At 70.1% G+C, this 57,397-nt stretch carries 49 protein-coding genes, 4 tRNA genes and 1 pseudogene; 27 read left to right on the top strand and 27 right to left on the bottom strand.

Annotated features, from left to right (window positions below):
- The first annotated feature begins 112 nt into the window (after positions 1-112).
- A complete protein-coding gene (locus tag ACZ607_RS33005) occupies positions 113-709 on the top strand; it encodes a LytR C-terminal domain-containing protein (RefSeq protein ID WP_469741366.1) in 597 nt (198 codons plus the stop codon).
- A gap of 61 nt (positions 710-770) precedes the next feature.
- Here ACZ607_RS33005 and upp read toward each other — a convergent pair whose 3' ends face one another.
- Positions 771-1,406, bottom strand: coding sequence for a uracil phosphoribosyltransferase (gene upp / locus ACZ607_RS33000; RefSeq protein WP_469741158.1), 636 nt, complete (start codon positions 1,404-1,406; stop codon positions 771-773).
- A 115-nt stretch (positions 1,407-1,521) separates the two neighbouring features.
- Between upp and ACZ607_RS32995 the strand changes: the two genes are divergently transcribed.
- The 4 genes from ACZ607_RS32995 (at position 1,522) to ACZ607_RS32980 (ending at position 3,227) form a co-directional block, all read left to right on the top strand.
- A complete protein-coding gene (locus ACZ607_RS32995; RefSeq protein ID WP_202472620.1) occupies positions 1,522-1,758 on the top strand; it encodes a hypothetical protein in 237 nt (78 codons plus the stop codon).
- Positions 1,759-1,975: 217 nt separating this feature from the next.
- Positions 1,976-2,554, top strand: a complete 579-nt coding sequence (locus tag ACZ607_RS32990) for a tRNA adenosine deaminase-associated protein (RefSeq protein ID WP_469741364.1) — start codon at positions 1,976-1,978, stop codon at positions 2,552-2,554.
- A gap of 9 nt (positions 2,555-2,563) precedes the next feature.
- The gene (tadA, locus tag ACZ607_RS32985) at positions 2,564-3,064 is read left to right on the top strand and encodes a tRNA adenosine(34) deaminase TadA (protein ID WP_469741155.1); all 501 of its coding nucleotides are present in this window, start codon (positions 2,564-2,566) and stop codon (positions 3,062-3,064) included.
- A gap of 78 nt (positions 3,065-3,142) precedes the next feature.
- Positions 3,143-3,227, top strand: a tRNA-Ser gene (locus ACZ607_RS32980).
- Positions 3,228-3,287: 60 nt separating this feature from the next.
- Here ACZ607_RS32980 and ACZ607_RS32975 read toward each other — a convergent pair.
- Complete coding sequence (locus tag ACZ607_RS32975; protein WP_469741152.1) at positions 3,288-4,106, bottom strand: hypothetical protein; 819 nt, start codon at positions 4,104-4,106, stop codon at positions 3,288-3,290.
- Between the two features lie 348 nt (positions 4,107-4,454).
- Here ACZ607_RS32975 and ACZ607_RS32970 point away from each other — a divergent pair, with 348 nt between their 5' ends.
- The 6 genes from ACZ607_RS32970 (at position 4,455) to ACZ607_RS32945 (ending at position 9,865) form a co-directional block, all read left to right on the top strand.
- Complete coding sequence (locus ACZ607_RS32970; RefSeq protein ID WP_469741150.1) at positions 4,455-5,111, top strand: TetR family transcriptional regulator; 657 nt, start codon at positions 4,455-4,457, stop codon at positions 5,109-5,111.
- 112 nt (positions 5,112-5,223) lie between these two features.
- Positions 5,224-6,852: an MDR family MFS transporter gene (locus tag ACZ607_RS32965; RefSeq protein ID WP_469741362.1), complete on the top strand. Its 1,629-nt coding sequence runs from the start codon at positions 5,224-5,226 to the stop codon at positions 6,850-6,852.
- Positions 6,853-7,251: 399 nt separating this feature from the next.
- Complete coding sequence (locus ACZ607_RS32960) at positions 7,252-7,416, top strand: hypothetical protein (RefSeq protein WP_391774158.1); 165 nt, start codon at positions 7,252-7,254, stop codon at positions 7,414-7,416.
- 10 nt (positions 7,417-7,426) lie between these two features.
- Positions 7,427-7,720: a Dabb family protein gene (locus tag ACZ607_RS32955; protein WP_469741148.1), complete on the top strand. Its 294-nt coding sequence runs from the start codon at positions 7,427-7,429 to the stop codon at positions 7,718-7,720.
- Positions 7,721-7,906: 186 nt separating this feature from the next.
- Positions 7,907-8,764, top strand: a complete 858-nt coding sequence (locus tag ACZ607_RS32950; protein WP_469741145.1) for an RNA polymerase sigma factor SigF — start codon at positions 7,907-7,909, stop codon at positions 8,762-8,764.
- A 234-nt stretch (positions 8,765-8,998) separates the two neighbouring features.
- Positions 8,999-9,865 carry an RNA polymerase sigma factor SigF gene (locus ACZ607_RS32945; protein WP_073750853.1) on the top strand — a complete coding sequence of 289 codons (867 nt, stop codon included), beginning with the start codon at positions 8,999-9,001 and terminating at the stop codon, positions 9,863-9,865.
- A gap of 330 nt (positions 9,866-10,195) precedes the next feature.
- Here the strand turns inward: ACZ607_RS32945 and ACZ607_RS32940 are convergent, their stop codons facing one another.
- Positions 10,196-10,411: a hypothetical protein gene (locus ACZ607_RS32940; RefSeq protein ID WP_124277992.1), complete on the bottom strand. Its 216-nt coding sequence runs from the start codon at positions 10,409-10,411 to the stop codon at positions 10,196-10,198.
- Between the two features lie 324 nt (positions 10,412-10,735).
- Between ACZ607_RS32940 and ACZ607_RS32935 the strand changes: the two genes are divergently transcribed.
- The 5 genes from ACZ607_RS32935 to ACZ607_RS32915 all read left to right on the top strand — a co-directional run bounded on the left by ACZ607_RS32935 (position 10,736) and on the right by ACZ607_RS32915 (position 16,270).
- Positions 10,736-11,248, top strand: coding sequence for a MarR family winged helix-turn-helix transcriptional regulator (locus ACZ607_RS32935; RefSeq protein WP_469741140.1), 513 nt, complete (start codon positions 10,736-10,738; stop codon positions 11,246-11,248).
- Positions 11,249-11,349: 101 nt separating this feature from the next.
- A complete protein-coding gene (locus ACZ607_RS32930; RefSeq protein WP_469741360.1) occupies positions 11,350-13,767 on the top strand; it encodes an MFS transporter in 2,418 nt (805 codons plus the stop codon).
- 196 nt (positions 13,768-13,963) lie between these two features.
- Positions 13,964-14,779: a YceI family protein gene (locus ACZ607_RS32925; RefSeq protein WP_469741137.1), complete on the top strand. Its 816-nt coding sequence runs from the start codon at positions 13,964-13,966 to the stop codon at positions 14,777-14,779.
- A gap of 73 nt (positions 14,780-14,852) precedes the next feature.
- Positions 14,853-15,323: a PPOX class F420-dependent oxidoreductase gene (locus ACZ607_RS32920; protein ID WP_469741135.1), complete on the top strand. Its 471-nt coding sequence runs from the start codon at positions 14,853-14,855 to the stop codon at positions 15,321-15,323.
- Between the two features lie 8 nt (positions 15,324-15,331).
- A complete protein-coding gene (locus tag ACZ607_RS32915) occupies positions 15,332-16,270 on the top strand; it encodes an NAD(P)-dependent oxidoreductase (protein WP_469741132.1) in 939 nt (312 codons plus the stop codon).
- A gap of 28 nt (positions 16,271-16,298) precedes the next feature.
- Here ACZ607_RS32915 and ACZ607_RS32910 read toward each other — a convergent pair whose 3' ends face one another.
- The 8 genes from ACZ607_RS32910 to ACZ607_RS32875 form a co-directional block, all read right to left on the bottom strand.
- Positions 16,299-17,072 carry a TetR/AcrR family transcriptional regulator gene (locus ACZ607_RS32910; protein ID WP_469741127.1) on the bottom strand — a complete coding sequence of 258 codons (774 nt, stop codon included), beginning with the start codon at positions 17,070-17,072 and terminating at the stop codon, positions 16,299-16,301.
- Positions 17,073-17,129: 57 nt separating this feature from the next.
- On the bottom strand, positions 17,130-18,641 hold the full coding sequence (locus ACZ607_RS32905; protein WP_469741115.1) for an MFS transporter: 1,512 nt from the start codon (positions 18,639-18,641) through the stop codon (positions 17,130-17,132).
- 229 nt (positions 18,642-18,870) lie between these two features.
- Complete coding sequence (locus tag ACZ607_RS32900; protein WP_469741113.1) at positions 18,871-21,096, bottom strand: ArnT family glycosyltransferase; 2,226 nt, start codon at positions 21,094-21,096, stop codon at positions 18,871-18,873.
- Positions 21,093-22,466: a bifunctional glycosyltransferase family 2/GtrA family protein gene (locus tag ACZ607_RS32895; RefSeq protein ID WP_469741111.1), complete on the bottom strand. Its 1,374-nt coding sequence runs from the start codon at positions 22,464-22,466 to the stop codon at positions 21,093-21,095. The genes ACZ607_RS32900 and ACZ607_RS32895 overlap by 4 nt, the downstream gene beginning before the upstream one ends.
- A gap of 26 nt (positions 22,467-22,492) precedes the next feature.
- Positions 22,493-24,238: a HAMP domain-containing sensor histidine kinase gene (locus ACZ607_RS32890; protein ID WP_469741109.1), complete on the bottom strand. Its 1,746-nt coding sequence runs from the start codon at positions 24,236-24,238 to the stop codon at positions 22,493-22,495.
- 25 nt (positions 24,239-24,263) lie between these two features.
- Positions 24,264-25,001 (bottom strand): response regulator transcription factor, encoded by a 738-nt coding sequence (locus ACZ607_RS32885; protein ID WP_404000845.1) that lies wholly within the window; start codon positions 24,999-25,001, stop codon positions 24,264-24,266.
- A gap of 75 nt (positions 25,002-25,076) precedes the next feature.
- On the bottom strand, positions 25,077-25,958 hold the full coding sequence (locus tag ACZ607_RS32880; protein ID WP_469741104.1) for an amidohydrolase family protein: 882 nt from the start codon (positions 25,956-25,958) through the stop codon (positions 25,077-25,079).
- 48 nt (positions 25,959-26,006) lie between these two features.
- A complete protein-coding gene (locus tag ACZ607_RS32875) occupies positions 26,007-26,894 on the bottom strand; it encodes a DUF2797 domain-containing protein (protein ID WP_469741102.1) in 888 nt (295 codons plus the stop codon).
- 201 nt (positions 26,895-27,095) lie between these two features.
- Between ACZ607_RS32875 and ACZ607_RS32870 the strand changes: the two genes are divergently transcribed.
- Positions 27,096-28,040 carry an RNA polymerase sigma-70 factor gene (locus ACZ607_RS32870; RefSeq protein ID WP_469741099.1) on the top strand — a complete coding sequence of 315 codons (945 nt, stop codon included), beginning with the start codon at positions 27,096-27,098 and terminating at the stop codon, positions 28,038-28,040.
- A 101-nt stretch (positions 28,041-28,141) separates the two neighbouring features.
- On the top strand, positions 28,142-29,344 hold the full coding sequence (locus ACZ607_RS32865; protein ID WP_469741096.1) for an NAD(P)/FAD-dependent oxidoreductase: 1,203 nt from the start codon (positions 28,142-28,144) through the stop codon (positions 29,342-29,344).
- 76 nt (positions 29,345-29,420) lie between these two features.
- Here ACZ607_RS32865 and ACZ607_RS32860 read toward each other — a convergent pair whose 3' ends face one another.
- The 3 genes from ACZ607_RS32860 to ACZ607_RS32850 all read right to left on the bottom strand — a co-directional run bounded on the left by ACZ607_RS32860 (position 29,421) and on the right by ACZ607_RS32850 (position 32,449).
- The gene (locus ACZ607_RS32860; RefSeq protein WP_469741091.1) at positions 29,421-30,635 is read right to left on the bottom strand and encodes a helix-turn-helix domain-containing protein; all 1,215 of its coding nucleotides are present in this window, start codon (positions 30,633-30,635) and stop codon (positions 29,421-29,423) included.
- Positions 30,636-30,681: 46 nt separating this feature from the next.
- On the bottom strand, positions 30,682-31,764 hold the full coding sequence (locus ACZ607_RS32855; protein WP_469741088.1) for a cell wall protein: 1,083 nt from the start codon (positions 31,762-31,764) through the stop codon (positions 30,682-30,684).
- A 358-nt stretch (positions 31,765-32,122) separates the two neighbouring features.
- Positions 32,123-32,449 (bottom strand): helix-turn-helix domain-containing protein, encoded by a 327-nt coding sequence (locus ACZ607_RS32850; RefSeq protein ID WP_469741086.1) that lies wholly within the window; start codon positions 32,447-32,449, stop codon positions 32,123-32,125.
- Between the two features lie 164 nt (positions 32,450-32,613).
- Between ACZ607_RS32850 and ACZ607_RS32845 the strand changes: the two genes are divergently transcribed.
- Positions 32,614-32,850 (top strand): hypothetical protein, encoded by a 237-nt coding sequence (locus tag ACZ607_RS32845; protein ID WP_469741083.1) that lies wholly within the window; start codon positions 32,614-32,616, stop codon positions 32,848-32,850.
- Between the two features lie 1,155 nt (positions 32,851-34,005).
- A pseudogene (locus ACZ607_RS32840) lies at positions 34,006-34,365 on the top strand (site-specific integrase); the annotation flags it as partial.
- Positions 34,366-34,421: 56 nt separating this feature from the next.
- Here the strand turns inward: ACZ607_RS32840 and ACZ607_RS32835 are convergent.
- From ACZ607_RS32835 to ACZ607_RS32825, 3 genes are all read right to left on the bottom strand, one after another.
- On the bottom strand, positions 34,422-34,835 hold the full coding sequence (locus ACZ607_RS32835) for a signal protein (protein ID WP_469741079.1): 414 nt from the start codon (positions 34,833-34,835) through the stop codon (positions 34,422-34,424).
- 406 nt (positions 34,836-35,241) lie between these two features.
- Positions 35,242-35,314, bottom strand: a tRNA-Arg gene (locus ACZ607_RS32830).
- A gap of 205 nt (positions 35,315-35,519) precedes the next feature.
- Positions 35,520-35,610, bottom strand: a tRNA-Ser gene (locus tag ACZ607_RS32825).
- A gap of 370 nt (positions 35,611-35,980) precedes the next feature.
- On the opposite strand from ACZ607_RS32825, the gene ACZ607_RS32820 reads away from it, so the two are divergent.
- Both ACZ607_RS32820 and ACZ607_RS32815 read left to right on the top strand, forming a co-directional pair.
- A complete protein-coding gene (locus ACZ607_RS32820; RefSeq protein ID WP_099173191.1) occupies positions 35,981-36,451 on the top strand; it encodes an SSI family serine proteinase inhibitor in 471 nt (156 codons plus the stop codon).
- 389 nt (positions 36,452-36,840) lie between these two features.
- Positions 36,841-40,926 (top strand): hybrid sensor histidine kinase/response regulator, encoded by a 4,086-nt coding sequence (locus tag ACZ607_RS32815; RefSeq protein WP_469741074.1) that lies wholly within the window; start codon positions 36,841-36,843, stop codon positions 40,924-40,926.
- Positions 40,927-41,066: 140 nt separating this feature from the next.
- Here ACZ607_RS32815 and ACZ607_RS32810 read toward each other — a convergent pair whose 3' ends face one another.
- From ACZ607_RS32810 to ACZ607_RS32800, 3 genes are all read right to left on the bottom strand, one after another.
- Complete coding sequence (locus ACZ607_RS32810) at positions 41,067-42,716, bottom strand: long-chain fatty acid--CoA ligase (RefSeq protein ID WP_469741071.1); 1,650 nt, start codon at positions 42,714-42,716, stop codon at positions 41,067-41,069.
- Positions 42,717-42,950: 234 nt separating this feature from the next.
- Positions 42,951-43,505, bottom strand: coding sequence for a SigE family RNA polymerase sigma factor (locus ACZ607_RS32805; RefSeq protein WP_129264653.1), 555 nt, complete (start codon positions 43,503-43,505; stop codon positions 42,951-42,953).
- 203 nt (positions 43,506-43,708) lie between these two features.
- Positions 43,709-44,026: a hypothetical protein gene (locus ACZ607_RS32800; RefSeq protein WP_469741069.1), complete on the bottom strand. Its 318-nt coding sequence runs from the start codon at positions 44,024-44,026 to the stop codon at positions 43,709-43,711.
- Positions 44,027-44,325: 299 nt separating this feature from the next.
- Here ACZ607_RS32800 and ACZ607_RS32795 point away from each other — a divergent pair, with 299 nt between their 5' ends.
- Positions 44,326-45,207, top strand: a complete 882-nt coding sequence (locus ACZ607_RS32795; RefSeq protein WP_469741067.1) for a bifunctional DNA primase/polymerase — start codon at positions 44,326-44,328, stop codon at positions 45,205-45,207.
- A 119-nt stretch (positions 45,208-45,326) separates the two neighbouring features.
- Here the strand turns inward: ACZ607_RS32795 and ACZ607_RS32790 are convergent, their stop codons facing one another.
- On the bottom strand, positions 45,327-46,217 hold the full coding sequence (locus tag ACZ607_RS32790) for a LysR family transcriptional regulator (RefSeq protein ID WP_469741065.1): 891 nt from the start codon (positions 46,215-46,217) through the stop codon (positions 45,327-45,329).
- A 143-nt stretch (positions 46,218-46,360) separates the two neighbouring features.
- Between ACZ607_RS32790 and ACZ607_RS32785 the strand changes: the two genes are divergently transcribed.
- On the top strand, positions 46,361-46,732 hold the full coding sequence (locus ACZ607_RS32785; protein WP_469741064.1) for a DUF4267 domain-containing protein: 372 nt from the start codon (positions 46,361-46,363) through the stop codon (positions 46,730-46,732).
- 47 nt (positions 46,733-46,779) lie between these two features.
- Positions 46,780-47,274, top strand: coding sequence for a cupin domain-containing protein (locus ACZ607_RS32780; RefSeq protein WP_469741061.1), 495 nt, complete (start codon positions 46,780-46,782; stop codon positions 47,272-47,274).
- 72 nt (positions 47,275-47,346) lie between these two features.
- Here the strand turns inward: ACZ607_RS32780 and ACZ607_RS32775 are convergent.
- The 4 genes from ACZ607_RS32775 to ACZ607_RS32760 form a co-directional block, all read right to left on the bottom strand.
- Positions 47,347-47,431: transfer RNA gene (locus tag ACZ607_RS32775), tRNA-Ser, on the bottom strand.
- A 394-nt stretch (positions 47,432-47,825) separates the two neighbouring features.
- Complete coding sequence (locus ACZ607_RS32770) at positions 47,826-51,422, bottom strand: DEAD/DEAH box helicase family protein (RefSeq protein WP_469741059.1); 3,597 nt, start codon at positions 51,420-51,422, stop codon at positions 47,826-47,828.
- Between the two features lie 203 nt (positions 51,423-51,625).
- Positions 51,626-52,810, bottom strand: a complete 1,185-nt coding sequence (locus ACZ607_RS32765; protein ID WP_469741055.1) for a restriction endonuclease subunit S — start codon at positions 52,808-52,810, stop codon at positions 51,626-51,628.
- Positions 52,807-54,327 (bottom strand): type I restriction-modification system subunit M, encoded by a 1,521-nt coding sequence (locus tag ACZ607_RS32760; RefSeq protein WP_469741052.1) that lies wholly within the window; start codon positions 54,325-54,327, stop codon positions 52,807-52,809. The genes ACZ607_RS32765 and ACZ607_RS32760 overlap by 4 nt, the downstream gene beginning before the upstream one ends.
- A gap of 312 nt (positions 54,328-54,639) precedes the next feature.
- Here ACZ607_RS32760 and ACZ607_RS32755 point away from each other — a divergent pair, with 312 nt between their 5' ends.
- Positions 54,640-55,596 carry a DUF3800 domain-containing protein gene (locus tag ACZ607_RS32755; RefSeq protein ID WP_469741050.1) on the top strand — a complete coding sequence of 319 codons (957 nt, stop codon included), beginning with the start codon at positions 54,640-54,642 and terminating at the stop codon, positions 55,594-55,596.
- A gap of 20 nt (positions 55,597-55,616) precedes the next feature.
- Here ACZ607_RS32755 and ACZ607_RS32750 read toward each other — a convergent pair whose 3' ends face one another.
- Positions 55,617-56,087 (bottom strand): NUDIX domain-containing protein, encoded by a 471-nt coding sequence (locus ACZ607_RS32750; RefSeq protein ID WP_469741048.1) that lies wholly within the window; start codon positions 56,085-56,087, stop codon positions 55,617-55,619.
- A 2-nt stretch (positions 56,088-56,089) separates the two neighbouring features.
- Positions 56,090-56,833 (bottom strand): XRE family transcriptional regulator, encoded by a 744-nt coding sequence (locus ACZ607_RS32745; RefSeq protein WP_469741045.1) that lies wholly within the window; start codon positions 56,831-56,833, stop codon positions 56,090-56,092.
- Between the two features lie 95 nt (positions 56,834-56,928).
- Here ACZ607_RS32745 and ACZ607_RS32740 point away from each other — a divergent pair, with 95 nt between their 5' ends.
- Positions 56,929-57,183: a hypothetical protein gene (locus ACZ607_RS32740; RefSeq protein WP_469741043.1), complete on the top strand. Its 255-nt coding sequence runs from the start codon at positions 56,929-56,931 to the stop codon at positions 57,181-57,183.
- Positions 57,184-57,397 lie beyond the last annotated feature (214 nt).

Below are 57,397 nucleotides of genomic sequence, written 5' to 3'. Positions count from 1 at the left end.
GGGCCTTTCGGGTGCTTTTATGCTCGTACGGGTGCCATAGGTTGATCGTTTAGTAGGCATCATCACCAGGTCGCACTACGCTGCGGCCATGAGCATGCTGACCCCTCCCGGCATGGGCGGAAAGTACCGCATCACGGGTAACACGTACCCCCGCATGCGCCGCCCCCGTCATCGCCGCAAACTGGTCCTCTCGGTGGGCGCCGCCGTGGTGGCCCTCGGCCTGGCCGGTTGGGGCACGCTCCAGATCGTCGACGTCTTCACCGGCGGCGACAAACAGGCCAGCGCCGCCGACCGCCCGAAGGCGTGCCCCACGCCGAGCGCCTCGACGCCCGCGAAGGTGCTGCCGAAGCCGGCCGCCATCAAGGTCAACATCTACAACGCCACGCCCCGCAGCGGGCTGGCCAAGGCCGCGGCGGACGAGCTCAAGAAGCGCGGCTTCGCCATCGGCAAGGTGGACAACGCCCCGGCCGCCTACGACAAGAAGGTGCCGGGCACCGGCATGCTGCTCGGCGGCCCGACGGCCATGAACGGCTCGTTCCCGGTGCTCGGCACACAGCTGCCGGGGGCCGCGCAGAAGACCGACACCCGCCGGACGGCGGACGTCGATCTGATCATCGGTACGAAGTTCAAGGCGTTCAGCACGCCCGCGGCGGCGGCGTCCGCCCTCACGGCCCTGACCGAGCCGGCCCCGGCGCCGTCCTCCTGCTGAGACCGCGACGGGGCCGTGAGGCCCCGGGGGCGGCCGGACCGGGACGGGCCCGGCCGCCGGGTCAGTCGGCGGTGCCGTACATCCGGTCACCGGCGTCGCCGAGCCCCGGCACGATGTAGCCGTTCTCGTTGAGCCGCTCGTCCACCGAGGCGGTGACCACGGTGACGGGGGTGCCCGCCAGCTCACGCTCCATCACCTCGACGCCCTCGGGCGCCGCGAGCAGCACGACCGCGGTGACGTCGTCGGCCCCGCGCTTGATCAGCTCCCGGATGGCCGCGACGAGCGTGCCGCCGGTGGCCAGCATCGGGTCCAGGACGTAGACCTGCCGGCCGGAGAGGTCCTCGGGCATCCGCGTGGCGTACGTCTCCGCCTGGAGCGTCTCCTCGTTGCGGATCATGCCCAGGAAGCCGACCTCGGCCGTCGGGAGCAGCCGCACCATGCCGTCCAGCATGCCGAGACCGGCGCGCAGGATCGGGACGACCAGGGGACGCGGGTGCGACAGCTTCACGCCCGTCGTGGGCGTCACCGGGGTGTCGATGTCGACCTGCTCGGTCCGCACATCCCTGGTGGCCTCGTACGCGAGGAGGGTGACCAGCTCGTCGGCGAGCCGCCGGAAGGTCGGGGAGTCGGTGCGCTTGTCGCGCAGCGTGGTGAGTTTGTGCGCCACCAGCGGGTGGTCGACGACGTGGATCCGCATGCCGTCAACAGTAACCGGGCCCCGGACACGCTTCTCGCCAGTCCGCACTGGCATCAAGCACCTGTTCGGAGGGAAGGTGGGGAGCAACGGATCCAGGCTTGGGGTGGTGTGTCGATTGCCCGACGGGGAGCAGCGGAATCAGCGGCAGGCCGGACGCGACGCGCGCGGCCTGCCCGACGCGCCGGAGGACGTGCCGGACGCGCAGGAGAGTGAAGCGGCGCGCCGCAGGCGCAGGGCGCAGTTCCTCCGCGAGCTCCACGAGGCGAAGCAGCTGCGCGACCGGGTCCAGCCGCGGCGCGCCCGCGCGGCCCGTATGCGCCAACAGATGCGGATGCGTACGTTCCGCTGGTGAGGCCGGTCCCGGACGCGCCCGCACCGCCCCCGGGAAGCCGCCGGATCACCCCCGGCGGACGTGTACTCCGGATAACTGATGGCCGACGCAACGGCCGAAGAGGTCTCGCATCGCGCTCGTTTCTGCCACGATGCCGATTGGGCGGGGCCCAGAGCAGCCGGATGACCGTCTGCCCTCCCGTCGGACCGATTCACCTATGACCAGTGGGAGAGTCACGGTGTACTTCGCCGCACTGCTCGCGCGCACCGAAGACGGGTGGGAAGCGAGCGATACAGAGCTCGACGATGTGGAAACCCTGTCCGACCTGACGGATCTGGCCCGTGAGGCCTCGGTGGACGAGGACACGGTCCTGGTCTACATCGAGCAGGAGGACGCCTGGTTCGGCGTCGTCCGGGTGGACGGTGAGGAGGACCCCCGTATCTACGTCTCGGACGCGTCGTCCGCCGCCCGCTCCTCGTACGGGGAGATCCTGCTCACCGACGAACTGCTCGGCCGTGAACCGGGGGCCGACGACGAGATCGCCGCACTCGAGGAGCTCGTGGACCTCGACGGTACGGAGGACGGCGAGCCGGACGAGACCGACGGCGGTGATGCCGGTGCCGGCACCGCCGCCACCGACCCCGACCCCGATCTGGACCACGACCCCGACGCCGTACCGGCGGGGCCGCTCGGAGATCTCGGGATCCTCGCCGATCTCGGCCTGTCCGAGAAGGATCTGCTGACCCTGCGCACCGACGCGCTGGTGGAGATCGCGGACGCGCTGGGAGCGGCCGAGGTCCTGGAGGCTGTCCGTTAGGGTCCGCGGGTGACCGCACCACCACCCACCCCCTCCTCACCGCCTCCCCCCGATCCCGTACGGGATCCGTGGCAGGCACCCATGCGCCACGCCCTGGACGAGGCCGCGCAGGCGGCGTCGGCCGGCGAAGTGCCGGTCGGCGCCGTTGTCCTGGGCCCGGACGGCGCCCTGCTCGCCACCGGCCGCAACGAGCGCGAGGCGACCGACGACCCGACGGCGCACGCCGAGGTCCTCGCGCTGCGCCGCGCCGCCGCCGCGCTCGGCTCCTGGCGGCTGACCGGGTGCACGCTCGTCGTCACCCTGGAGCCCTGCACGATGTGCGCGGGCGCACTCGTGCAGTCCCGGATCGCCCGGGTGGTCTACGGGGCGCGGGACGAGAAGGCCGGAGCCGTCGGTTCGCTCTGGGACGTCGTACGCGACCGCAGGCTCAACCACCGCCCCGAGGTGATCCACGGCGTCCTGGAGGACCGCTGCGCGGCCCTGCTCACGGCGTTCTTCCGGGAGCGCTGAGGCCCTCCGCCGAGGGCTCGGAGCCGTCGGCGGGAATCGGATTTCTGACCAGGGCCAGGATGGTCTAAGCTCTCTCTCGGTAGCGTGTCCGAGCGGCCGAAGGAGCTCGCCTCGAAAGCGAGTGTGGGGAAACTCACCGTGGGTTCAAATCCCACCGCTACCGCAGATGGATGAAGGGACCGATCCGCAAGGATCGGTCCCTTCACTGCGTTCCGCCCCGGGTTCAGCCGGCCCGGAGCGTCCTGACGCCGCTGGTCTCGAAGTCATAGATGTTCTGGTTGATGCGGAGGCCGTCGACGGCGCCGATCCACATGTGGTCACGGCCCTTGCCGACCGCGGCCGAGTAGATGGTCGCTCCCGTGCCACCGTCGTCGAGGGCGTCCTTCAGCTCCGCCAGGGTGCACTCGGCGGCCTGGTTGCAGGCGGGGACCTCGTTGCCGGTGAGGTACCAGTAGCCGGTCGAGGTGGCGTCGATGTAACCGCTCCAGCGGTTGGTCACCGGGGACGCGTCCGGCACCCACACCATCGTGGAGTAGTTGTCGGAGGGGAGCGCGGTCAGGTTCGGGTCGATCTCGAACCTGATGTTCGGCATGTTCTCGGCGCCTCCGTAGGCCACGTTCTCCCCGGTCTGGAAGACGTGGAACCCGACCTGCCGCAGACCCTGCACCGGGTCGCCGAAGAAGTCGACCTCGTTGCCGAAGTCGACCTTCTCACTGGGAGGGCTCAGCGAGGTGGAGTTGTCGGCCACCTCGATACCCAGGCTGCCCCGCCCGTAGGGCGGCCGGGCGGCGGGGCCCGTCACGCCGTACGAGCCGAACGGGCCGTTCCTCAGATCGGCGACGGGCGAGCCGATCGTGTTGCGGGTGATCACGCCCCAGTGGTCCGCGCCGCGCGCGTGGTCCCCGCCGTTTCCGTTGCCGTTTCCGTCGCCGTTGCCGTCCGCGACGGCGGAGACCGATCCGGTGAATACCGAGGCGACGATCGCCGCCACCGCGGTGAACGCGAGGGCCTTGGACCGGGCCGTGCCAAAGCGAGTGCTCACACTCAGTCCTTCCACGTAGTTGAGGGGCACCTTGGCGTGCGCCGGGATGCCCGACCGACGCGACGTACACCCCCGCACATAACTGCGGGTGACGGCGCAATCACCATATGGGGGCACAAGCAGCCATCCTGCAACGGGTAGTTCGGGGCGATCGTCACCCTCCGTGCCGAACCTCGGTCGTGACGCCGGGAATCAGGGCCCCGTCGCCCGGGCGAGCGGCCCGGCGGGGCGGCGGGCCGCCGGACGCGACGAGAGGCCCATTCGGGGTGGTTGCCCGCCGCCCTCGGCCCGTCGGGCCCGGTGAACCACTCCGAAAATAATTTTGCAGGCTCTGCATCTTTGCCTACTATGCACGTTGTGCCGAAGACGACGAACTCCGAGCCCGGGCTGCGGGAGCGCAAGAAACAGGCGACCCGCAGGGCCATCGCGGAGGCCGCCGTCCGGCTCGCCGCCGAGCACGGTGCCGAGAACGTCACCGTCGAGGCCATCAGTGAGGCGGCCGGTGTCTCGCCCAGGACGTTCTTCAACTACTTCCCGAGCCACGACGACGCGTTCGTGCTGGTCGACGACGAGGTGGGCGAGCGGATCAGGGAGTCCGTGCGCCACGCCCCCGCCGACCGGCCCCCGCTCGACGTCGTACGCGACGCCCTGGTCGCCGAACTCGACGGATTCGAGGAGCGCCAGGAGCTGTGGGCCCTCCAGTCCAAGGTGCTCCAGAGGTCGCCGCACCTCATCCAGCGCGGACTGAAAGCGCATGTGGCGGACGAGCGGGCGCTCGCCGTCGCCCTCACCGACTGGCTGGACGCGACCCGCCCCGGCACGGCCGGCGAGGGCGGCCCGTCCGACGCCGGGATCTTTCCCCGGCTCCTCGCGGCCGTGGCCCAGACCGCCCTGCGGGTCGCCATCGAGCACTGGTGCGAGCACCCCGGGGAGATCGTGCTCGCCGACGCCTTCCAGGACGCCTTCGCCCAGCTGGCGCAGGGACTCCCGCGGCCCTCGGCGTAGCCGGGACCGCCGGTCGCCCGGCCCGCACCCTTCCGATCCCGATCTGCTTCCGTACGTACCGAAGAAGGACACCGTGACCGCAACCGAGGCGTCCGAACAGACGCCCACCTCCATGTCCAACCGTCAGATACTCCAGGCGATGTCCGGCCTGATGGCGGGCATGTTCGTCGCCATCCTCGCGGGTACGGTCGTCGCCAACGCCCTGCCCCGGATCATCGCCGACCTCGGCGCGAGCCAGTCCTCGTACACCTGGGTCGTGACCTCCGAGCTGCTCGCCATGACGGCCACGGTGCCGCTCTGGGGCAAGCTGGCCGACCTGTTCAACCAGAAGCTGCTGCTCCAGCTCTCGCTCGGCCTGTTCGTGGTCGGCTCGCTGGTGGCCGGCTTCTCGCAGGACGTCGTCACCCTGATCATCAGCCGTGTCATCCAGGGCATCGGCGCCGGTGGTCTGACGGCGCTGGCCCAGATCGTGATGGCCGCCATCATCCCGCCGCGCAGGCTCGGCAAGTACGCGGGCATCTTCGGCGCGGTCTTCGCCGTGGGGACGGTCGCCGGTCCGCTGATCGGCGGTGTCCTGGTGGACACCTCGTGGCTCGGCTGGCGCTGGTGCTTCTTCATCGGTGTGCCGTTCGCACTGGCCGGGATCGTCCTCCTCCAGCGCACCCTGAAGCTGCCGACCGTACGCCGCCAGGTCAGGATCGACTGGCTGGGCGCCTTCCTCATCGTGGCCGGCGTCTGCGCGCTGCTGATCTGGACGTCCCTCGCGGGCAACAGCTTCGACTGGGCGTCCTGGCAGACGGCCGCACTGGTGATCACCGGGCTGGTGCTCCTGGTGGCGGCGGTCTTCGTCGAGCAGCGGGCCGCCGAGCCGATCATCCCGCTGGACATCTTCCGCAACCGCACGGTGACGCTCACGACCCTGGCGAGCTTCTTCGTCGGCATCGCGATGTTCGCCGGAACCGTCTTCCTGTCCCAGTACTTCCAGATCTCGCTGGGCAAGTCGCCGACCGTCGCCGGCCTCATGAGCCTTCCGCTGATCGGCGGTCTGCTGGTCTCCTCGACGATCGCCGGCCAGATCATCTCCGCGACCGGCAAGTGGAAGGTCTACCTCATCGCGGGTTCCGTCGTCATGACGGCGGGCCTCGGTCTGCTCTCGACCATCGACGCGGACACCCACTTCGGCCTGCTGAGCGTCTACATGGCCTTCATGGGCATCGGCGTCGGCATGCTGATGCAGAACCTCGTGCTGGCCGCGCAGAACGACGTGCCGGCGCACGAACTGGGCGCCGCGACCTCCGTGCTGTCCTTCTTCCGCAGCCTCGGCGGCACCATCGGCACGAGCGTGCTGGGCGCGATCCTCGCCAACCGGGTGGCCGCCGAGATGACCAAGGGCCTCGCGGAGAGCGGGCTGCCCTCGGCCGGCGGCGGACACGGCAGCGCCGTGCCCGACATGACCCAGCTGCCCGAGCCGATGAAGCAGATCGTCGAGCACGCGTACGGGGTCGCGACCGGCGACCTCTTCCTCATCGCCACCCCGTTCGCCTTCCTCGCCCTTCTCGCGGTGCTCTTCATCAAGGAGAAGCCCCTCAAGACGACGAGCGGCATGGAACGCCTCGCCGCCGAGGAAGCCGCCGAAGGGGCCGTCGTGGTCACCGCCGGCACCGTCCCGGCGCCCCGGAGCGCTCCGGACGACAGCGTCCAGGACGGCGCCCCGGGCGGGTCCGGTCCGCGGAAGGACTGACCCGTACGTACGGACGTACGAGCGGATGACACGAAGGGCCCGGCGCTGTCAGCGCCGGGCCCTTCGGGGTGTGAGGTCGGGGGAAGCGGCATCGGGGGGACAAGCCGCTTCCCCCGGTGAGAACGGGGACCGTAGGCCCTCGCCGCGGTCGGGGGGAAGTCACGCGGTGGGGACCTCGTGGAGGTCCCGTTCCTCGGGCCACGCATTCCTGCCTCGGTCGCGGGCCCACCGGCCATCCTCCTCCTTGCCGTAAGCCGCGCCCGCCGACAAAGGGCCCGAATCGACGGGTCCTTCGACCCTAAAAGCCGCATCAGTGATCGGAAACGGCCCTCGGATACGGCCGTACGTGCGGCTAGAATCACCCGACTGCACAGGTGATCGAAGGGGAGGGACGGGGCTGTGGTGCAAGCGAGGAAGATCGCGCTCTACATGATTGTGGTCTTCGTGCTGTACACGATCATCACCTCTCCCGAGCGGAGCGCCGACCTCGTTCAAATAGGGTTCGAGGGTATTTCGAGCGCCGCGCAGGGCGTCGGAGACTTCATGTCCGAGCTCGTGAAGTAGGAGAGACCCCATGATCCGCCACTTGGTCCTGTTCAAGCTGAACGACGGCGTCGAGCGGGACGATCCGCGGGTCGTCGCGGGCGCGGAGGCCTTCCGGGAGCTCGGCGGGAAGATCCCCGAGCTGGAGTTCTGGGAGTGCGCCTGGAACATCACCGACCGGCCGATCGCGTACGACTTCGCCATCAATTCGGCCGTCGCCGACGAGGGCGCGCTCAAGCGGTACGTCGAGCACCCCGAGCACCAGGCCGCCGCCGGTCAGTGGCGCGCGTTCGCCACTTGGGTGATCGCCGACTACCCCTTCTGATCCATTCCGGCCCCCGGCCCCGACAGCCCCTCCCCCACAGGAGAGGGGCTTTTCGGCATGTTTAAACCAAAACGCCCTCAACACGACTCTATGCGGTGCTTGCACACAGTGGACATGTCTTGTGATGCTATGACCGCTTTTGACGGATGAGTTGACCGTAGTTGACCGCAAAGGGGTGGCGACACCGTGCCGGCCAGTACAGCGCCTCAAGTCCCGCCCCAGAACGTCCAGACGGACGACATCCAGACCGAGACCCCCGACCCCACGACACCCGCCAGGACCCGGGGGGCGGACACCAGAGCGCTGACCCAGGTGCTGTTCGCGCGGCTCAAGGACCTCGAAGCGGGCAGCCCGGAGCACCACCGGGTGCGCACCGCGCTGATCGAGGCGAACCTGCCGCTGGTGCGGTACGCGGCGGCACGTTTCCGCAGCCGCAACGAGCCGATGGAGGACGTCGTCCAGGTCGGCACCATCGGCCTGATCAACGCCATCGACCGCTTCGACCCGGAACGCGGCGTCCAGTTCCCCACGTTCGCGATGCCCACCGTCGTCGGCGAGATCAAGAGGTACTTCCGGGACAACGTACGGACCGTGCACGTGCCCCGGCGGCTGCACGAGCTCTGGGTCCAGGTCACCGGCGCGACGGAGGACCTGACGACCGCTCACGGCCGCTCACCGACCACCGCCGAGATCGCCGAGCGCCTGAAGATCTCCGAGGACGAGGTCCTGGCGTGCATCGAGGCGGGCCGCTCGTACCACGCGACCTCCCTGGAGGCGGCCCAGGAGGGCGACGGGCTGCCGGGGCTCCTGGACCGGCTCGGGTACGAGGACCCGGCACTGGCCGGGGTCGAACACCGCGACCTGGTACGGCATCTGCTCGTCCAGCTGCCCGAGCGCGAACAGCGGATCCTGCTCCTGCGCTACTACAACAACCTGACGCAGTCACAGATCAGCGCCGAACTGGGCGTCTCCCAGATGCATGTGTCAAGGCTTCTCGCCAGAAGTTTCGCCCGACTTCGGTCCGCAAACAGGATCGAAGCGTAGCTGGAACGGGTAGACCCCCTGAGGGCCATATCCACGGGCGTAAAAGCCGCACACCCCCTGTTTCCAGCGCGGTTCCGGCGCTGACTTGTCGACAAGTCACTACAGCGTGTTGCCGACATGTGACATTCTGCTGGAACCGCGTTTGCCGCAGCCCCACCTCCGGTATTCAGGTGGAGGCTGCGTTCCTCCGATGGTCGTGGCCACCGCGACCGTCCGCGACCTCAAGGGGGTGGCATGTCCGCAGAACAGGGCAGCTCGAAGGTGCTCACGCTCACGAAGAGCGTGCCGGCACCTGCCGTGCTCACCAGCTCGCCGGAAGCCATCGACACCCGCACCCTGTCCCGCTCCCTGTTCCTGCGGCTCGCCGCGCTGGGTCCCGCCTCGGGCCCCGACGGAACGGACAGCCCTGAGCGGGCCTATGTGCGGGACACACTCATCGAGCTCAACCTCCCGCTGGTGCGGTACGCGGCGGCACGGTTCCGGAGCCGTAACGAACCCATGGAGGACATCGTCCAGGTCGGGACGATCGGCCTGATCAAGGCGATCGACCGCTTCGACTGCGAACGGGGCGTGGAATTCCCCACGTTCGCCATGCCGACCGTCGTGGGGGAGATCAAGCGCTTCTTCCGCGACACCTCGTGGTCGGTGCGGGTGCCGCGCCGGCTCCAGGAGCTGCGGCTCGCCCTCACCAAGACCAGCGACGAGCTCGCCCAGAAGCTCGACCGCTCGCCGACGGTGCCGGAGCTGGCCAAGGCGCTCGGGGTCTCCGAGGAGGACGTGGTCGACGGCCTGGCCGTGGGCAACGCCTACACGGCCTCCTCCCTGGACTCACCGTCCCCGGAGGACGACGGCGGCGAGGGCTCGCTGGCGGACCGTCTGGGGTACGAGGACGCGGCGCTGGAAGGCGTCGAGTACCGCGAGTCCCTGAAGCCGCTGCTGGCCAAGCTCGCCCCGCGCGAGCGGCAGATCATCATGCTGCGCTTCTTCGCCAACATGACGCAGTCGCAGATCGGCGAGGAGGTCGGCATCTCGCAGATGCACGTCTCCCGGCTGCTGACCCGGACGCTCACCCAGCTCAGGGAAGGGCTCATCGCCGACTGACCCCGGCGGGGTCCGCAGGGACGGCTCACGAGGCCGCCGGGGCACCACGAGCGCCCGCCCCGGCGGTCCCGCCGTGTCCGGGCCGCCTCCCACGCCGTACGAGGGACGAGCGGGCCTGGCCGCCGTACGGAGCCGTCCGGACGCACGGACCCCTGCGCCCCTGCCGTACGGAGGCGCGTGCCGCTCTCGGGGACGAACGCGGACCGCTCCCGCGCCGGCGTGCGGTGCGGGAGCGGGTGCGTAAGGACGGCGTGCACGCTCACGTGGACGCCCGGCGGGCCCGGCCCCCCAGGAGGGGCGGCGGGCCGGCCGTGAAGGGGCGGACGGTGGTCAGCCGAGCGCGAGCCAGGCGACCGCGCCGAGGACGACGATGACCGCGACGACGGCCACGATCACTCCGGTCTTCGAGCCGGACGAGGTCGCGGCGGGCTGCTGCCTGCGCTGCGGCTCGCCCTCGTCGACAAACGCGCGGAACATCTGCGTGCTGCCCGCCGGGTCGTGAGTGCCCTCGGGGCCCGGCTGCGGGGCGTGGGGGTTGTGTGCCATGGCCCAGGACCCTAGCGAACGCAGGCGTTCCGCCCAACCCCCGGGGCCACGGCGGCCGATGCCCCTCCTCGGCGCGCACAGCCTCTTCACCCGCCCCCCGGAGCGCTTCGCACCACCTCCACGCGCCCCCGGGCGCTCCCGCCTGTGGCGAGGAACACATCCGCCGGGGCCCGCCCCGTGTGCGCTGCACGCTTGACCGGGCGCCTACACAGGCTTTTGCGTTCCTTTACTTCTGCAAGGCCCATTTCGTTTGCCTGCGGCAACCAACCGCTTCTATCGTTGCCCTAAGCAACAAGATGACCTCGCGAGACGTCTGGAGGGCCAGTGGCGGCACGGAGCCAGTACGAAGAACTGGCCCGGCAGCTCAGCGCCGTCGGAGCCGTCAAGCGGGGACTCGTCCGCATCCTGCCCTCGGAGTGCCCCGGTGGCACGGCCGGCGTGCTGACGCTGCTGGCCAAGTACGGCGAGATGCGGATCACCCGGCTTGCCGAGCTCCTGGCCGTGAACATGTCGGTGACCAGCCGTCATGTGACTCACGCGGTGGAGAGCGGCTGGGTCGAGCGCTTTCCGGACCCGGCGGACAAGCGGTCCCGCATCCTGCGGCTGACCCCCGCGGGCGAGGAACTGCTCGACGAGCTGACCCGGCGGACCACGGAGATGTTCGCCCACAACCTCATCGACTGGTCCGACGAAGAAGTCGGACAACTCAACACGTTGTTGTCCCGGCTGCGCGACAGCTTCTCCTGCCGCGGCTCCGGAGGGTGTACCCCCGGAAAGCACAGCGGCGACTGCCGCGCCGGGCACACCGACGACTCGCACACCCGTACACCTGTGTAACAGAAGCAAAGACAAGGATTTAAATGGCTACGACCACACCATCCGGTGTGCGGGGCGGCCACGCCAAGCACGGGGCCGTCGAAGCCCCATCCGGCGCGCCGATGACACACCGGCAGATCATGGAAGCACTGACCGGGCTGCTGCTCGGCATGTTCGTCGCGATCCTGTCGTCCACGGTCGTCTCCAACGCCCTGCCGGAGATCATCTCCGACCTGGGCGGCGGCCAGAGCGCCTACACCTGGGTCGTCACGGCCTCGCTGCTGGCCATGACCGCCACCACCCCGCTGTGGGGCAAGCTCGCCGACCTCTTCAGCAAGAAGCTGCTGGTCCAGATCGCCCTGATCATCTACGTGGCCGGCTCCATAGTCGCCGGCCTCTCCACCAGCAGCGGCATGCTCATCGCCTGCCGCGTGGTGCAGGGCATCGGCGTCGGCGGTCTCTCCGCCCTCGCCCAGATCGTGATGGCCGCGATGATCTCCCCGCGCGAGCGCGGGCGCTACAGCGGCTACCTCGGCGCGGTCTTCGCCGTCGCCACCGTCGGCGGCCCGCTCCTCGGCGGTGTCATCACCGACACCAGCTGGATGGGCTGGCGCTGGTGCTTCTACGTGGGTGTGCCGTTCGCGGTCATCGCCCTCATCGTCCTCCAGAAGACCCTGAAGCTCCCCGTGATCAAGCGCGAGGGCGTCAAGATCGACTGGTCCGGCGCGTTCTTCATCAGCGCCGCCGTCTCGCTGCTGCTGCTCTGGGTCACCTTCGCGGGCGACAAGTACGACTGGGTCTCCTGGCAGACGTACACGATGCTGGGCGGCACCGTCGTCCTCATCGCGCTGTTCCTGTTCATCGAGTCCAAGGCCCGCGAGCCGATCATCCCGCTGCGCCTCTTCCGTAACCGGACCATCACGCTGGCCTCCGCGGCCTCGCTGTTCGTCGGTATCGGGATGTTCGCGGGCACCGTCTTCTTCAGCCAGTACTTCCAGCTGGCGCGGGACAAGTCGCCGACGATGTCCGGCGTCATGACGATCCCGATGATCGCCGGTCTGTTCCTCTCCTCGACGATCTCCGGCCAGATCATCACCAAGACCGGGCGCTGGAAGGCCTGGCTGGTCAGCGGTGGCTTCCTGCTCACCGCCGGCCTCGGGCTGCTGGGCACCATCCGGTACGACACCGAGTACTGGCACATCGCGATCTTCATGCTCGTCATGGGCCTCGGCATCGGCATGATGATGCAGAACCTGGTCCTCGCCACGCAGAACCAGGTCGCCCCCTCCGACCTCGGCGCGGCCAGCTCCGTCGTCACGTTCTTCCGTTCGCTCGGTGGTGCGATCGGCGTCTCGGCGCTGGGCGCCGTGCTGGGCAACCGTGTCACCCACTACGTCAAGGACGGCCTCGCCGACCTCGGCCCCGAGGGTGCGGCGTTCGGCCACGGCGGAACCGGCGGCGGGGGCATCCCCGACCTGGACGCGCTCCCCGCCCCGTTCCGCACGGTCATGGAGGTCGCCTACGGCCACGGTGTCGCCGACGTCTTCCTGTACGCCGCGCCTGCCGCGCTGGTCGCCTTCCTCCTGACCCTCTTCATCAAGGAGGTCGCCCTGAAGACGAAGGCGGGCAACGACAACACCCCCGCCGAGGTACCCGCCACGGCGCAGGCCGTCGAGGCCGCCGACGTCACCGCGCCGGTCGCCGTGGGCGCCGCCGGGTTCACCTCGGCCGACGCCCTGGAAGGGACCGCCGCCATCGAGGAGCCGACCATTCAGGGAACGCCCGTACGCGGTGTGGTGCGGGGCGCCGAGGGCGCACCCGTCGCCCGCGCCGCCGTCACGCTGATCTCGCTGGGCGGCCGGCAGCTGGGGCGCTCCGTCGCCCAGGCCGACGGCGGTTACGTCCTGGACGCGCCGGGCTCCGGCAGCTACGTCCTGATCGCCTCCGCCGACGGCTTCCAGCCGCAGGCGTCCACCGTGGTCGTCGGCGAGGAGCCGCTGGCCTTCGACATCCTGCTCGCCGGTACGAGCGGTCTCTCCGGGACCGTACGGACCGCCGAGGGCAGCAGCCCCGTCCAGGGCGCCATGGTCGTGGTGACCGATGTGCGCGGCGACGTGCTGGCCACGGGTGTCTCCGGTGACGCGGGTGAGTTCACCTTCGGTGAGCTGATCCCCGGTTCGGTGACCGTCGCCGTCACGGCCGCGGGCTTCCGTCCGCTGGCCCTGCCGGTGGAGGTCGGCGGCCAGGGTGTCACCCGGGTCGACGTGGCCCTGCGGTCCGGTGCGCTGGTGCGGGGTGTCGTCAGGGCCGGCTCCGGCCGGGCACCGCTGAACGACGCCCGGGTCACGCTGATCGACGCGGCCGGCAACGTGGTCGCCTCCTCGACGACCGGCGAGGACGGCGTGTACGCCTTCACCGACCTGGACGCCGGTGAGTACTCCGTGATCGCTACCGGCTACCCGCCGGTGGCCGGCTCGCTGACCGTGAGCGGCGGCGGGGTCGACGGTCACGACATCGAGCTCGCCCACCCGGGCGAGTAACAACCGGAAGATCCACACAGACCCCTGGCGGAACAGCGCTTCGAGCGGAGAGGCTGTGGCCGCCGGGTGGAAATGGGCCCCGTGGCGGGAACGGCAGGCAGGGGACGGCCTGCCGGCCCCGCCCGGGGCCCGACTCATTGCGACCGCGGTCCGAGTCGCTGCTTCACGAGTGATTTGAGCAAGGAGAGAACACGGGATGGGACTTCGCGCACAGGTACGCACGCGGGACGGCTGGGCCGTCCAGCACGCGGTCGTGACGGTGACCGACATGACGGGCACCCAGGTGCTCCGGGCCGCCGCCGACGAGAACGGGGCCGTCCGCACCGACGACCTCCTCCAGGCCGGCGCGTACACGGTGATCGTCACGGCGGTGGGTTACGCCCCCTCCGCGTCGACCGCACTCGTCACGGCCAGCGGCCGCGTCGAGGCCGGGACCGTGGTGCTGGCCCGGCAGGGCGGCGTGGAGCTGCCGCCTCCGGGCACCTGGTCGCTGGACCCGGTGCACTCCTCGGTGGCCGCGGTCGCCCAGCACCTGGGGATCTCCAGCGTGCACGGCCGGTTCACCGAGTTCGGCGGCCGCATCGAGATCTCCGAGGACGTGCAGAACTCCCGCGTGGAGGCCTTCATCGCCGCCACCAGCATCGACACGGGCAACGCCATGCGGGACAAGCACCTGCGCTCGGCGGACTTCCTGGACGTGGAGGCGTTCCCGGAGATCACCTACCGCTCCCGGGCGCTGACCCCGGCCGGGCCCGACCGCTGGACGGTGCACGGGCTGCTCACGATGCACGGCATCGCGCGCGAGGTGGACCTCGACCTCAGCTATCTGGGCACCGGCCCCGACCCGTGGGGCGGGGTGCGGGCGGCGTTCAACGCCACGGCGGAACTGCGCCGCGACGACTTCGCCATGAACTACAACCAGGTGCTGCAGGCGGGCATCTCCGCGATCGGCACGACCCTGCGCGTGGAGCTCGACATCCAGGCGGTCCAGGGCGACTCCGTCCAGGGATAGGGCCGGCGGAAAGGCCCCGGGACGGGCCCGGGGCCCGGGGCCGCGCGCGTCGGAAGACCCTAGGCTGGGCCGCATGGCACCCAACATCGCGACCAACACCGCCGTGGAACTCGGGGAACTGCTGGACTTCGTGCGGCCCCGGCACCGGGCGATCCTGCTGACCACCCGGTCCGACGGCCGCCCCCAGGGCTCCCCGCTCACCTGCGGCGTGGACGACGCGGGGCGGATCGTCGTCTCGACCTACCCCGAACGGGCCAAGACCCGTAACGCCAAGCGGGACGAGCGCGTCAGCGTGATCGTCCTGTCGGACGAGTGGAACGGACCCTGGGTCCAGGTCGACGGCACGGCCGAGGTGATCGACGCACCGGACTCGGTCGAGCCGCTCGTCGAGTACTTCCGCACCATCTCGGGCGAGCACCCGGACTGGGACGAGTACCGGGCGGCGATGGTCAAGCAGGGCAAGTCCATCATCCGGATCACCCCGGAGCGCTGGAGCCCGATCGCCACCGGCGGCTTCCCCGCCCGTCTGGCCGACGGCGGCTGACCGTACCGATGACACCGCCCCGCCCGGGCCCGCTCGCGCGGGCCCGGCTGCTGACCTCGCCCTCCGTCCCACCGGCCGTCGTCCGTGAGCTGGAACGCCTCACCGGGCGCCCGGTGCGCACCACTCCGCCCGACGGACCCTTCGTGTACGTCGGCGACGCACTGCCCGAGGCGCTGCGCACCCCGGACCTGCTGTGGTTCCACAGCGTCAACGCCGGTACGGACGCGCTGCTCGCCGCCGGCCCCTGGCCGGAAGGGGCCCTGCTCACGCGGACCGTGGGACGGATGGGCGAGCGGATCGCCCAGTACACGCTGGCCTGGATCCTCGCCGAGTGCCAGTCCGTGCCGGAGCACACCGCGCAGCACGCCCGGTCCGAGTGGCGCCGCCTCCCCTCCGAACTCGCCGCCGGGCGGACCGCCGTCGTCCACGGCACCGGACGCATCGGCGGCGCGGTCGCCTCCCTGCTGCGGTCCTGCGCGGTGCGCACGGTCGGTGTGAGCCGTACGCACCGTGGCGTCCCCGCGGGCTTCGACCGGACCGTCCTCGCCGGCTCGGACGAGGAGACCGCGGCGCTGGCGGAGGCCAGGTGGGTGGTGTCGGCCCTGCCCCTGACCGGCGCCACCGAGCGCTTCTTCGATGCCGCCCGGTTCACCGCGATGCGCGGCGCCACCTTCGTCAACGTGGGCCGGGGCGCGACGGTGGACATGGCGGCACTGGAGGCCGCGCTGCACGGCGGTGCGGTCCGCCGGGCCGTGCTGGACGTGCTGCCCGACGAGCCCGCCGGCCCCGGTGACCGTGCCTGGCGGCTGCCGCGCACGGTGATCACGTCGCACTCGGCCGGCATCACAGCCGACGAGGACGTCGTCACCGACTTCGGCGCCTGCTGGGAGGCGGTCGCCGAGGGGCGCACGCCCGCGCTGGCGGTGGACACCGGGCGCGGCTACTGAGGAACGGGCCCACGGGTGGCGCCCGGTTCTAGGGCCGGCGCGCCGCGTTCTCGCACGTCGACTCGATGCCGGCGATCAGGAGGTCCAGCGCGAACGTGAAGTCACGCTCGCGCATCTCCTCCACCGTCTCGCCGCCCCGCGCGTCCATCAGGCTCTCCGAGGGCCGCATGGCCCGGTGCAGCTCCGGGTCGGCGCGGATCGTGCCCATCGCCCGCGCGAAGTACTCGTCCTGGGTGAGCCCGGCCTGCTTCGTGCGCTGCACGAAGTGCCCCTCGGTGGTGCCGAATCCGTAGACGAACTGGAAGACGGCCGCCATCGCACCCGTCCGCCGTTCCAGCGGCAGCCCGGTGGCCCGGACGACGTCCTGGACGGCGTACGAGAACAGCATCGAGTGCGGCCCGATGTTCAGGAAGCTGCCGACCAGGCCCGACGCCCAGGGGTGGCGTACGAACATCTTCCGGTAGCTGGTGGCCAGTTCGCGCAGCCGGTCGCGCCAGTCGGCGTCCTCCGGTGTGGCCGGGATCTCGCCGAAGACCGTGTCCAGGGCGAGCTCCAGCAGGTCGTCCTTGGTGTCGACGTACCAGTAGAGGGACATCGCCGTGACGTCGAGCTCGGCGGCCAGGCGCCGCATGGAGAACTTCGCGAGGCCGTCGGCGTCCAGCAGCCGCACGCTCGCCGCCGTGATCCTGTCCCGGTCCAGGCCGGCCGGCTGGTCCGCCTTGCGGGTGCGCGAGGGTGTCCGCCGGTCCAGCCACACACTGACCCGGGAAGGGTTCTTCGCACCGTCTGCCGCGGACCCCATGACGCACGCTCCTTGTCTTGCGGTGGCACTCCTGCGTACCGGCTCCCCCGTCCGATGCTATGCCCGCAGGCCGGGGCTCCCGTTCCGCTCGGCCCGCCTCAGCAGGACCGCGGCCAGCAGTCCGCCGGCCAGGACCGCCCCGGCGCCGACCAGTTGACTGGTCTCCAGGCCGGAGGCGAAGGCGTCCGTGATGCGCTCACGGTCCGCCGCCCCGTCGGCGGCGGCGAGCGCGGCGGGCAGGGAGGAGGCGCCGACGACCCCCGGAACGAGTGCGGCGAAGCGGGAGTTGAGCACGGCCCCGAGCACCGCGACCCCCAGCCCGTTGCCGAACTCGGCGAGCGTGCCGTTCACCCCGGCGCCCACGCCCGCCTTCTCCGGCGGGATGGCGCTCATGATCGCGTTGGCCATCGCCGGCATGGCGAGCGCGACGCCCGCCCCCATGACGAGCAGGCCGAGCAGCATCCCGCCGTAGTCCCGCCCGCCCAGCAGGGCGATGGCCGCGAGCCCGGCGGCCAGCAGGCTCATCCCGGTGCCGATGACGGCGGGCGTCCCCAGCTTCCCCACCAGCCGGGCGCCGAGCCCCGTGAGGTTGAGCGCGACGACGGTGAGGGCGAGCGGGGCCGTGCGCAGCCCCGCTTCGAGCGGCTCGTAGCCGAGGACGAACTGGAGGTGCTGGGTGAGCAGGAAGAGCGAACCCGTCATCCCGAACGCCACGAGGATCGCGCCGGCGACCGCGCCGGTGAACCGCTGGTCGCGGAAGAAGTGCATGTCCAGCATCGGGTACGGGACATGGAGCTCCCACAGGACGAATCCGGTGAGGACGGCGACCCCGGCGAAGGCCGTCAGCAGGACCGGCCCGGAGCCCCAGCCGTGCTCGGGGCCGGAGATGATCGCGTAGACCACGGAGGCCATGCCGAGGGTGGAGAGCAGGGCCCCGATCAGGTCGGGGCGGTCACCCTGCGGGTTCCTGGACTCCGGGACGAGCCGGACGACCGCGATCAGGCCGACGACCGCCACGGGGATGTTGACCAGGAAGATGGCGCCCCACCAGAAGTGGTCGAGCATCGCCCCGCCGATCAGCGGGCCGGCCGCGAAGCCCAGCGAGCTGACGGTGGACCAGATGCCGATCGCCTTGACGCGCTCGGTGTCGTCGAAGATCTGCATCACCACGGCGAGCGTGGTCGTCATCAGCAGCGCGCCCCCGACGCCCATCCCCGCGCGGGCCGCGATCAACTGCCCCGAGGACTGCGCGAGTCCCGCCGCCAGCGAGCCGACGCCGAACAGTGCGAGCCCCGCGACCAGCATCTTCTTGCGGCCGTAGCGGTCGGCGGAGCTGCCCGCGGTGAGCACCAGCCCGGACTGGACGAGCGCGTACGCGTTGATCATCCACTGCACATCGGCGGTGGAGGCGTGGAGATCGGCGGTGAGCGAGGGGATGGCGACGTTCAGGACGGTGTTGTCGAGCAGCACGGTGAGCTGGGCGAGGCAGATGACTCCGAGGATCACCCAGCGGCGCGCATGGCCGCCCTGGGGAGCGAGGTCGTTCTGCTCGGCGGCGGTCGCCGTCATGCGGACTCCTGGTTCCGGTGCACTTGTACGGTGTATGGGAGGTGCTCCCGTACACCGTATGGCATTTCCTGTACGCCGTACAACACAGGGTGCCGTGGCGCCGGATCCGTCCTGGTGACAGCGGAGGGCGGTGGCCCGGAGCCTGTGCTCCGGACCACCGCCCTGTTCCCGTCGGCGCCCTGTTCCCGTCGGGCGTCCTGTTTCCGTCGGCGCCCTGTTGCCGCCGGTGTCAGCTCGCGGGCTGGGTGAGGTCGTAGAAGGTCGCGCTTCCCGCGGTGACCTCCTTGAAGTTCTCCTCCACCCACGCCGTGATCTGCGAGGAGGTGCCGTCGCCGCCTCCCATGCCACCGCCCGAACCGCTGGAGATCAGGTAGTGGATCTTGCCGTCCTCCACGTACTTCTTGAACTGGGCGAGCGTCGGGGACGGGTCGCTGCCGTTGAATCCGCCGATCGCCATCACCGGGTCACCGGTGGCGAGCTGGTAGCTCGCGGCGTTCTGCGAACCGATGGCCGCGGCGGCCCAGGTGTAGGCGTCGGCGTTCTGCTTCAGGAGCGTTTTGGCCTCGGAGTCGACGGAGGAGCCGTTGAGCAGACCGCCCATGCCGCCGCCTCCGCCCATGCCGCCCTCACCCGCGCCACCACCGGGCATGCCGCCCTGCTGACCGCCCTGCTGCCCCCCGGGCGCCTGGCCCTGCGTGCCCTGGCCCTGGCTCTGGCCCTGGCCCTGGCCCGGTGTGCCGCCGCCGGGGAAGCCGCCGCCCTGCGCGGTGCCGGGAGCCTGACCGCCCTGCGCCGTGCCCGGTGCCTGGCCGCCCTGCCGGGTGCCCTGGCCGGGGGGCTGCATGCCTCCACCGGGGCCGCCCTCACCGCCCCCGGGGCCGCCGCCCCGGCCGCCGCCGGGACCACCCATGCTCGCGCCCGACGGACCCGCCGTGACGATCGAGCCCTGGTGCCCGGTGTTCAGCGTGCTGATCGTGTACGCCGTCGGACCGGCCAGCGACGCCGCGAGCCCCAGGCCCGCCACGCCCAGCACGAGCGCCCGGCCCAGCCGTGCCGCGAGCAGCAGCCCCACCGCGGCCGACAGCCCGCCGATCAGGACGGCCCAGCGCAGCCACGGGTGGAAGTCCGGGGTGCGCCCCAGCAGGACGTACGACCAGACGGCCGTCGCCGCGACGGTGACGCCGAGTGCGGCGCCGGCCCACCACCTGCCCCGCTCCTCCCAGAGGACCGAGGCGCCCATGCCGACCAGCGCCGCGATGTAGGGCGCCAGGGCCACGGTGTAGTACTGGTGGAAGATGCCGGCCATGAAGCTGAAGACGAGGGCCGTCATCAGCAGCGAACCGCCCCAGGCGAGGAACGCCGCACGGGCCGTGTCGGTCCGCTTCGCCCGCCAGGTCAGCCAGACCCCCGCGACCAGCAGGATCAGCGCGGCGGGCAGCAGCCAGGAGATCTGGCCGCCGATCTCGGAGTTGAACATGCGGCCGATGCCGGTCTCGCCCCAGCCGCCGCCCTGACCGCCGCCGCCGCCACCGCCGCCTCCGACGCTGCCGGTCTCCTCGCCGTTGATCCGGCCGAGCCCGTTGTAGCCGAAGGTGAGTTCCAGGAAGGAGTTGTTCTGCGAGCCACCGATGTACGGGCGTGAGGAGGCGGGCCACAGCTCGACGATCGCCACCCACCAGCCGCCGGAGACGACCATCGCCAGCGCCGCCAGGCCGAGCTGGCCGAACCGCTTGCGCACGGACACCGGGGCGAACACCGCGTACAGCACGGCCAGCGGCGGCAGGATCAGGAAGGCCTGGAGGGTCTTCGACAGGAACGCGAGCCCGACCGCGACACCGGCCCAGACCAGCCACTTCGTCCGGCCGGCCTCCATCGCGCGGAGCACGCAGTAGACGGTGACGGTCATCAGGAGCGCGAGCAGCGCGTCCGGGTTGTTGAAGCGGAACATCAGCGCGGCGACCGGGGTCAGCGCGAAGACCACCATGGTGATCAGCCCGGCGGCGGCGCTGAAGCGGCGGCGTACGGCTCCGTAGAGGACACCGGCCGTGGCGACGCCCATCAGCACCTGGGGCGCGAGGATCGCCCAGGAGCTCAGGCCGAAGATCCGCACCGACAGGGCCATCGGCCAGAGCGTGGCCGGGGGCTTGTCGACGGTGATCGCGTTCGCGGAGTCCAGCGAGCCGAAGAAGAAGGCCTTCCAGCTCTGGCTGCCGGCCTGCACGGCGGCGGAGTAGAAGGAGTTGGCGTACCCCGACGCGCTCAGATTCCACAGGTAGGCGAGCGCGACGACCAGCAGCAGCCCCAGGAAGGCGGGCCTCGCCCAGCGCGGGTCCTCGGGCCTGCCCCGGCGGACGCGCCGTGCCAGCGATTCCCTTCGGCCCGCGGCGTGCGCGGGCGCCCCTGGGGTGTCGGGCGGGGCCTGGAAGCGGCCGGAGTGGGTGGTGGCGGCGGTCATCGGGCGTCCCTCAGTTCGTGTGCGGCACCCCTGCGGGCGTCCATCGGTTCGTGTGCGGCACCCCTGCGGGCGTCCATCGGTTCGTGTGCGGCACCCCTGCGGGCGTCCTGGTGGTCGGTGCGCCGGTCGGGGAAGACCCAGGCACGGAAGAGCAGAAACCGCAGCACCGTCGCCGCGAGGTTGGCCGCGATCAGCACGGCGAGTTCGGTGCCGTGCGACGCGGAACCGGACGCCGTGCCCAGGGCGGCGAGCGACCCGCTGGTGAGCGCGAGCCCGATCGCGAACACGACGAGCCCCTGCGCCTGGTGGCGCACGGCACCGCCCCGGCCGCGTACGCCGAAGGTGAGCCTCCGGTTCGCCGCCGTATTGGCGACGGCGGAGACCAGGAGGGCCGCCGCGTTGGCGAACTGCGGGCCCACGCCCAGCCGGAAGAGGGAGTACAGGGCGAGGTAGACCAGGGTCGAGAGCGCGCCGACCACACAGAAGCCGGCCAGCTGCCGGGCGAGCCCGCGCGGCACCCCGGGCACGGCCCGGTCGCGGGGGTCGTCCCCGAAGGGCCGTGCCAGACGGTCCAGCGGCAGGGCGCCGGTGGCCAGCGCCCGGCCCACCCGCCAGACACCCTTGAGGTCGTCGGTCGCCGTCCTCACGATGTGCACGGTGGAGTCGGGGTCGTCGACCCAGTCGACCGGCACCTCGTGGATGCGCAGCCCGGCGCGCTCGGCGAGGACCAGCATCTCGGTGTCGAAGAACCATCCGGTGTCCTCGACCATCGGCAGCAGCCGCTGCGCGACCTCGCGCCGTATGGCCTTGAAGCCGCACTGGGCGTCGCTGAACCTGGCGGCGAGCGAGGAGCGCAGGATGAGGTTGTACGCCCGCGAGATGAACTCCCGCTTCGACCCCCGCACCACCCGCGAACTGCGGGCCAGCCGAGACCCGATGGCCAGGTCGGAGTGGCCGGAGATCAGCGGGGCGACCAGCGGGAGCAGGGCGTTCAGGTCGGTCGAGAGGTCGACGTCCATGTAGGCGAGCACCGGCGAGTCCGAGTGGGACCAGACGGTCCGCAGCGCCCGGCCCCGGCCCTTCTCCTCCAGCCGGAACGACCGCACCTCGGGGATGAGGTCCGCGAGCCGGGCCGCCACCTGGGGCGTACGGTCGGTGCTCGCGTTGTCCGCCACGGTGATCCGGAAGCCGTAGGGGAACGTCCGCGCCAGGTGGTCGTGCAGGCGCAGCACACACGTTTCGAGGTCCTTCTCCTCGTTGTACACGGGAACGACCACGTCGAGGACGGGTACGGGGGCGGGAGCGCCGACCGCTGCGGCCAGGAGATGTTCCCGGGCCGGCAGGGTGCTCCAGGCAGTGTCGGTTCGCATGAGACCCACACTCACCAACCGCGCTGTCACATCCGTGTGCTGAGCCTGTGGTGCGTCTGTGAGTGCGCGGCGGAAACGTCGGCAGCCGTATCCGCCCTGTTCACCGGCGTGTCACCGGGCCGTTCGCCCCGGGTGCCGCCGTGGTTCTCCGGCCCTTCCGCGTACACCGCGTCCGCCGGCAGATGGACCGCGAACACCGTGCTGCCCGGCACCGAGCGCACCTCGGCCACGCCTCCGTGCGCGGCGACGACGGCCTGCACGATGGCGAGGCCCAGCCCCGTCGACCCGGCGTGCCGGGAGCGCGAGGCGTCGCCCCGTGCGAACCGCTCGAAGACCCGTGGCTGGAGCTCCGCCGGGATGCCCGGCCCGTTGTCCTCGACCTCCAGGGTCACCCAGGGCAGTTCCCCGCGCGCCTGGCGCACGCGGACCGTGACGGTGGTCCCCGGCGGGGTGTGCGTACGGGCGTTCGCCAGCAGGTTGACCAGCACCTGCTGGATCCTGGTCGGGTCGGCGAGCACCGTGGCGGGCACCTCGGGGAGCTCAAGCCGCCAGTGGTGGGCGGCCCCCTCGGTGGTGCGGTCCGCGACACGGGCGTCGCTGACCGCGTCGATGACGAGCGGGGAGAGATCGGTGCTCTCGTACGAGAGCGGCCGTCCGGCGTCGAGACGTGCCAGGAGGAGCAGGTCCTCGACCATGCCCGTCATCCGTTCCGCCTCGGACTCGATCCGGCCCAGGGCGTGCCGGGTGTCCGGCCCGGTGTTCTCCCGTCCGCGCCGCGTCAGTTCGGCATACCCGCGGATCGAGGCGAGCGGGGTGCGCAGCTCATGGCTGGCGTCCGCGACGAACTGCCGTACGCGCGTCTCGCTCTTCTGCCGTGCCTCCAGTGCCGAACCGACGTGCCCCAGCATCCTGTTGAGGGCCGCGCCGACCTGACCGACCTCGGTACGCGGATCGGCCTCGGCGTCCGGGACCCGTTCGAGCAGGGCGACCTCGCCGCTGTGCAGGGGGAGTTCGGAGACCCGGGTCGCGGTGGCGGCCACCCGGCGCAGCGGGCGCAGGGCGACACCGACCATGGCGGCGCCGGCGATCCCGGCGGCGATCAGCCCGGCCCCGGTGACACAGACCTCGACGAGGATCAGGGTGGTGACGGCCTTGTCCACCTCGGCCGTCGGGATGCCGACCAGGACGTACGTGCCACCGGCGGACGTGCCACCGGCGGACGTGCCACCCGCGGACGTGCCACCCGCGGACGTGCCGCCGGGCGCGCCTCCGCCGGACGCCTTCTCACCGGACGCTCCACCGCCGGAAGCCCCGCCACCGGACGGGACGAGCTGCACCCGGTAGCTGCCGAGGCCGGGGAGCTCGACGTCGTGGGGTTCGCCGTCCGGCGCCACGTCGGCGCCTTCGAGGGCGGCCTCCTGGGCGTCGGTCAGTTCCTCGGTGCTCTCCCGGGCGTCCGGCCCCTTGACCACCTTCGATTCGGTGACGGAGCCGTCGGAGACCACGGCCCCGAAGGTGTTGAACGCGCCCCTGCCGATGAAGGCGAGCGGTTCCTCGTCGCCGCCCTCCGGGCCGCCCCGGTCGGCCTTGCCGCTCCCGGGCGGGGGCTGCTGGGCCACCCTGGCGATGTCGCGCAGCTGGTCGTCGAGCTTCCCGTCCATATAGCTCTGGAAGGCGATCGCGGTGACCGAGCCGATGACGGCGGCGACGACCGCGATGAGCGTCACCGCGTACACGACGAGCCGGGTCCGCAGGGTCCAGGGGCGCTTCACGGTGCTCCTCCAGCCGTTCCGGGGCCTACTCACCCGGCTTGATGAGGTATCCCGCCCCGCGCCGGGTGTGGATCATCGGGGTGCGCCCCGCGTCGATCTTCTTGCGCAGGTAGGAGATGTACAGCTCGACGACGTTGGCCTGACCGCCGAAGTCGTAGTTCCAGACCCGGTCCAGGATCTGTGCCTTGCTGAGCACCCGGCGCGGATTGCGCATCAGGAAGCGCAGCAGCTCGAACTCGGTCGCCGTGAGGTGGATCGAGTCGTCGCCCCGGCTCACCTCGTGGCTGTCCTCGTCCAGCACCAGGTCGCCCACGACGAGCGTCGACTCGCTGCGGACCGAGGCGGTGCCGGAGCGGCGGATCAGCCCGCGCAGCCGGGCCACGACCTCCTCCAGGCTGAACGGCTTGGTGACGTAGTCGTCGCCGCCCGCCGTGAGCCCGGCGATCCGGTCCTCCACCGAGTCCCGCGCGGTCAGGAACAGCACGGGCACGTCGTTGAGCTCACGCCGGAGCCTGCCCAGCACGGCCAGCCCGTCCATGTCGGGGAGCATCACATCGAGGATCACCGCGTCGGGGCGGAAGTCGCGCGCCGTACGGACGGCACCCGCGCCGTCACCGGCGCTGCGCACCTCCCACCCCTCGTAGCGCAGGGCCATGGAGAGCAGCTCGGCCAGCGGGGCCTCGTCGTCCACGACCAGCACGCGGACGGGATTGCGGTCGGGCCTGAGCAGTTCTGTACGCCCCTGGGGCGAGGTCGTGGTCATGGCTCAAGCCTGTGAGACAGCCGTGAGAGAGAGCTTTCGCCCACCTGTGAATTTCCTGAGAAACGGTGCGGCGGGCTACCGGAACAGCTCGCTCGCGTTCCCGTGGCAGACCGCCCGCAGCCAGTCGTCGCCCAGCCCCAGCCGCTCCAGGGCGTGCAGCTGGTGGACGTACGGATACGGAATGTTCGGGAAGTCCGTGCCGAGCAGGATCCGGTCCCCCAGATCGGCGAGGCGCCCGTGGAGCCCGGGCGGGAACGGGGTGAAGCCCTCCGTGAAGTCCGTGAACGCCATGGTCGTGTCCAGGCGCACACCGGGGTACTCCGCCGCGAGCGCCAGGAACTCCGCGTACTCCGGCATCCCCATGTGCGCCACCACCAGCTTCAGCCGGGGGTGCCGGGACAGCAGCCTGCCGATGGGCCCCGGCCCCGTGTACGCCCCGGGCGCCGGCCCGGACCCGCAGTGCGTCACCACCGGGACGCCGGCCTCCGCCAGCAGCCCCCACACCGGCTCCAGCAGGGGGTCGTTGGGATCGTAGGCGCCCACCTGGAGGTGCGACTTGAAGACGCGCGCCCCCGCCTCGACGGCCTCGCGCACATAGCTCCCCGCGCTCTCCTCCGGGAAGAACGTCGCGGTGTGCAGGCAGTCCGGCACCCGCGCGGCGAAGTCCGCCGCCCAGCCGTTCAGCCAGGCCGCCATGCCCGCCTTGTGCGGATAGAGCATCGAGGTGAACCGCAGCACCCCGAACGAGCGCAGCAGCGCGAGGCGTTCGTCCTCGTCCCGCCGGTAGGTGATCGGCCACTCCAGCCCGGTCAGCGGGCCCGCCGAGTCGAAGTAGGCCCACACCTTGCTGAGCACCCGCTCCGGCATGAAGTGCGTGTGGACGTCGATGATCCCGGGCAGCCCGAGCCCCCGCCAGAACCGCACCACGTCCTCACGGTCACGGTCATCGATGCTCATCCGCCCCACCTGCCTCGTACGTCACCGGAACGATCCCCGGCGACGATCTCAGAACAGGCCGTCCTGCACCCCACCGGCCCCCAGGGCCACGACCGGCACGCTGATCCCCGCCCGCGCGTCGGCCCCCACCAGGTCCCAGCCGGTGACGAGCCGCGTGTCCAGCACGACGATCCCCTCACCCGCGGTCTCCAGGTGCAGATCGGGCCCGGCCGCGGCGACCAGCCGCCCGGCCACCACCCCGCCGTCCACCAGCCCGGTCACCACCCGCGCCGCCGCTCCCGCGCCGTCCAGGCCGAACACCCCGGCGTGGTCGACCGGCTCGAACGGCAGCCGCTCCAGCGCCTCCGGCCACCCGGCACCCTCCAGGGCGGCGGCCCGCCCGTACAGCCCCTCGATCTCGGCGGCCCGTTCCGCCGCCCCCGGCAGCTCGGCCCGCGCCGCGCGCTTACGGGCGTACGGGATGCGGTCGGGCACCCCGAGCGCCGAGCGCAGCAGCTCCTCCGTGCGCCGCGCGGCCATCAGGGGGCCGCGCCCCAGCCAGCTGAACACCACGGCTCCCTGCTCCCGCAGCCGCGCGGCGCCCCGCGCCTCCCCGGTGATCCCGACCTTGACCATGCCCGGCCCGAACCAGGCCAGATAGACGCGGTACGGACGCGGGTCGTCGGCGATCGTGTCGGCGGCCACCGAGTGCGCCCGGTCCAGCCGCGCGCACTCCGCGCACCGCGCCCCGGTGCTCCGTACCGGCACCACGGCCCCGAGCGGGCACGGGTTGCCGCGCGCCCCCACGCAGTGCCGCTCCCCCTCGGCCCGGAACCCGAGCTCCTTCCCGTACGCTAGAACGCTCACCCGTCCCGGCCCGCCCCCGTCGCCCCGCGCCCACCCGAGCGCGGGCCCGTCGTGGGGCCAGCGCAGCCCGGTGCACCGCCAGCCGCTCATGCCACCCCTCTCTCGCGTACGTGCCCAGAGTAGGTTTCCGGAGGAACGCGCAGGAGGTCAGCGGCGTGGACGAACCCTCCCGCCCGGCCTCCGACGCGTACGTACGCCGACACGATGGTTCCCGTCCCTGCCCTGCGGTCTGCCCCACGTTCTGCCCCACGGACGGCCGCTCGGCCGGACGCGCGGGCTAGGATCCGGTCCATGGCGCTGACCATGAACGACATGGACCGGTTCGAGGCCTTCATGCCCCGCCTGGAGGCCATCGCCTACCGGCTCCTGGGCTCGGCGAGCGATGCGGAGGACGCCGTGCAGGACACGTTCCTGCGCTGGCAGGCCGCCGACATCGAACGCATCGAGGTCCCCGAGGCCTGGTTGACGAAGGTCCTCACCAACCTGTGTCTCAACCAGCTCACCTCGGCGCGCGCCCGGCGCGAGACCTATGTCGGCCAGTGGCTGCCCGAACCCCTCCTCGCCGGGGACCCGATGCTCGGCCCCGCCGACACCGCCGAGCAGCGCGAATCCGTCTCGTACGCCGTCCTCCGCCTCATGGAACGCCTCTCCCCCAACGAGCGGGTGGTGTACGTGCTGCGGGAGGCCTTCGACTACCCGCACCGGCGGATCGCGGAAATCCTCGACATCACCGAGGCCGCCTGCCAGCAGATCTTCCACCGCGCGAAGAAGCGCGTCGCGGACGGCAAGGCCCGCGCCGACATCGACGAGGCCGCCGCCCGGCGGATCGTCGAGGAGTTCCTCGCGGCCGCCACCAGCGGCCGGACCGAGCCGCTCGTGCGGCTGCTCACCGACGACGCCCTCTCCATCGGCGACGGCGGCGGAAAGGTTCCGGCCCGCGCCAAGGCGTTCGAGGGCGCCCTCGCGGTCGCGACGTTCATGCGGGGCCTGTTCAAGCCCGGCAAGGCCAAGCGCGCCATCGCCGGCGGATCCGCCCAGGTGTACGCGACGACCGCCAACAACGCCCCCGCCGTGGTGGCGGTCGTCGACGGCCGGATCATCGGCGTCATGTGCCTCCAGGTCACCGGCGAGGGCATCGCCACGATCCTCAACCAGGTCAATCCCGACAAGCTCGAACGCGCGACGGCGCGGTGGGCGGCCTCCGACCACGGAGAACCCCTGTTCACCGCCTTCTGACCCCCCCCCCGCCATGTGACCTGCTTCACATCTCCCACCTGTCAGGAAAGGCGGGGCTGCCCGGTTCAAGGGGTGAAACCGCGCGAGACAGGAGCAGGGAAATGAAGCACCGCATCATCGTCCTTGGAGCCGGCTACACCGGAGCCTCCGCCGCCGGCCGCCTCGCCAGGCGACTGCGCCGCGAGGACGTCGCCATCACCCTCGTCACCGCCGAGCCCGACTTCGTCGAGCGCGTCAGGATGCACCAGCTGGCGACCGGCCAGGACCTCAGGCCCCGGCCCTTCGCCGAGATGTTCGCGGGCACCGGCGTCGAGCTGAGGCTCGCGCGGGTCACCGGGGTCGACGTCGACCGCAGGACGGTGGCCGTCCGGGCCGCCGAGGCGGACGGCCCGGAGGCACTGGAGTACGACACCCTCGTGTACGCCCTCGGCAGCGGCTGGAACAGCCAGGGCGTCCCCGGCACCGACGAGCACGCGTACGAGATCGCCGGCCGCCCCGGGGCGCTCCGGCTGCGCGAGCGCCTGGCCGGCCTGGGCGCCGGAGCGCCCGTGGTCGTCATCGGCGGCGGGCTCACCGGCCTGGAGGCGGCCACCGAGATCGCCGAGACCCGCCCGGACCTCGACGTCGCACTCGCCGTCCGCGGCGAGCTCGGCGCCACGCTCTCGCCCAAGGGGCGGCAACACCTGCGGAAGGTCCTCGCGCATCTCGGCGTCACGGTGCACGAGCACTCCGCAGTCACCGCCGTGGAAGCGGACCACGTCACCACCGCCGACGGCACGTCCGTCCCGTCGGCGGCCACGGTGTGGACCACGGGCTTCGCGGTCCACCCGATCGCGAGGGCCACCGCCCTGGACGTCTCCGACACCGGCCAGATCGTGGTCGACGGAGCCATGCGCTCGGTCTCGCACCCCGACGTGTACGCGATCGGCGACGCGGCCCTGGTCCAGGGCCCCGGCGACAAGCCCCTGCGGATGTCGTGCGCCTCGGGCATCCCCACCGCCTGGCAGGCCGCCGACTCGATCGCGGCCACCCTGACCGGCACAAAGCCCCCGACGGTGCCGCTGCGCTACTTCAACCAGTGCATCTCGCTCGGCCGCAGGGAAGGCCTGATCCAGTACGTCACGGCCGACGACCGGGCAGTCCGAGCAGCCCTGACCGGCCGCCTGGCCGCGCTCTACAAGGAACTGGTCTGCAAGGGCGCGGCCTGGGGCGTGGCCAACCCGACATTCGGACTCCCGTCCAAGCGCCGCCCGGTCGTCCAGGCCCGCACTCCGTCCCCCGCACCGGCCGCGGAGTCAGCCTGACCGCCCGCCGCCTGCCGGGCCCGGTCACCGCCGAGCGCAGTTGACCGGGCCGGCTCGACGTCCCGCCCTCACCCCGCTATTCGCCCACCCCCAAGAACTCCGCCAACGGCCGTAGTCCAAGCGGGTGGTTGGGCAGCGCCCAGAGGTCACGCACGATGGCCACGGCCAGCGTGTGGTGCTGCATCCACGTCGGTGCCACACAGCGCAGGGACTCCAGGGTCTTCACCGCTCCGGCCGCATCCCCGATGTCGGTATGGGCCCGGGCCACGTCCAGCAGCAGCCACGTCCGCCAGGAAGGCAGTGTGTCCTTGCTCAGCCGCATCCCCTTGGCCAGCGCCAAAGCCTCCTGCGGGTGGCCGTACTGGACGGCCAGCCGGACACGTTCGATACGGACCGACGACGGGCTGAAGACACTGACCATGCGGTTGTCGCCGTGATCGGGCAGCTTCGCGACGCGGGCGGCCTCCTTCTCAGCCGTCTCCATCATCGCCGCCGCCCGCTCGTAGTCGCCGCTCCGGGCGGCGGACGTGGCGGCGCTCATGGTCAGCGCACCCCATACCTTCAGCCCGTCGGCCGCGCCGGTACGGCCTTCGTCCGCCATACCGTCGGCGGTGCGGAGCGCGATGCTCAACGCGTCATCCAGACGCCCCTGCCGCTGGTAGGTCCACGCAGTGGAGTTGACGATCATCGGCAGGAGCAGCGGATCGGAGGACTGCCTCGCAGCCTCTACGGCCCGTTCCAGACTGATGAGAGCGAGATCGGTCTTGCCCATGCGCACGGCAACGTGCCCGGCGAGCTGAAGTGCCTTGCCCAGAGCGGCAAACCCGGCCTTACGGTCGGCCTCGTCGTCCGAGGCGGCGGCCCGACGCGCATCCGGGATCAGCTCCGGCAGCGCCTTCATCACCGAGTCGAACTCGGCGGAGTGGTACCGGGTCCAGCCGTCCGCGATCCGCTCGCGCAGAAGGTCCAACGAGAAGTCAGGGCCCGGCGGCTCCGGGTCCGGCCCCCACAGCGCCGGCATGATGGCGCGACGCACCGCTACGAAGCGCGGCCCGTCGCTCTCCCCGGTGGAGGCCACGGCGGGCGGGTCACCCAGAAGCGTGGTCAGCTCCACGCCAAGGCCGTTCGCCAACGCGTGGAGTGTGGGCAGGCGGGCCGAACGCTTCCGCCCCTGTTCGAGCTGACGAATCACATCGACGGACACATCGGACCGCTCAGCCAGCTCTTCCTGCGTGAGGGAGCCCAGCCGACGCAAACGGCGCAGGGTCCGTCCCAGGTCATCATGTGCCACGCCGCCACGGTACGGCTGCCACGACCGGGACTCAGCGCCGAGCGAGCTAGGTACGCCCAGGGCGCACCCAGGTGAACTCGTACAACAGCACCTCGTCCACGAGGCGGTTCGTGTACAGACGGCGGGTGTCCCGCTCCCCGAGGTTCTCCAGGGCAACGAGCACCAGGCTCGGGTCGCTCGCAGCAGCCGAACGTAACTGGACGACCTCCCCGCGCGTCAGCCCATCAACGCCGTCCACCGGCACCCCGCCTCCCGCAGCCTCGGCCGACAACTCCCGCTCCTCGGTCACGGCGCGCCGGAACGCCTCCGGCGGCTCGGTGCCCCCGTGCCCCTCGGGTACCTCCCGGTCACGCGCCAGAACCGCGGTGATCCAGGCCGCCGGGCGGCTCGGCCGCCACCCCACGGCCGAGCCGCAGAGCTCAGCCGCGATGGCGCGGGCATCAAGGCCCCGGTCGATGAGCGGCCGCAGGGCGTACGCGAGGCGACGCAGCCCCTCGCACTGCGTCCAGGCGACGAGCGGTCGCACCTGCCGGGCGACGGCGATGTCACGGGCGACCTGGAGTGGAGACCGCCTCCGCCCGCGATCGGCTGTCGCGCGCCCGCGCGAGGTGTAGTTCAACTTCCCACTCACATCAACGGTGCGTAGGTCGTGATGGGGCCCGGAAGAATGGGGCGCACGCTCGCCTGAACTGCGCTTCCCTCCAGTCGAGTTATCCACAGGCCGAGGCCTCTGCTGTACAGATTCCACCGCACGGTCCCGGCCCGCATCCGTCACCCCGCACACCCGCGCCCCGTGCCCGGCGCCCTCCAGACGGTGGCCCATCGCCGAGTCGTACGCGGGCGGGATCGTGGCGGCGTAGATCGTCGCTATGCCCGCGTACCGGCGGCCGGGCAGGTGCAGGTTCCGTTTGGTCCCGTGCCGCTGCCACACCAGCGCGCCCAGCTCCCGTAACACCCGGACGTGCCGCTTCACCGTCGCTGCCGACACCCCGCATCGGACAGCGGTGCCCTCCAGGTCGTACAGCACGAAACCGAGCCGGTAGTCCATCCGCCCGGCCAGATCGCGCACGACGGCCAGCGTCGTCGCCCCGGCACGTGGGTGCAGGCCCGCCTCGACGAGCCACACCACCGCCCGCAGCCACACATGCGGCTGGGCGCGGCGGGAGGCTGTCGCGTCGAGCTCCTGAAAGGCGCGAGGAACGGGGATCCATGCCGGATCCGGGCATGACGAAGAAGCGCAGCACGAAGCCGCGCCGGTGGGGTGGCGCATCACAGTCCGTGGGGTGTGGGGCGGCCGGCAAGGCCGCAGGGATCACAGAAGAAGAGGCCGTTCCGGACGGCTCAGGGCGTGGGTGCGGTCACTACGCGCGCACGGGCCAAACGATCGAACGCGAACCCTTCTCGTCAGGGTGAAGCTCGGATCGGCGGAGTGATGACCCGCCGGTCACTACGGCCGGGCGGCGGTCTCCACACCGCCCGGCCGTCTGCTACTCGACGGGGGCGTCGGTGCTCTTCTTCGGCCGGTTCTTCCCGGACCCGGAATAGCCCCGCTCGATGTCCTGCACAGTGCCAATCGAGACCCCCAGGCTTTCGGCGATCTCTCGGTACGTCACCTTCTGCGACCGCAGGTGCAGCACGACCCTCCGGCGGTGCTCCTTCAGCCTCTTGGTGCGCTCGGTCTGATCTCTGAGCAGGCGGCTGATGATCTGCGCCTTCTCTAGCGAGTCCTCCATCGACTCGACGGCGTCCAGGGCATCGAAGACACGTTGCACCTCCTCCCTCTCGGCCAGCCCATCGCCCTCTGTCTCGGCCATCCCGTTCCTTCGAATCGGGCGTGCCGCTTGACGTGCATTATGGGGGTCCCATAAATTGGCCGTCAAGTGGCATCGCCACCAGCAACAGAAAGGCCCCGGCTCGGAGTTCGCACCTCCACATGGCCGGGGCCAGTCAGAACCCTGAGATCACCAGGAGACCGACCATGCACCATCCTTCCACCCCGGACTCCCCGCCCGACAGGCGGCTCATCACGCTGCCGCCGATCACGGAGCTGTCCTCGCAGCAGCAGCGAGGCGTGCACTGCGTCTTCTGCGGTACGACCCTGCACACCGGGGCGGTACGCGACCTCGGCTCGCAACTGATCGAGGCGCACGGATCGGTGGTCCGCTGGTTTCCCCGCAGCTGCCTGTCCTGCCCGAAGGAACGGGAATGCCGCTGATATGCGACCGCTGCGGCCGGCCGATCACCGCAGGGGACAAGGAGCGCGTACTGACCCACGGCGCCTCGCCGGCGGGCGGCGCGGTCACTGTCCACAAGGCAATCTGCACCCGGGCACGGTCATGTCGGGCTCTGACCGGCGGATCGAACCTGCGATCCTCTGATCCGTAGCTCCAGCGTGATCAGTCAGTGACGGCCGTACAAGCCGCCGAGCAGGCCCGGAGGAACGCTACTGTGCGGCCTCTGGATGCTGTGCCGCGAGATCCAAACGGGGGCCATGGAACGGCGTGTGCTGGTGCTGGAACCGCTGTTGACCGGTGACGACGAGCCGTCTGTGAGAGCTCTGGCCACCCTCCGCAGCGGCGCCACCTACTGGGTGGCAGACCAGGCACAACCCGTAAGCCAGCATGCCGGAGTCTTCACGCACCGACTTCAGCGGATGCGGATGCACGGATTCGAACCCCTTGGGCTGGAAAGAGCAGTGCAGCTCATCCGTGAACATGGCCAGCCCGTACGCACAGGGCTGATTGATGCAGTTGACCGGACATGGACCACCCTGCTCTTCCTCACCGAGGACGGCAGCGCACTAGTAGCCTGCGCGGGCTGGCCGCTGGTTGCCAGGAAGCCACCGCTTCACATGGCCGTCAGGAGCGACGCCGACGGGGGGTAGCCATCCAAGTCCTCGGAATGTCATCGTTCCAGCCGCTCCCTGGCTCGAAGGTTGCTGCTCGGCAGCCCCGGCTCCGATCCGAACTGTGCAGCCACCGTTCCGCATCTCGCGAATCCGTCTGGATGGCCTGACCACACTTCGCGCACTCATCCCGATCGGGCTCACTTTCCGCCATGGCCAGAGTGGCTTTCTCCTGAGCTTCGCTGGCCAATTGGTCAAGTAGCCGCAAGACTTCACGACCGGTGAGGCCAGACTCTTCCTCGAGAGCTCTTTTGACGGCGCGCACCATGGTGTCCGCTTGCTCAGACCTCACGGTTTCCATGATCGCGTACAGACGTTCATCCATTACAGCCCCCCGGCATGCGCTCGAAGTACAGCGACAACGTACAGCGGCCGCCGCAACTGACGGGGTCTCACGCTGATTTCTACGAACCGTGCCGCAGCATGGATGCCCTGAGTGACCGATCTTAGACGCTCTACCGCATGGCCCTCCGAATCCGCCGTGTCCAGCGGATCGGGGACCGGAAAGCCGCAGACAAAGTCTGGCAGGACGAGCACGGCCTAGTCTTCACCACCAAGTACGGCACTCCGATCAAGCTGGGGAACCTCGCTCGATTGTTTGCGCTCCGGGCTCGCCATGCCGGCCTCCGGGTCATCCATCTACGGAACACCTGGCACACGTGAAGTTCGCTGCTGATCGCGCTCAAGGTGCTCCAAAGAACGATCAGCGGATCCTTCGGCACTCGACAGATCGCCATGACGATGAAGGTCTACGCCGAAGCCAGCGAGGAAGAAGTACGCGACGCGATCGGCAAGCTGTCCGACGCGACGGGCGGTACCGGCTGAGCCGCCCCAAGCCGCGTCGATGTGTGGAAGACCCACAGGATCACCCCCCGGCTCGCCTAGGCCGATGAGGCGCCGACGGTCAACACGTAGTCCACGTCGACGGAGAAGTCGCCTGACTGCCCCTGGATCTTCAGTGAGTGCGCGCCAGGAGCCAAGGATGGAAGCTGCACCCAAAGGCCGCACCCTATAGCTGAGAAGCGCCCTTCCTCCCCGGTGACCTGATTGTCCTGGGCGCCTTCCACCATGATCGAGTCAGCTTCGTAGGTCTCCGGTTTCACCGGCTTACCGTCGAGTGCCACGGTCCCTTGCGCGTTCTCCATGAACGCCGCACAGCTCTGGTCGTCTCCGACAAGATTGATGACAGGAACAGCGATCGGACGGCCGTTGGGAATTTCGCACGCCCGTACAGCCCGACCGCCGTGGGTGCCGGCCAGGAACCACACGTCGGGCGGTTGATTGCGTCCGCACATGCTCCCGTCCGTGTCAGCGACAGGGCTGGTCGCCTCGGGCTCGGAGGCAGCCCATGTCCACCATCGGCCCTGGAGCTCCGCGGAAGGGATGCTTCCGTTCTCCGCCACCGGTGCAGTACTCGTCGATGCTGCTCCCTCCGTCTCACCCGAGCCTCGCGCTGCCCGCGTCCCACACCCCGCCATGGCTGCCAGCACTATCGCTGTCAGGCCCACTGCCCCAACCCTGAACCACATACAGCCCCCTCCGGCCGCACGCCGCCGGCTCGGCACCACAGCCGACGCGACATGAGCGGACACCCTATCCACGGGTTGGACCAGGCTGCTTCGAGCCCGTTGCTGTACTTCGCTGCTGTACGGACAACGCCAGAGGCCCCCAGGATTTCTCCTGGGGGCCTCTCGCTTGCTGTGCACTCGGCAGGATTCGAACCTGCAACCTTCTGATCCGTAGTCAGATGCTCTATCCGTTAAGCTACGAGTGCGTGTCCTTGGCCTGAGCCTCGGTCCCGCCTCCCGGGCTTTTCTGCCCTGTCGGCGTTGCGAGAACAACATTACATGACCTGCGCCGTGACGCGAAATCCATTACCCAGACAGCCACTGACCTGCGGAAACAGCGTTCTGGGGCAGCTTTCCGTGGCCAGGAACGACCGAAGCCCCGTGCCTGGGGCACGGGGCTTCGGGTTGCTGCGGAGGCGGAGGGATTTGAACCCTCGATGGGCTTTAAGACCCAAACCGCATTAGCAGTGCGGCGCCATAGACCGGACTAGGCGACGCCTCCAGCACACCCCGCGCAAGCGCGGGTGGTGCGTGCAGATGATGACACAGACGAGCGCGGTGTCACCAATCGCCGCCCACGGTACTAGGCAGGTGGGCGGCGAGGCAAAGCGCCCTGCGGGGGTGTCCGTCCAGGGTTCGGGGCCCGGGGTCCAGGTCCGGAGCCCGCGCCGCCATCGGTCAGATGTTCGGGGGGACTCTTCCGGTCGGCCCAGCCCGAGTTGCGCAACGTGCGGGCGTAAGGAGCGTTAGAGAGGACGAGGGCTCCGCCCTCCGTCCGTCACCCCCGTGTGCCCGGCCCGCGCCTCCACCCCGGCGCGTACCGGAGCAGGCCCGGCGCGCTCCTGGGCGCGCCAGAACAACAGGAGCCCCGCATGCTGCGCCGTCTCACCCTCACCGCCGCCGCTTCCCTGGCCGTGCTGTCCGCCGCCGCGCCCGCCGCCACGGCCGTGTCCCCTCTCGTACCGCTGCCCCCGCTCCCCGTGCTCCAGGGGGACTGGCCGACGGCGCGGGACACCACGACCCGGCTCACCGTGACGGTCTCGGAGTCCGGCAACCCGGCGGCCGACGGCGTCTTCGAGCTGGAGTGCGACCCGGCCGGCGGCAGCCACCCCGCCGCGCAGCGCGCCTGCGACCTGCTGGACGAGGCCGCCGAGGCGGGGGACAACCCGTTCGTCGCCACCGACCGCAACGCCATGTGCACCCAGCAAGCCGGCGGGCCGGCCGCCGCCCGGGTCCAGGGCACCTGGCAGGGGGAGGACGTCGACGCGCGCTTCAGCCGGGCCAACGGCTGCGAGATCTCGCGCTGGAACAGCCTCGTGCCCGTACTGCCCTCCGCGCGGTAGCCGGTCGGGCTCCACCGGGTAGCTGGTTCGGCCCAGCGACGTAGCCGGTTCGGCGGGGCGTGCGCCGGGGTCTTCGGCAGGGTCCGACGGCGCGCACCGGGGCGCGAAAGGGGCGCCCCGGACGCCTTGCCGACCCGGTTCCGGCGCCGTACAGGGCGGCCCCCGGCGTCCGACCGGGGCACATCCGTGCACGTCAGAGGGGGCGCACGCCGTCACGGCACAGGCCACCGGCGTACACCGTGTGCACAGAACCTTGGTGAGAGCTCCCCCTCATCCGCCGCCCGTCACGCGCTCCCTGCCTTTAGACTCCTCCAGTGACAGCCTGAGGCCCGAGGGGCAGGATGGGGCCCGCTGTCGGCAAGGTGCGGTATTCAGGGAGGAAGCGTCTCGTGAGCAGCAGGCCATCCCGAGGCGCTGCTCGCCTCGCAGCCATACTCGACGCCCTCCCGGACGGGCTCCTGCTCGTCAACTGCAACGGCACGGTCGTCAACGCCAACACCATCGCCCTCGAAATGTTCGAGACCCCGGGCACCGCGCTCGTGGGGCGCGGACTGCTCGATCTGCTTCCGGAGTTCGACTCCAGGCTGATCCCGGGGTCGATGCGCAGGCCGGACGCTGCGGACGAGCAGGGCAGGACCAAGCCGACGCGGATGATCGCGCGCCGGACCGACGGCACGGAGTACCCGGTCGAGGTCACCAGCGCCTCCCTCGACAGCGGGCAGGCCGGCTACAACGACATCCACTCCAGCTACACCGGCGACGAACTGCTCATGCTCGTCGTGCGGGACCTCTCCGGCACCGTCGACACCGAGGCCGAGCTGGCCCGTTCGCAGCGCCAGACCGAGATGATCCTGCGGGCCGCCTCCGAGGGCGTCGTCGGCACGGACACGGACGGCCGGGTCGTCCTGGTCAACCCCGCCGCCGCCCACATCCTCGGCTTCCGCGCCAGCGACCTCGGCGGCAAGGAGCTCCATCCGCTGATCCTGCACTCACGCGCGGAGGGCGGGCCGTTCCCGTACGAGGAGTCGCCACTCGCCGACACCCTGCGGTCCGGCCGTAAGCACCGGGTGCGCGGGCAGGTCCTCTGGTCCAAGAGCGGCGACCAGGTCCCGGTGGACCTGACGACCGCGCCGGTGCGTGACGGGGACCAGTTGGTCGGCGCCGTCATGACGTTCACCGACCGCAGGCCGTACGAGGAGCTGTCGCAGCAGCACACCGAGGAGGTCTCCGGGCTGACCGAGCGGCACGCCGCCGAGATCGCCGAGCTCACCGAGAACCACCGGGCCGAGGTCGCCGCCCTCACCGAGGGCCACCGCTCCGAAGTCGCCGCGCTCACCGAGCAGCACACGGCCGAGTCCGCCGACCGGACCGAGCGGTACGCCTCCGAGCTGGAGGAGCAGTCGGAGCGCCTCGCCTCCCTCGAAGCGCAGCACACCCAGCTGACCGCCGTGCTGGGCGAGTCCCTGCGCGGGCCGTTGGAGGAGCTGCGCGGCGAGCTGTCGGCCCTCGCCGCCGACCCGGCCGGCCAGCTCTGGCCCGAGGCCAACCAGATCCTGCACCACCTCGCCGCGGGCTACGCGCGCATGACGACGCTCGTCGACAACGTGCTGAGCTACCAGCGCCTGGACGCCGGCGCCGAGGAGCTCGTCAAGCAGACGGTGCTGCTCGACGCCGTGGTGACCGCGGGCATCGACGGTGCCGTCGAGCTGATCGGCCCCGGGCGGGCGCAGTTCGCGGTGCACGCCCCGCCGATCGAGGCCGAGGTCGACGCGGGCCGGCTGATCACCGCGCTCGCCCATCTCGTCGCCGACGTGGCCGGTGTCGACTCGACCGGCAAGGCCCGGCCGGTGCCGGGCGGCGGGTACGTCGACTCCACGGTGGTCGTGGCCGCGGCGCAGCGCGGTGACGTCGTACGGATCGAGGTGCGCGGGCCGTTCGCCGGGGGCGACCCGGTGCATGTGCCGATCGTGCGCGGGATCGTACGGGCGCACGGCGGTGTCCTCCAGACGCACGAGATGGCCGGGATGAGCGGCAGCGCGTACGTCCTCGAGGTGCCGCTCGGTACGGGCGCGGGGACCGTCACGCCGCCCGCGCCGGTCCCGGTGCCCGAGGAGGCCGTCGTACCGGAGCCCGCCCCGCAGCAGCCCGCGCAGGGCGGACGGCGCCGGGCGCGCAGGGCGTCGACGGACGCGTTCCTGGACAGCCCGGTCGACGCAGAAGCGGCCGCTCCGGAGTCCGGTGACACCGCCGCGGCGGAGCCGACCGGCCGGCGCAGGGCGCGCCGTGGGTCCCCGGACCCCCAGGAACAGCCCCAGGGACAGGAACTGACCCCGCATCGGCCGAGCGAGGGCTCCGGTCGCAGGCGCGGCCGTCCCAGTCCGGCGGAGACGGGTACGGACGCCGTGCCCGAGCAGGCCCGGCAGGCGCTGGCGCTCCCCGCGGCCGCGTCGGCCCCCTCGGAGGGCTCCGTGGTCACGGCGGCCGAGGGCGCGCAGGGAGGCGGCGGACGTCCGCAGCGCGGGCAGACCGTGCCGCCCCAAGGCGTGCCGCAGAACGCCTCCGCGCGCCAGGGCGGCAACGGCGGCAGGCCCGCGCTGCCCGCCCTCGCCTCGTCCGAGACCGCCCAGACCGCCCCCGGACAGCAGGAGCAGCCGCGCCCCGAGCAGTCCGCGCAGCAGCCCGGAGGACGGCGGGCCCGCCGTGCCCTCGCCGCCGCACAGGAACGCGCCGCAGCGGCCGAACCCTCCGGGCCGCGTACCGCGTTCGCGCTGCCGCCCGCCGCCGCGGACCGGGTCCCGCCGACGGCTCCGGGCTCGCCCGTCGTGGCGCCTCCGTCCGCCGCGCCGTCCTCACCCGCCCCGCAGCCGGTTCCGGCCGCGCCCCAGCAGGCTCCCGCCGACGGGCAGCCGCTCCCTGCCGCGGACGGCCCGCTGCCCGAACGCCACGACGCCGTACGGACCGCTCCGGACGCGGACCACACCCCGCCGCAGCCGCACCCCGTGCCGTCCGGCCGCCGCAGGGCACGGCCCGCGGAGACGCCGGAGCCGCAGGCCGCGCCCGGGCATCCCGTTCCCGGGCAGCCGCTGCCCGCCGTCCCTCCGCAGCCCGACTGGGCGCAGGGCGGCGCCCCGGTGCAGGGTCCGGTCGCGCAGTCCCCCGAGGAGGCCGCCGACGAGGCCTGGGCAGCCCCCGGCAGCACCACGCACACCACCGGCACCGTCGCCGCCCGGACCGGCGCGCCCGCGCCCGAGCAGGCGCCCGCTCCGGAGCCGCATCCGGCCGACGGCGACGCGCAGGCCCCCGTCCAGGACGCGCGACGTCAGCCGCTGCCCGCCGAGGCGCCCATGCCGTCCTCGGACTCGACCCAGGGGCGTGCGTTCAGCGTGCGGACGCTGGGCCAGGGCGTGCCCTTCGCGCAGCACCTCGCGCATCAGCAGAACCAGACGCTCAGCGGGGCCGGGCGGCGCCGTAAGCTCGCGGCCCCGCCCGAGGCCGAGCGCCCGGCCCCGGCCGCCACGGCCCCGGTGCCGCCGCAGCCCGCCCCTGCTCCCGCTCCTCCGCAGCCCGGTGCCGCCCAGGGGAGCACGGTGCAGGGTTCCGGTCAGCTGCTGTCCCCGCCCGCCTCCGAGGGACGCTCGTACGCGATAGGCGCCCCCGACGCGGGTGCCGAGGGCCCGGAGCCGCTGGACGGCCCCGGTGGCGCCGTCGAGGTGGCGAACCGCCCGCAGCCGCAGCCCGTCGACGACGAACTGCCCCCGGAGCCGCTGGACAACCCGCGGCGGCTGCTCGTCTGGCCCGCCCCGGACGTCTCCACCCAGCAGGCCCTCAGCGACCGCGGTTACCGCCCGGTGATCGTGCACTCCCGCGAGGAGGTGGACGCCCAGATCGCGGCGTTCCCCGCCGCGCTGTTCGTCGATCCGCTGACCGGCCCGATCACCCGTACGGCGCTCCAGTCGCTGCGTCGGGCGGCCGTGGCGGCGGAGGTCCCGGTGCTGGTGACGGCCGGCCTGGGGCAGGCGACCAGGGAGGCGGCGTACGGCGCCGACCCGGCCGTGCTCCTCAAGGCACTCGCCCCGCGCGACAGCGACCAGCACCCGCCGAGGGTCCTGGTGATCGAGGAGCACGAGGAGATCGCCCTGGCGCTGACGGAGACGCTGGAGCGGCGTGGCATGCAGGTCGCCCGGGCGTCGGGTGACAGCGAGGCGGTCGACATCGCGACCCGGATGCGCCCGAACCTGGTGGTGATGGACCTGATGCAGGTACGCCGCCGGCGCGCCGGGATCATCGACTGGCTCCGCGCCAACGGCTCGCTGAACCACACGCCGCTGGTCGTCTACACCTCGGCCGGCATGGAGGAGGCGGACCTCCCGAGGCTCGCCTCCGGGGAGACGGTGCTCTTCCTCGCCGAGCGTTCGACGAGCGACGAGGTGCAGTCCAGGATCGTGGACCTGCTGGCGAAGATAGGGACGAACTGACGCCCCGGCACCGGCGGGCGCATACGACGAGGGCGGTACGGATCTTCCCGTACCGCCCTCGGCGTGTGCCGTGACCCGGCTCCGTACAGGGGCCGGCCGTGCACGGAGCTGCCCGCGCCGTACGCGGGCGGCAACCCGGCTCAGAGCTGCGTGATGTCCAGCTCGCCCTGCGCGTACTGCTTGCGGATCACCTTCTTGTCGAACTTCCCGACGCTCGTCTTCGGTACGGCCGCGATGACCGACCAGCGCTCCGGCAGCTGCCACTTGGCGATACCCGACCCGGCGAGGAACGCCTTCAGCGCCTCGTAGTCCGCGGTGGCGCCCTCCTTCAGGACGACCGTCGCGAGCGGGCGCTCGCCCCACTTCTCGTCCGGGACGGCCACGACGGCGGCCTCGGCGACATCCGGGTGCGCCATCAGGGCGTTCTCCAGCTCGACGCTGGAGATCCACTCGCCGCCCGACTTGATGACGTCCTTGGCGCGGTCCGTCAGCGTGAGGAACCCGTCCTCGCTGATGACACCGACGTCACCGGTCTTCAGCCAGCCGTCCTCGCTGAACTTGTCCTCGGGCCGCAGCGCCTCGCCGTCCGCACCGCCGTAGTACGCGCCCGCGATCCAGGCGCCGCGCACCTCCAGCTCACCGGCCGACTCGCCGTCCCACGGGAGGTGTTCGCCGCCGGGGCCGACGAGCCGCGCCTCGACACCGGCCGGGAAGCGGCCCTGGGTGATGCGGTAGGGCCACTCCTGCTCCTCGGTCAGCCCTGCGGGCGGGTTGGCCATGGTGCCGAGCGGCGAGGTCTCCGTCATGCCCCAGGCGTGGCAGAGGCGGACACCGAGCTTGTCGTACGCCTCCATCAGGGAGGGCGGACAGGCGGCGCCGCCGATCGTGACGTTGGCCATGGAGGTGAGGTCGCGCGGGTTGGCGGTGACCTCGGCGAGCAGTCCCTGCCAGATGGTGGGGACGGCGGCGGCGTGCGTCGGCCGCTCGCTCTCGATCATGTCGGCGAGCGGCGCGGGCTGGAGGAAACGGTCCGGCATCAGCATGTTGACGCCGGACATGAACGTCGCGTGCGGCAGTCCCCAGGCGTTCACGTGGAACTGGGGCACCACGACCAGGGTGGTGTCCTTGTCCGTCAGGCCCATCGACTCGCACATGTTGACCTGCATGGAGTGCAGATAGATCGAGCGGTGGGAGTAGACGACGCCCTTCGGGTCCCCGGTGGTGCCGGAGGTGTAGCACATGGCGGCGGCCTGGCGTTCGTCCAGCTCGGGCCAGTCGTAGCTGGTCGGACGGCCGGCGATCAGCTCCTCGTAGTCGTGCACCCGCACCGACGCGCCGTCCAGCACGGAGCGGTCACCGGGGCCCGAGACGACGACGTGGTCGAGGGAGGTCAGCTGGGGGAGCAGCGGAGCGAGGAGCGGCAGCAGCGAACCGTTGACGATGACGACCTTGTCGTCGGCGTGCTTGACGATCCAGACCAGCTGCTCGGCGGGCAGCCGGAGGTTCAGCGTGTGGAGCACGGCACCCATCGACGGGATGGCGAGGTACGCCTCCACGTGCTCCGCGTTGTTCCACATGAGGGTGGCGACCCGCTGGTCGCCGTCGATGCCGAGTTCGTCGCGCAGGGCGTGGGCGAGCTGGGTGGCCCGCCGGCCGATCTCGGCGAAGCTTCGCCGGTGCGGCTCCGGCTCTCCGGTCCAGGTCGTGACCTGCGACTTCCCGTGGATGGTCATCCCATGACTCAGGATGCGGGTGACAGTCAGCGGTACGTCCTGCATGGTGCTGAGCACGGCGTCCTCCCGGTGGGCGCTACGCGGCAGTAGGTTTCCGCTGATTCTGCGCACATACCGAGCGGTATGTCACTACTCCCGGGCGTACGAATCGGTGTCGGCCGGAAGAAACGGGCCGGAGGGCGGCGGCGGGAGAGACGCGGATCACCTGTACGGGAGGCGCCGGGGCCGACGGGACGGGCCGGCCGCGCGTCGGGGCCGACGGGACGGACCGGCCGTGCCGAGGGGATCCGGTCAGCGGACCGGGGTCAGCCCGGGGTCCTCACGGAGCTTCCCGAGCGCCCGGGACACGGCACTCTTGACCGTACCGATGGAGACGCCCAGCACCTCCGCCGTCTGGGCCTCGCTCAGGTCCTCGTAGTACCTCAGGACGACCATGGCCCGCTGGCGGTCCGGAAGCTTGAGCACGGCACGCCACATCGCGTCGTGCAGCGTCTGCTGCTCGGCCGGGTCCGGCGCGGGGGCGGCCTCCCTCTCGGGCACCTCCTCGCAGGCGAACTCGTCGACCTTGCGCTTGCGCCACTGCGAGGTGCGCGTGTTCACCAGGGCGCGGCGGACGTAACCGTCGAGTGCCCGGTGGTCCTCGATCCGCTCCCAGGCGACGTACGTCTTGGTGAGGGCGGTCTGCAGCAGGTCCTCGGCGTCGCTCGGGTTCGCGGTGAGGGAACGCGCGGTGCGCAGCAGTACGGGACCCCGGGCCCGCACGTACGACGAGAACGACGGATAGCGGCGGTGTCCGGCGGAGGCAGCGGCCGCCCTGGAGGCGCCGGTGCAGACTGGCGTGGTCATGAACTCCACGCTAGGAGCGGGGGCGGACGAGGGGATCGGCCCCAGGTCCCGAAGCCACGTCCGCCTCAGGTTGTAGGGGTCGGGCGGGCCCCACCTCCTGAAGGTGGAGGGTCGGGCCACCCGCGTCAGGGTCCTCACCCCCGGGTCTCCGTACGGGGGCGGCCCGTGCGGCAGCGGCGCGACGCCGCCGCACGGGCCCCCGGTCAGTTCACCCAGAGCGGCGTGAAGGTCACATAGACGTTGTACGTGGACTGGTCGATGTAGGCGAAGGGCGAGTGGCTGACCTGCACCGTGTTGCTGTGGTTGGAGGCACCGAGGCCGACGGCCTGCTGCTGCGAGGTGGACGAGTTACCGGAGTTGTCCCCGCCGACGCCTCCGTTCCCGATGGTCGCCACCGCCGCGTTCGATCCGTCGTTCGCGAACGCGCCGTTGTCGGCGACCGCCACTCCTCCGAACAGGGCGGCGGCGAGAGGCAGGGCGGCGACCGCGGCGAGGGCGCGAGCGGTACGGATACGTGCCATGTGAATTCCTCCAGGAAGCGAGAACGCTGCTCGATACGGCTGAGTTCCGGAGCGGTCGGCCGACCGCCCCCGTGCTGGTCACGACGTCGCGGGAGCAGAAATGCCCACCGCGTCCCGGGCGAACCACCCCATACGCGCGATTCCCCCGCACGTATGAGGAACGCCCGGTAAACCTGCCGCGCCCTCCTGCCGGCCCCGGCCGGGTCCCACCTGGCCCACCGGGGCGTTCCGCACGGACGAACCCACCCACGTGACGGACCCCCCTTCCCTTCTTCGAACGCTTGTACGAAAATAGCCGCATGGCCACCACCGACCGGCAGACCGCCACCCTGGCCCTCGCCCACGCGCTCTCCGCCGCCGAACGTGGGCTCCCCGTCTTCCCGCTGTCCGCCACCAAGCTCCCCGCACTGCGCTCCCCCCACCACGACGAGGACCCTCCCACGCACTGCCGGGGCGCCTGCGGGCTGCCCGGCCACGGGGTCCACGACGCCACCACCGACCCGGCGGCCGTCCGCGCGCTCTTCGCCGCGGCCCCCAGGGCCACCGGGTACGGCATCGCCTGCGGGCGGGAGCCGCACCGTCTCATCGGCATCGACCTCGACATCGACCTCACCCACGGCAACGACTCCGTGGCCGCCCTCCAGCACCTGGCGCTCCAGCACCTGTTCACCATCCCGGCCACCGTCACCGTGCTCACGCCCAGCGGCGGCCGGCACCTCTGGCTGACGGGACCGTCCGGCGTCTCCGTGCCCAACTCCGCGAGCCGCCTCGCACCCGGCATCGACGTACGGGGAGCGGGCGGCTATCTGGTCGGCCCCGGCTCGGTCACGACCCACGGCCGGTACCGGCTCGCCCCCGGAACGGCCCACCTCGGCCCCGCGCCCTGCCCGCGCGCCCTCCTGCGCCTGCTCACGCCCCCGCCACGCCCGCACCACGCCACCGGCCGGGCGACGCCCGCCCGGCAGGGACAGGGCCTGGTCCAGTTCGTACGCGCCGCCCACGAGGGCCAGCGCAACACCCGGCTGTTCTGGGCGGCCTGTCGCGCGTACGAACACGGGTTCGGCGACGACCTCGCGGACGCCCTCACCGACGCGGCTGTCGGCACGGGCCTCACCGAGCAGGAGGCCCGCGCCGCGATCGCCTCGGCCGCACGTCTCACCGACCCGCGCCGGAGCCCCTGACCGGGAGCTCGGGCTCCCTACCCCGCAATGAGCCCCTGACCGGGTCCTCGGGCTCCGTACCCCGCAATGAGTCCCTGACCCGGTCCCTCACGCTCCGGACAGGCGGCCCGCGCCCCGTCTCACCCCCTGCGCGGTCCCGCCTCCTCCGCCACCCGGGCGAGCGCGCGGACGAGAGCCGTCTCCGCGGCCGTGGGCCATATGAGAGCCCATCGTCCCGTCGGGGCGTCGTGCGGATGGAGATACCGAAGGCCCGGCCAGGGGTAGTAGCGGGCGGCGTCGCCGTGCACCAGGGAGATCGCCTCGCCCGACGCGACCACGGCGGCGACCTCCTGGAAGGTGGACACCTTCGGGCCGCGCCGGATCGGCCGGCCGCCGGGGGTGTGGGTGGGGACCAGTGTCTGCAGCCAGTACTCGGGGACGGGCAGCGCGGAGTGCGGCAGGGCCCAGTCGGCCAGGTCCTCCATGCCGACCGACTCGCGGGAGGCGAGGGGGTGGTCGGCGGCCACCATGAGGAGCAGCGGGTCGGTGACGACCAACGGGCCGACCGTGAGGTCCGGTTCACGGACCGGCAGCCACGAGGTCGACACCTCGACCGAACCGTCGCGGAGGGGACCGAAGGGGTCGGTGAAGTGGATCTCCCGGATCTGGAGTTCGACCTCGGGGTGCCGGGCGCGGAAGAGGTCGATGATGTGCGCGCAGTCGTGCGCCTGAGGTCCGTACAGCCCCAGGGTCAGCGTGCTGGTGCCGCCCTGGGCGGCGGTCGTGGCCGCGCGGGTGCCGTCGATGATCCGCTGGTAGCCCACGCTGAGGTCGTCACGCAACTGCGCCCCGATCGGGGTGAGTTCGACCCGGCGGCTGGTACGGGCGAAGAGGCGTGCGCCGATCCGCCGCTCCTGCTTGGCGATCGACTGACTCACCCGCGCCTGCGACACGTGCAGACGGTCCGCGGTCCGTCCGAAGTGCAGTTCCTCGGCCAGCGTCAAGAAGATCTCGATGTCTCGCAATTCCACCCGGGCCCCCAGACCTCCGGCGATAACGCCTCGCTTATCCGACCATGTGAGGCCGGAGATTGTTCGCGTTTCGGCCACGCTGCATCCTGAGGCACGTCCTCCTCCGAGGACATCATCCGGTGCAGGCCCGCAGGGAGATGGACGTGCTCACACCACTCGCGTACGGCTTGGCCGTCGTGCTCAACCTCTTGATCATCTTCATCGGTCTCCGGTTCTTCTTCCAGCCCCTGGCCGCCGCGACCGGCTACGGCGTACCGGCCAAGGAGAACGGCGACTCCGCGTATCTGACCATCAAGGGGCTGCGCGACCTCGTCTCGGGCCTCATCGGCCTCGCACTGCTGGCGTTCTCCGACGCCGACGCCGCGGCCTGGTTCATGGTGGTGGTGGCCCTGACCCCGCTGGGCGACACGGTGATCGTCCTCCGGCACGGGGGCACGAAAGCCGTGGCCTTCGGTATCCACGCGGCCACGGCGGCGGTCGTGCTGATCTCCGCCGCACTTCTCTTCGCGGCCTGATCCCCGACACGGAACGGCCGTACTCCGCAGCCCCAGGAGGCGAGCAGATGTCCCTCATCCACCCGGACTTCGACGGGTCCCACGTCGTGCGCGAGGCCGACGCCGAAGTCATCGGCCAGGCCCCGACCACCATTCGCCTGCTGGCGGACAGCAGCGCCACCGGCGGCGCGCTCTCCACCCAGCGGGTCACCCTCGCCGACGGCGCCAACGGCGCCAACCCGCACCGCCACGCCAACTCCGCCGAGCTCTTCTACCTGCTGGACGGCACGGCCCAGCTCCTCTCCGGCGACCGGATCGTCACCGCCGGCCGGGGCGACCTCGTCGTCGTCCCACCCAACGTGCCGCACGCCTTCGCCGCCGCCCCGGGGGAGGACGCGGACATCCTCATCGTGATCACCCCGGGGGTCGAACGCTTCGAGTACTTCCGCCACCTCGAACGCATCGCCTACGGCAAGGTCCCCCCGGAGAGCCTCCTGGACGTCCAGGAGCTGTACGACACGTACTTCCTCCAGAGCGCCCCCTGGACAGCCACCCGCGCCTGAGTCGCCGGGCCGGGGCAGGACGCACGGAAGGGGTGCCTCCCGGTGAGGGAGGCACCCCTTCGTCGCCTGCTGCGGTGGGTGTGGGATTTGAACCCACGGTGACTCGCGCCACGACGGTTTTCAAGACCGTTCCCTTAGGCCGCTCGGGCAACCCACCTGTGCCCCGGCCCACCAGGGACGGAGCGGGTACAGCGTACCGGGCGCGGACGCCGCTCGGGGTGCATGGTCCACACGGGGTCCACTGGCCCTGTTCCCGGCCGCCAGTGATCAGCACACCGCCCCCGGCCTCACGCCAGCATATGGAAAGCACCTACTGGCGGCGCTGGCACAGAGCAGGACTCTTCAGTGGCGCCGCCATGCTTCTTATCGTGGAGCACGACCTTCTGATCCGTAGGATCGGGCAGGCCGTTGGGCGGGGCTCCGCTTTCCTCCCGGCTGATCGCTGATCGTCGTGATCAACAGCCTCTGTGTGCCGTGTTGCCGTCAGGGTTGCCGTCAGCTCAAAACAGTGGCACCGGCTCGCAGCGTACGCGATCGCCACGACGCCGAGCCTAGGCCGCCAAGGTAGTGGGCCTGGCTGTCCGCTCCAGTTCCTTGAAGATGACATTGAGGACTTCGAGTTCCTCACCGGTGAACAGGTCATCGGGGCCGCCGGGGGCAAGATCGGCAAACGAGTCATCGTAGAGGTCGCCCAGCCCCAGGATTCCACGCTTGGCCACCGTATCGATGATCAACGTCAGGAAGTCGAGCTGGCGGGAGCTGAGCTGCTTCCCCGCGCAGAAGACCTCGAACGCCTTCTGTGCGGCCTGCCGGTCCAGCCCGCACAGCCCGCGCACAAACAGGCCGAGCCCCCCGGAGGACCGCACCTCGTCGAGATCCTCCGGGGATGCGATGGCCTCTGTGAGGAAAACCTCCTCCAGGTCCGCGAGATCGAGTTCAGTGATCTGCTCATTGAGACGCAGTTTGCGCACCACCGGCTGGTCCTCGTGGCGCAGGAGGTAGGCGCGGGCCTTCTGCTTGAAGCGCTGCTCGTCCGTGCCCTGGGGCATCCCTTGAATCTCGGCCTCGGTGATGTCGCCGAGGGTGTCAGCGAAGTCGGTGTAGACGACGTTCCGCTTGACCTTGAGGTCGGTGAGACGCGCCAGTCGGCGCATACGGCGCCGCATGTCCTCCAGCATCGGGAGCGTGACGCCGTCCCACCACTCATCGCCCGCCACTGCTTCCAGCAGCTCGGCCTGCTCGCCGACCGCCGGGATGTTGGTCTTGGTGAGCAGGTTGGAAGCGATGTCCTGGATCTTCGCGCGCAGCTTGGCGAACTCCTTGCCGCCTTCCAGTGCGGCGAGCTGGAGACCGTACGCCATCAGGTCGAACCGCTTGGCCTCCTCGCCCGTCTCCTCGTCGTCCGGGCGGAACTCGCTGGGCAGTCCGAGCAGGTGCTCTCGGATCGCGGTGTCCGCGTCGTCGTCTACCCGGTGCCAGCTGCCGAAGTCGCTGAATACCTCGATCTCCCGGCGGTGTGGACGGACCAAGAAGTTATCCAGGTTCATGCCGGTGACGGTGTGGTGTAGCCGGTGGGCCAGCGACCAGCGGATCTCCACCTCGGTGCCGATCGCGTCGGGACCGGCGTCCCGTGTCGGATCGGGCTGCTGCCGCTTGTCCAATACCCGCACGAGGTCGAGCTGGCGCTGGAGGAGTTTTTCAGTGAGCGTGACGGCCCTGCGCCCCTCCGACCGGTCGAGTTGGCTGTTGAAGAAGTCGATGTTTCCGCAGAAGTCGAAGACGTAGAAATTCTGCTTGTTGTGATCAGGGTTGTCGGGGTCGGGCCCGTAGAGGGCGGGGCGCAGGCGGGTGCCGCGGCCGATCATTTGCCAGAACTTGGTCTTGGAGAAGACGGGCTTGGCAAAGACCAGGTTCACCACCTCGGGCACGTCGATGCCGGTGTCGAGCATGTCGACGGAGATGGCGATATCGGGGGCGTTCGGCGGGTTCTTCGGGTTGGAGAAGTCGTCGATGAGCGACTGGGCGTACGTCTCCTTGTACGTGATCACGCGCGCCGTGTGGCCAGCACCTTGCGGGTAGTTCGCGTTGTAACGCTCCTCGATGTATCGGGCGTGGTCGTTGTTCTTCGCGAAGATGATTGTTTTGCCGAGCCGGTCGCCGCCCTCGACGCGGTGGCCGCGCGTCATCAGCGTCTCCAGCATCTTGTCCACAGTGTCCTCGTTGAAGAGGAACTTGTTCATCTCATGCCGGCCCACCGCGTCCGGGATGTCACCGTCCTCAGTCCACTCCTTGGCGTCCCACTCGGCCTTCTCTTCCTCCGAGAGGTCGTCGTACCGGATGCCCTGCTCCATGAACTTCAACGGCACCTTCACAGCCTTGGGGAGCACGAGATAGCCCTCGGCGGCGGCTTCCTGGAGGTCGTAGGAGTCGGTCGGTACCCCGTCCTCCATGGCGAAGAGCTTGTACGTGTTGTGGTCGATCTCGTCCTTGGGCGTGGCGGTCAGGCCGAGCAGCAGCGAGTCGAAGTAGCGGAACAGCTCGCCGTACTTCGCGTACACGGAGCGGTGCGCCTCGTCGATGACGATCAGGTCGAAGTAGCCGGGCCCGAAGCGTCGGCGACCCGCACCGTCGGTGACGTTGATCTGCTTCATCATCGTCTGGTACGTGGAGAGGTAGACGCGGGCCGAGGCGGCCTTGTCGTCGAGAAGGCTGGCCGAGGGGGTGTTCGGCAGGTTCTCCTTGAACGCCTTCATCGCCTGAGTGACCAGCGCCTGCCGGTCAGCGAGGAAGAGCACCCGCTGGGCCCAGCCGGCCTTCATCAGCTGGTCCACGAGGGCCACGGTGGTACGGGTCTTGCCGGTACCAGTTGCCATGACGAGCAGCGCCTGACGGCCCCGATCCCGCTCAAAGGTCTCGCCGACCCGCTTGATCGCACGGAGCTGGTAAGGGCGGCCGGCGATCCTCTCGTTCACCGGCGTGCCAGTGAGGGAGAGACGTCCGGCGCGCTGGCGGATGTGCCAGAACAGCTCGTCCTTGGTGAAGAAGCCCTGCACCTGGCGGGGCGGGTAGCCGAGACCGTCGTCCCAGAGGTAGGTCTCGTAGCCGTTGGTGTAGAAGATCACCGGGCGACGGTTGAACTGCTTCTCGAGCGCGTCCGCGTACAGCTTCGCCTGCTGCTGACCATCGCGGGCGTCCCGCTGAGTCCGTTTGGCCTCGACGACAGCGAGGGGCTTGCCGTCATCACCCCAGAGCACGTAGTCGACGAACCCCTTGCCAGTCTTGGTGGGCATCCCCGTGGCTATCGGGTACTCGGTGTCCTTGCCTCGGGTGAGGAGGTCCCAGCCCGCTTCCTTAAGGAGCAGGTCGATGAAGGCGTCCCGGGTCGCCTGCTCGTCGTAGTCGTGCGTGTCCCGCACGGACTGGTTGGCAGCCTTGGCGGCGGCGATCTGCGCCTTGAGCTCTTCGAGCTGCCGGGCGAGGTCTGCGTTCTGCGCCCGCTCGGCGGCCAGCTGCTCGGCCTGCTCCTCGAAGCGTGCCTCGTCCTCCGCCTCCTTCGCCTTTAGCTCGGCCTGCTTTAGCGCACGGGCCTGGGGGGAGAGGGGGCGCGGTACGGCGCTGGTGTCGAACTCCAGGCCGGCGGGTGGCAGAGCCGAAGCCTGGCGGGTGTAGGTACGGGCGAACCAGTAGAGGGAGTGGAACAGCTCCTTGACGCTGGCCTCGGCGACGGTCTTCGGGACGGGGGCGGCCTTGTGCACGGCGTTGTTGCCGTGCCGGCGGATGAGATCCATCTTGGCGTTGACCGTCGGCCCGACGAGCTGCCGGAAGCTCGGCTCGTGGAGCATCGCCGCGAGATCTTTTTTGTAGGGCTCACTGAGGCTGGTGTCCTTGTCGTACATCCAGCGGGCCGCGATCTCGACGGCACGGCGAGCGTAGAAGCAGGCGGCACGCGGGTCGTGGTGGATCAGCCGCTCGGCGCGGGTCGCCTCGTCGTGGAGGGCGGGCCACTCGGCGCGAAGGAAGGCGAAGTTGCCGCCTGCGGTATGGCTGATGTTGTCGGCTGCGGCGCGATCGCGGGCGCTTTTGCCGTGGTCAGTCTGGCCCTGGCCGTTACTGTTCTGGCTACTCTGACCGTTCTGGTCGCTACCCATGGCGGTGCGGTGTCCCTCTCCCCTGTGACGCGGCCTGGACTGCGGGTCCGGGACTCCTTGTCCCGGCCCACACGAGGCCGACATATCCGTCCGTCTCCTACGGCAGAACCACCCGAGGGCCGGACTCCCCTGACCGGCCGCACGGGCGGCGTGTGGTGCTTGTGGTGCGGTCGGTACTGCGCACCGGGTGCGGCAGAAGTGGCTTACGCAGCTTCGCCGGCGGCTTCATGATCCCAGAGGGTGCCAGAGAAGGCACGGTGCTGGACGGAGGTGAAAAGTTCATCAAGGGCTGCGAGGTGAGTGCGGTGTACACCTAGCTGCGCCTCTACTGCTTTCACCCGCTGCGAAAAGTCCAACTGCTGGGCAAATGAGGGCAGCGGGACTTCAAGTTCACGCAGCTTAGCAAGGGTGATCTCACGGAAAGTGGCACCCTTTACCTGCCGCTGAATCCAGGACTGTGCCTCATGGGACCGCAAGTAAGCCAGCAGGTATTCTGGAGTCACCCTATCGCCGGGCGCGATGCGCGCAGTACCCTGAGTCAGGTTTGCACCGTCAAGCTCGGCAGGAACGAGCGCAGTGTTCCCCACAGTGGCGCGAATACTCATCACAATGTCACCTGCGGCGACTCGCGACCTTGCGAATTTTGCTGCGACTGATGGGTCCGTGTGCCGCAATCCATCGGTGATGATTTCACCGTCCTTGAGATCACCGGTCCGAATGTAGGGCACACCTCCGTCGAATTCATCCCCAGCCTGGACGATTCCGTAGGTGACAATCGTCCCCTTACGCACAACCTCGCTCAACGGCTCCTTAGGGAAGTCCTCGAACTGGAACATATGAACAAGCATGGACTGGATCAAATCGCCGAGGAGAGCGATGGCCTCGCGACGCTTCGCACGGAGAGTGTCCACCTGGTCGAGAACGGCGGTGATGCGTTGCTGCTCTTCGAGGGATGGCAGTGGTACCGGCAGCGCGAGGAAAACATCTCTCGGTAGCGAGCGCCGACGTGCAGTACTCCCCTGCAACTTCGCTGCATAATATTTCAAAGCCCGGGGCGAACGCAGGAATCGCTCTAGGAAATCTCGCGATACTGAATCGGGGTTTACCAGATCCCAAATTTCGTAAGCAGGACTTACGATCGCCGAATCGTAGAGCCGCTGAAAGGAAAGCACTCCTTCATCAATAGGGAACCCGACGACGAGCTGGCCACGGTCGACTACTCGATAAGCGGAAGTATCGGAAGAGGCCACACGCTTTTTGAACTTATCCGCTTGATCGACAAGCCCGTCTCGCATAGTCATGGACAGGATGGGGAGTTCTTGAACTCCCGCCCGCCGAAGGGCTGCAGGCTTGATGATGTCACCCAAAAGCGTATCGGTACTGCTCACGCCAGCAGTCCCTTCAGTTCGAATACACCCTTGGAGATTTGCTCATCAATTACCTCCAAGTCAGCGAGGATTTCACCTGGAGTCCGTGTCTTGATCTCCTCGTGCACTACCGCCTTGTACCTGTTGATACTCAAGTCATATCCCTGAGTGACGATCTCCGCTTTGGGCACGCAGAAGCTCTGGTCTGTGCGTTCCCGATCACGTTCGGAGCCGTCCCGCTCGAACCAGCGGGCCAACACATCCGGCAAGTTATTCTTCGCGTGCTCCGTCTCTGTCAGCGGCCCACCCGTCGGCCGAACCGTGAGCCGATCGTCAGCGAGCAGCGGAGCGCGCTTGTCATCAAGGCTGAGACCGTCCGCCTGCAGGTCATAGAACCAGACGTGGCCTGTGCCGCCCGAGTCAGTCTTCGTGAAGAACAGAATCGCCGTCGAAACACCGGCGTACGGCTTGAACACGCCGCTCGGGAGCTTGACCACCGCTTGGAGCTGCTGATCCTCCACCAGGATTCGGCGCAGCTCTTTGTGTGCTTTTGTTGAGCCGAACAGCACGCCGTCCGGGACGATGACGGCAGCCCGGCCACCAGGCTTCAGGAGCCGCAAGAAAAGGGCCAAGAACAGCAGTTCTGTCTTCTTCGTCTTGACGATGCGCTGGAGGTCCACCGCCGTGGACTCGTAGTCCAGGCTCCCGGCGAAGGGCGGGTTCGCAAGGATCAGGGAGTAGCGCTCGGCCTCGCTGGCGGCGCTCTCCGCGAGCGAGTCGCGGTACCGGATGTCCGGGTTCTCGATGCCGTGCAGCAGCATGTTCATCGAGCCGATGCGGAGCATCGTGGAGTCGAAGTCGAAGCCGTGGAACATCAACTCGTTGAAGTGCTTGCGCTGCTCCACCCCGAGCAGCGCATCGCGGTGCACCCGCTGCACGTATGACGCCGCCTGCACCAGGAAGCCAGCCGTGCCGCACGCCGGGTCGCAGATCTCATCGCGCGGGCCGGGTTGAGTCATCTCGACCATCAGGTCAATGATGTGACGAGGCGTGCGGAACTGGCCGTTCTGGCCGGATGTAGCAATCTTCGCGAGCAGGTACTCGTAGATGTCACCCTTGGTGTCGCTGCTGTCCATCGAGATGTCGTCCAGCAGGTCGACGACCTTCGCCAGCAGGTTGGGCCCCGGGATTGTGAACCGGGCATCCTTCATGTGGTGGGAGTAGGTCGACTCATCCCCGCCCATGCGACGCAGGTACGGGAAGACGCCGTCGGCGACAAGCCCGTACATGATCTCGGGGTCCTTGACCTTGAAATTCTGCCAGCGCAGATCCTGCTGGTCGTCCGAGAAGAAGGGGTCCGGGTCAGGCTTGTCCGTTGCGATCGCCTTGCGGTCCTTGCGGGTCTGGATCTCGTCCAGCCGCTTGATGAAGAGCAGGTACGTGATCTGCTCCATCACCTCCAGTGGATTGGAGATGCCACCCGACCAGAACGCGTCCCAGACGCGCCCCACCTTGCTCTTCAGCTCGCCCGTAATCACACAGGGGATCCTACGGCCCCCGAACCCCACGCCATCCAGACTTGACAAGCCGGAGACTTCACCACTCAGCGACTCAGACATCGACCTCCGTACACACCGTCTTGCCAGCTCACCGCGGCCTCGCCGTCGCGCCGGCCGAGTGGACAGCGTTCTTCGGCTCACCCGTCAAGGTTGACCGAAACCCATACCACTTAACGTGCGCTCGGCTTGACCGACCGTAGCCGTTCTCGGCAGGATCGGACTCAGCAAGCAAAACATCGCGCATATGGCTGCGCAGACCCTGTGGCCGTCCCTTCGGGGGCGGCCACAGACGTGTTCCAGGGAGGTTCGGTGCACCTGTGCTATATCGACGAGGCGGGCAACGGGCAGACGCTCGATCCCGTGAGGCCGGACGCCCCTCCGGTCCTCGTCGTCGGCGGATTCACCGTGCCCCGGGCCCAGGTCAAGTCCCTCACCTGGGCCTTCCTAGCCGTCAAGAAGCATTACCGTCCGCAGTTGCGGAACGCGGACCAGCTCTCCGAGGTGATCCAGCACGAGATCAAGGGCTCAGACGTCCGTAAGAACCTCCGTGTCGGCAATCACGGCTGGCGGCGTGCGGCCATGGAACTGGTGGCATCACTGCTCGACACATTGGAATCCCACGAAGCCCGCATCCTCGCCCGCGTGTGGATCAAAGAGGAGGGGCTGGCGTTTGACGAGTCCGGGGTGTACCCGGCCTCCGTTGCCGCGCTGAACGAAACCTTCCAGGCTCAGCTCGCCCACGAGCACTCGCGCGGCATGATGGTCCTCGACAGCCGCACGAAGGTAAAAAATGCTCCAAATGTGCACTGCGTGACCACCCGCAAGTACCGCACGGGCGGTGACAGCCTCCGCGGGGTCATCGAGTCGCCGGTCTTCGGCCACAGCGACACCCACACGCTGCTCCAGCTCGCCGATCTCGTGGTGTCCTCCCTGCTGTTCCCCATCGCGTGCCACGCCTACCTGGGCGACGTGACGTGGAACGTGCACTGTGACGACGCTTACCGGCCATTGCGGGAGCAGTTCGGGCAACGGCTGAAGAAGCTGCAGTTCCGGTACCAGGACCCGACGGGGAAGTGGCGCGGCGGGATCGTCGTGTCCGACCGGCGGACGCAGCAGCCGTCCAGCCTGATGTTCGGACCGAAGAAGATGGTCACCGTGCCGACTACTACGATCCCGGGACAGCCGGGCGCTCCGGTCCCTGGACAGCGCGAGGCCGAGCAGGATGGCAGTTCTCCGCCTGTCTCCTAAAGCGGGTGCCGCGGGCGCGATCAGCCGAGATAGGGCCGGTCACGGTGTTCCAGGAAGTGGCGGATCCGCAGCCGCTGCGTGTGGTGCATCGGCAGCTGATCGATCTCTTCCGGCTGGACGAACCGCAGCTCCGTGGACTCGTCCGAAATCGTGAGCCGGCCCCCGACCATACGGGCGGTGAAGCAGACGTTGAACTGCCTGCGCACTTCACCGTCCGAGTAGGCGATGACGTGGCGAGGGTCGGTGTACGTGCCCACAAGCCCAGTGATCTCTACGTCCAGGCCTGTTTCTTCCTTCACCTCGCGGACGGCCGTTCCTGGGAGTGAGTCGGTCATCTCCATGCCGCCACCAGGGAGCGCCCAAAGATCGTTATCCCGTCGGCGCTGAAGGAGCACGCGCCCTTCGGCGTCGGTAACCACGGCGGACGCGGCAACCACCAAGCTGTTCGGCTCAGGTGCCGCCGGGTCGTCGTAGTACTCAGTCCGTGCCATGATCACCCTTCGCTTACCGGCGTCGCGGTCTCCCAGACCGCATCGAAGCTGCTGGCGTAGGTGTCGAACATGCCGCCCTCTCCAGTGCGCCGCAGATGCCACACGGGAGCACCGTAGGCGTTCACGCCCCAGACATGGGCATTGACCATCGCCTGGTCATCCGCACGGTAGATCGAGTTGTAGAGCGTGGTGGCATGGGTCCGCACCTCGATGCCAGGTACCCCAGCAAGGGGGCGATAGTGCATGAGGGCGAGTTGACAACGGGACTCGATCCCGTGGCCGAACCTCTCTTCTTTGCCGCGCTGTTGAACATTCGCGCTGTCCGGGTCGCCGATTGCGATACGGACCGCGCACCCGTCGGAAGCTCGCTCTCGCAGCAAGTCGTTGAGCCGCGGGTACGCCTCGTGCAGGAAGACGGCTGCGTACACCAACACGTCGATGTGCTCGCGGGCTTGGGTCAGCATGTCCACAAAGGTGGACACGGGGACGTCCGCCCGCTGGTCGTAGAGAGCCACAAGTTCCGGACTGACAGCGCGGGCAGGGCGTGCCTGCCGGAGCGCAGGCCATAGAGCGTGCACGTCTTCTCCTAGTGTTTCCGCTGCCAGCATGGCCGTGGCACGGCGCGGCGTACGCCCCAGATTTACCCATCTTTCAACGGACTTGGGATCGACTTCGACCTTGTCCGCAAGGGCGGCATACGTCCAGCCGCCGGCCGCCATGGCAGCACGTAATCTCTCGTTCGGCATCTCAATCTCTCCTAACACCCGGGGACGGCACTAGGGACGTTCTACCCGACGCGGGACGTCCCGAAGTGGGGTTTGTCGGAGGTTCCGACGTCCTGATGAGCGGCAGGATCCTCGTCCGCATGGCGAGCAACCAGCAGACCAGACCAGGCATCGGTGAATTGGCGAAGGACACCGCCAGGGGACGTATCGGCGTCGTCATGGGCGAGGTCGGCGGTCGTGTGCAGATACGGCCGGTCCGCGGCGGCACGGAGTGGGATGCCATGCCGGACCACGTCGTGGCGCCGAGTGCGCGGGAGGAACTGAGCGCACGTCTGGCCATCCGGAACGCCAACACTCGGGACGGGCTGTGATGCGCGCCATCGGCCGGTATGCGGGAGTCCTGTTCATCGTCATGATCAGTGGGTCGTGCGGCCTGGTGATCGGCATGGCTCTCGCCGTCGGCCAATAGACCGGCCGCCCCGAACGGGTGCTAGGTCCTCTCGTTTGGATCACCGCGCGGACCAGAGGAAGATGCCCGCGATGTGGAGTCCGGCCAGGTAGATGGTCGCGGTCTTCTCGTAGCGG

The sequence above is a fragment of the Streptomyces sp. NPDC104381 genome, assembly GCF_055583745.1.
Note: the sequence above shows the minus strand (reverse complement) of the source record. Positions and strands in the feature narration are given on the sequence as shown.

Bases quoted from the DNA above. Each gene is read 5' to 3' on its own strand.
- ACZ607_RS33005 (WP_469741366.1), top strand. From the start codon at position 113: ATGGGCGGAAAGTACCGCATCACGGGTAACACGTACCCCCGCATGCGC.
- upp (WP_469741158.1), bottom strand. From the start codon at position 1,406: ATGCGGATCCACGTCGTCGACCACCCGCTGGTGGCGCACAAACTCACC.
- ACZ607_RS32970 (WP_469741150.1), top strand. From the start codon at position 4,455: ATGCACGTTGTGCCGAAGACGACGAACTCCGAGCCCGGGCTGCGGGAG.
- ACZ607_RS32965 (WP_469741362.1), top strand. From the start codon at position 5,224: ATGTCCAACCGTCAGATACTCCAGGCGATGTCCGGCCTGATGGCGGGC.
- ACZ607_RS32955 (WP_469741148.1), top strand. From the start codon at position 7,427: ATGATCCGCCACTTGGTCCTGTTCAAGCTGAACGACGGCGTCGAGCGG.
- ACZ607_RS32945 (WP_073750853.1), top strand. From the start codon at position 8,999: ATGTCCGCAGAACAGGGCAGCTCGAAGGTGCTCACGCTCACGAAGAGC.
- ACZ607_RS32940 (WP_124277992.1), bottom strand. From the start codon at position 10,411: ATGGCACACAACCCCCACGCCCCGCAGCCGGGCCCCGAGGGCACTCAC.
- ACZ607_RS32930 (WP_469741360.1), top strand. From the start codon at position 11,350: ATGACACACCGGCAGATCATGGAAGCACTGACCGGGCTGCTGCTCGGC.
- ACZ607_RS32925 (WP_469741137.1), top strand. From the start codon at position 13,964: ATGGGACTTCGCGCACAGGTACGCACGCGGGACGGCTGGGCCGTCCAG.
- ACZ607_RS32920 (WP_469741135.1), top strand. From the start codon at position 14,853: ATGGCACCCAACATCGCGACCAACACCGCCGTGGAACTCGGGGAACTG.
- ACZ607_RS32915 (WP_469741132.1), top strand. From the start codon at position 15,332: ATGACACCGCCCCGCCCGGGCCCGCTCGCGCGGGCCCGGCTGCTGACC.
- ACZ607_RS32910 (WP_469741127.1), bottom strand. From the start codon at position 17,072: ATGGGGTCCGCGGCAGACGGTGCGAAGAACCCTTCCCGGGTCAGTGTG.
- ACZ607_RS32905 (WP_469741115.1), bottom strand. From the start codon at position 18,641: ATGACGGCGACCGCCGCCGAGCAGAACGACCTCGCTCCCCAGGGCGGC.
- ACZ607_RS32900 (WP_469741113.1), bottom strand. From the start codon at position 21,096: ATGACCGCCGCCACCACCCACTCCGGCCGCTTCCAGGCCCCGCCCGAC.
- ACZ607_RS32895 (WP_469741111.1), bottom strand. From the start codon at position 22,466: ATGCGAACCGACACTGCCTGGAGCACCCTGCCGGCCCGGGAACATCTC.
- ACZ607_RS32885 (WP_404000845.1), bottom strand. From the start codon at position 25,001: ATGACCACGACCTCGCCCCAGGGGCGTACAGAACTGCTCAGGCCCGAC.
- ACZ607_RS32880 (WP_469741104.1), bottom strand. From the start codon at position 25,958: ATGAGCATCGATGACCGTGACCGTGAGGACGTGGTGCGGTTCTGGCGG.
- ACZ607_RS32875 (WP_469741102.1), bottom strand. From the start codon at position 26,894: ATGAGCGGCTGGCGGTGCACCGGGCTGCGCTGGCCCCACGACGGGCCC.
- ACZ607_RS32870 (WP_469741099.1), top strand. From the start codon at position 27,096: ATGGCGCTGACCATGAACGACATGGACCGGTTCGAGGCCTTCATGCCC.
- ACZ607_RS32865 (WP_469741096.1), top strand. From the start codon at position 28,142: ATGAAGCACCGCATCATCGTCCTTGGAGCCGGCTACACCGGAGCCTCC.
- ACZ607_RS32850 (WP_469741086.1), bottom strand. From the start codon at position 32,449: ATGGCCGAGACAGAGGGCGATGGGCTGGCCGAGAGGGAGGAGGTGCAA.
- ACZ607_RS32845 (WP_469741083.1), top strand. From the start codon at position 32,614: ATGCACCATCCTTCCACCCCGGACTCCCCGCCCGACAGGCGGCTCATC.
- ACZ607_RS32835 (WP_469741079.1), bottom strand. From the start codon at position 34,835: ATGTGCGGACGCAATCAACCGCCCGACGTGTGGTTCCTGGCCGGCACC.
- ACZ607_RS32820 (WP_099173191.1), top strand. From the start codon at position 35,981: ATGCTGCGCCGTCTCACCCTCACCGCCGCCGCTTCCCTGGCCGTGCTG.
- ACZ607_RS32805 (WP_129264653.1), bottom strand. From the start codon at position 43,505: ATGACCACGCCAGTCTGCACCGGCGCCTCCAGGGCGGCCGCTGCCTCC.
- ACZ607_RS32800 (WP_469741069.1), bottom strand. From the start codon at position 44,026: ATGGCACGTATCCGTACCGCTCGCGCCCTCGCCGCGGTCGCCGCCCTG.
- ACZ607_RS32795 (WP_469741067.1), top strand. From the start codon at position 44,326: ATGGCCACCACCGACCGGCAGACCGCCACCCTGGCCCTCGCCCACGCG.
- ACZ607_RS32780 (WP_469741061.1), top strand. From the start codon at position 46,780: ATGTCCCTCATCCACCCGGACTTCGACGGGTCCCACGTCGTGCGCGAG.
- ACZ607_RS32770 (WP_469741059.1), bottom strand. From the start codon at position 51,422: ATGGGTAGCGACCAGAACGGTCAGAGTAGCCAGAACAGTAACGGCCAG.
- ACZ607_RS32750 (WP_469741048.1), bottom strand. From the start codon at position 56,087: ATGGCACGGACTGAGTACTACGACGACCCGGCGGCACCTGAGCCGAAC.
- ACZ607_RS32745 (WP_469741045.1), bottom strand. From the start codon at position 56,833: ATGCCGAACGAGAGATTACGTGCTGCCATGGCGGCCGGCGGCTGGACG.
- ACZ607_RS32740 (WP_469741043.1), top strand. From the start codon at position 56,929: ATGAGCGGCAGGATCCTCGTCCGCATGGCGAGCAACCAGCAGACCAGA.